Here is a 45,267-nt window from a genome sequence, read left to right on the forward strand (position 1 = left end):
GAACTCGCGCATGCGCGCCCAGCTCTCGACGTCGGTCAGCGCCTCGAGTGCAATCAGCATCTGCTGCTGCTCCTCCAACGGCAGCAAGGCAAGTTCCGGTGCGAACATCATCTCCATCCGCGACGTTACGCGGTCGCGGGCCATCCGTATGCGTGCCTTGATTTCAGGCGAATCGCCCTGGTTGACGATCAACGAGCGCCAAAGGGGCAGCCATTGCTCGCATGTTGCCCCTCGCGTCCGCACATGGAAGGCAATCCGGGTCGTGCGGTCGCCGTCGGCGCCCCGCGGTGGCCCCAGGGCGGAGATCTGCGCCAGCGAATAATCGATCGCGGCCACCTGGAGGGCGCGGATGTCTGGAAATCGCTCGAAGATCGAGCGGACGGAATAGCCGGCTCGTTCGGCGATCTCGGCGGCCGTCGGCACCCGCGGCGACATTTCCTCGGCCAGCGCGATATAGGCTTCGATGATGAGTTGCTTGGTGCGCTCGCTGCGCAGGCGGCGACCGTCGATCTTGGCAGACTTCATCGTGGACATTGCAGACAAGGTTCAGCCCGTTCCGGAATTGGTGTCTGGGGGAGTCGATGGCAGCATCCGGTCGATCGCACGGATCCACACGGCACAACTCTCGGCGTACGAAAGACCGTAAGTGTCGCGCATGCGGGCCCAGCTCTCGATGTCGGTCATCGCTTCCAGGGCGATGAGAAGGTTGCGTTGTTCCAAGTCCGTCAGGACCGACAGTTCACGCCCGTACATCAGACGCATGCGGTCGATCGTGCGTTCCCGGGCGACCTTGATTCGCACCGTGAGCGCATCGTTCTCGTCGAAATTGTAGGTGAGCGCTCTCCAAAGTGCGACACCGCGTTCGCATGTGCCGGCGCGGGTCTCCACCTGCGACCTGATGCGGGTTGCGCGATCGCCATCGACGTCACGGGCCGGCGCCAGGGCCGCCGCATGAGCGAGCCCGTAATCGGCCGCCGCCACGCGCAGCGTATGCAGATCGGGAAACCGCTCGAAAACCGATCGGACGGAATAGCCTGCGCGCGCCGCGATCTCCTGCGCTGTCGGCATGGGTGTCGATGGATTTTCGCGAATCAGCGCCAGATAGGCCTCGATGATGAGCTGCCTGGTACGCTCGCTCCGCAGGCGACGCCCATCGATACGGACAGGCTTGGGCGTGCCCGATCCGAAGGATGTGCCCTCGGACGGGCTCATCGCGGCTGGAAACCCGACTCGGCCAACATGCCGATCAAGCAGGCGGGGACATATTCAAGCATGTAAAATGCGAAAACTCTGTGACATCGACACACTCTTGCCGAGCAAAAGCGAACCAATTGCAGATTAGGGTTCCTGCAATGCAAATACTAGGGGGTTAACTGCAAAAATGTGCCCTCAAACGCTCGATCGCACTGTCGAGCGTGCTGTCGTCCTTGCAGAAACAGAACCGGGCGAAGTAGCGCGGCGCTTCATCGGATTGATAGAAGGCGCTCACCGGCACGGCGGTCACGCCGGCTTTAACGGTGATGTGGCGGCAGAAATCCTCGTCGGTCCCGTTGAAGCCCAGCGGCCTGAAGTCGGTGGTGACGAAGTACGTCCCGTGCGCGGGCAGCACGTCGAACCCGATCTCCGCGAGGGCGGTGGCCAGCCGGTCGCGTTTGCGCTGCATGTCGGCGGCCAGGGTGGCGAAATAGCCGTCGTTCAGGCGCAAGCCCGTCGCCGCACCCCATTGCAGATTGGGCGGCGTGGTGAAGGTCATGAACTGATGGGTCTTGGCGATCGGTTTCATCAGTTCCGGCGCCGCCGTGATGTAGCCCACCTTCCAGCCTGTCAGGCTGAAGCTTTTGCCGGCTGAGCCGATGCGTACCGTGCGATCGCGCATGCCCGGCAGCGTCATCAGCGAGATGTGGCGCCGGTCGTCGAAGATGATGTGCTCGTAAACCTCGTCGCAGATCGCATAGACGTCGTGCTTCAGGCAGAGCCCGGCGATGAAGGACAGTTCCTCCTCGTCGAAGACCTTCGAGCAGGGATTCATTGGCGTGTTGAACAGGATCAGCTTGGTCTTCGGCCCGAAGGCGGCGGCCAGTTCCTCCCGGGGCAGCCGCCAGTGTGGCGGCTCCAGCCGCACCAGCTTCGGCACGCCCCCTGCCCGTCGCACCATGGGCAGGTAGGAATCGTAGAGCGGTTCGATGAGTACGACCTCGTCGCCCGGCTCGATCAGGCCGAACAGGCAGTCGCCGAGCGCCTCGGTCGCGCCCGACGTGACCAGGACTTCGGTCTGCCAGTCGATGTCGAGCCCCTGGAACCGCTTCGCATGATCCGCAACGGCCTGGCGCAATTCGGGAATGCCCATCATGGGCGGGTACTGGTTGTGCCCGGTCAGCAGGTACTCCGCCGCCGCCGCCCGCACCTCCTCGGGTCCCTTGTCGTCGGGGAAGCCCTGGCCGAGGTTGACGGACTTGTGCTCGCGCGCGAGCGCCGACATGACTTCAAATACCGTGGTCCCGAGTGCGGACATGGTCGAGTTTGCGGGTTTCATTGGGGATTCTCTGCTGCCTTCCAATTGACCAATTTTCTGCCGATAAATTGGGCGTTTCGCCTTCTAAACAGACAGACTGTCGCCGGATTTCCCGCATCGGCCTGTGGAAAATCTTGGCATGGTTTATGCTTCCTCGTGTGGCATACGGGCTATCCCGACCGGGAGGGCCCGGTGCCTGCGTGCGGAGTGTCTTTAGCCACATGAAGAAGATCGAAGCGATCATCAAGCCCTTCAAGCTCGATGAGGTGAAGGACGCCCTCAATCAGATCGGCCTCAAGGGCATCACGGTTCTCGAAGCCAAGGGCTTCGGCCGGCAGAAAGGCCATACCGAACTGTATCGCGGCGCCGAGTATGTCGTCGACTTCCTGCCGAAGGTGAAGCTCGAGCTCGTCATCGAGGACGAGATGGTCGAGAAGGCCGTCGAGGCGATCCGCAGTTCGGCGCATACCGGTCGCATCGGCGACGGCAAGATTTTCGTGTCGAGCATCGACGACGCGATCCGAATTCGTACTGGTGAGCGTGGTGACGCCGCCGTATGAGGACCCGGCCTTTGGGGGCTGAAGCAGTAAACCACAAGTAGAGGGACGACCGACAATGGATGCCAAACAGGTTCTGGCGATGATCAAGGAAAAGGACGTCAAGTTCGTTGACTTCCGCTTCACCGATCCTCGCGGCAAGTGGCAGCACACGGCCCGCATGGCGTCCGCCACCGACGAAGGTACCTTCGAGGACGGCGTGATGTTCGACGGTTCCTCGATCGCCGGCTGGAAGGCCATCAACGAGTCCGACATGATCCTGATGCCGGATCCGTCGACCGCCGTGCTCGACCCCTTCTCGGCCCAGACCACGCTGATCATCAGCTGCGACGTCGTCGAGCCCTCGACCGGCCAGCTCTACGCCCGCTGCCCGCGCTCGACGGCCAAGCGCGCCGAAGCGTTCATGAAGTCGTCCGGCATCGGCGACACCGCCGTGTTCGGCCCCGAACTCGAGTTCTTCGTGTTCGACGACGTCCGCTTCGACGTCCAGATGCAGGGCAGCTTCTACAGCATCTCCTCGAACGAATCGCCGTGGAACTCCGGCGTTGCCGTCGAAGGCGGCAACCTGGCCCATCGTCCGGGCGTCAAGGGCGGCTACTTCCCGGTCCAGCCGGTCGACACGCACAATGACCTGCGCGCCGAGATGATGACGGTCTGCACCGACATGGGCCTCACCATGGAAATCCACCATCACGAGGTGGCTCCGGCCCAGAACGAGCTCGGCTTCAAGTTCGACACGCTCGTCAAGACCGCCGACAACGTGCAGAAGTACAAGTACTCGCTGCACAACGTCGCCCACAGCTACGGCAAGTCGCTGACCTTCATGCCGAAGCCCCTGTACGGCGACAACGGCTCGGGCATGCACTGCCATCAGTCGATCTGGAAGGACGGCAAGCCGCTGTTCGCCGGGTCGGGCTACGCCGACCTGTCGGAGACGGCGCTGTACTACATCGGCGGCATCATCAAGCACGCCAAGGCGCTGAACGCCTTCACCAACGCCAGCACCAACTCCTACAAGCGCGTCATCCCGGGCTTCGAGGCGCCGGTGCTCCTGGCCTACTCGTCGCGCAACCGCTCGGCCTCGTGCCGTATCCCCTACTCGGCTTCGCCGAAGGGCAAGCGCGTCGAGGTCCGCTTCCCGGACCCGTCGGCCAACCCGTACCTCGCCTTCGCGGCGATGCTGATGGCCGGCATCGACGGCATCAACAACAAGATCCATCCGGGCGACCCGATGGATAAGAACCTGTACGACCTGCCGCCGGAAGAACTGTCGAAGGTCCCGACCGTCGCCGGCTCGCTGCGCGAGGCCCTCAACGCCCTCGACGCCGACCGCTCGTTCCTCACCAAGGGCGGCGTGTTCACCGACGACCAGATCGACGCCTACATGGAACTCAAGTGGGAAGAGGTCTACAACTGGGAACACCAGCCGGCCCCGATTGAGTACAAGATGTACTACTCCATCTGATCTTCTCCGATCTTTCGGATCATGGAAGGGCCCGCTGTTGCGGGCCCTTCTTTTGTTGGAGGATGCGTGCCGCAACACTTCTGAGGAAACGGACATGGGCTGGATGGACGAAGCGATGGAGACCCTGCGTCCCTGGATCGGGCGGGTGCGCACGGTCGAGGACGACATCGGCATGATGGCCGTCCGCCGCGTCGCCGCGACCTTCGACGTCGATCCCGACAGCATCAAGCGTGGCCAGGAGCTGCCGCCGCACTGGTTCACGGTGTTCTTCGCCGAAACCGTCCGTCAGGGCGAGTTGGGTCCGGACGGCCATCCCAACAAGGGCATCGTCCTCCCGCCGATCCCGATGCCCCGCCGCATGGGCGCCGGCCGCCGCGTCCAGATCATGGGCCGCCTCAAGGCCGGAGAACCGGCGATCAAGAAGGCCGAGGTCGCCGACATCATTCCCAAGACCGGTCGCTCGGGCGATATCTTCGTGCTGACGATGCGCCACACGATCGAACAGGGCGGCAGGACCATCGCATCCGACACATTCGACGCGATCTACCGCCCCGCCGTGCCGCCGGGCCAGAAGACCACCGCCACGGTGGCCGCGCAGGCGCGCAAGGACCAGGCCTGGACCGAGACCACGCAACTCACCAACACGCTCAACTTCCGCTACGGCGGCATCACGTGGAACGCGCATCGCATCCACTACGACGGCGACTACACGCGCAGCGAGGAAGGCTATCCGGCCATCGTCTCCAACGGCGGCCTGTCGATGCATCTGATGGTCGACGCGGCGCTGAAGCACGCGAAGGGCAACCTGACCGGCTACACCGCCCGCCTCGTCCATCCGCTGTGGGTCGGCGACCTGATCGAGGTGCGTGGCGAGGCGCAGAAGGACGGCAAGCTCAGGCTCTGGGCCGCCGACAAGAACGGCGTTCTGTGCGGCGAGATGGATCTGGAGTTCGCGGCGTGAGCGGTGGTCCGCTCGCCGGCGTGAAGGTCGTCGACCTGACGACGGTTGTCGTCGGGCCGATCTGCACGCGAACGCTCGCCGACTACGGCGCCGAGGTCATCAAGGTCGAGGCCCCCGGCGGCGATCTTTTACGCACCATGGCGCAGGGCAGCCGCAATCCCGGCATGTCGGGCAAGTTCATCAACTTCAACCGCAACAAGCAGTCGATCGTGCTCGACATCAAGCAGCCGGACGGGCTCGCGGCTCTGCATCGGCTGATCGAGAAGGCCGACGTGTTCGTGAGCAACGTGCGGCCTGAGGCGCTGACGCGCGCCGGCCTCGACCACGCGAGTCTCGCGAAGAAGAACCCGCGGCTGATCCACTGCTCGATCCTCGCCTTCGGGCGCGGCGGCCGTTACTACAACCGGCCCGCCTACGATCCGATCGTGCAGAGCCTGTCGGGCGTCGCCGGCACGCTCGAACGCGCCACCGGCGAGCCGCGCTTCGTGCCGATGGTTATGAGCGACCACACGACGGGCCTGATCGCCGCGCAATGCATCGGCTTCGCGCTCTATCGGCGCGAGAAGACCGGCCAGGGCGAGGCGATCGACGTGCCGATGCTCGAGAACATGGCCTCGTTCGTATCGAGCGAGCATCTCGGTGCCGCGACCTTCGATCCACCGATTGGCCCCAGCGGCGACGGCCGGCTGCTCAGCCCCGACTACCGCCCCCTGCCCACGAAGGACAGCTACATCACCGTCGGGCCCAACACCAACCAGCAGGCCTTCGCCTTCTTCGACGCGATCGGCCGTCCCGAACTCAAGACCGACCCGCGCTTCGACAGTGCCTTCGCGCGGACCAATAACGCTGCCGCCTATTTCGACGTCCGCAAGGCGGGGCTGGCGCAAAAGACGACGGCGGAATGGCTGGAGATCTTCGACCGGCTCGACGTGCCGGCGGCGCGCTACAACACGATCGACGACCTGCTGACCGATCCGCATCTCGGCGATGTCGGTTTCTTCCAGCCCGAGGACCATCCCAGCGAAGGCCGCATCCGGCGCTCGCGGCGGGCCAACAAGTTCTCGGGTGGAGAGCGGCCGGTCGAGACGCATGCGCCGACGCTCGGCGAGCATACGAACGCGATCCTTGCCGGCGCCGGCTACACCGTTGCCGAGATCGAGAAGATGCGGGCGTCCGGCGCCGTCCGTTAGCCGAAGCGGACGCTCACGGTCCGCTCGCGCAGCGGTGCGACCGACAGGATCTCGCCGGCCGGCCGACCGGCTGCCGCGCCGGTCGGCAGCAGCGTTACACGACGCTGTTCGCCGGGCAGCAGATGAAAACCCTCGTCCTCCGCCCGATGGTGCGGAGCCTCGATCTGGATGCAGGCGGCGAACTTCTCCGCCTGGATCGTGACGGCCCATCCCTCCCCTTCGCGCTCGAGGCTGGCCGACAGGCCGGGATCGTGCGTGAGCGCGGCGCGGCCGAGCGGGTAGTAGGCGGCTTCGGCGAGGCGGGCGCCCGTGACGGCATCGGTCAGGGTCACGGTCGCCACGTCGAGCGAAGGCGCCCCGAAGCGATAGGCGTAGGTGATGTCGAAGAACGATCCGATGAGTTCGGCCGAACTCATCGTCCTGGCTCCGCGCGCCGGCAGCGCGACCTCGCATTCCCGCCGCATGACCAGGATGTCGCCCGCCTGAAGACAGACGAGCGTCAGCCTGGCCCGCAGAGGCGTGTTGGCCTCGTTGATCACATATACGCCGAGCCCGTTCAGCCCCTCGTCCGTTACGGCGACCTGCACGGGGCGGAACGCCCGGCGCAATCCATGCCACGCCAGCTTGGGCACGCCGTCCGAATCGATCACGCCCCAGCCGGAGCCCGACGTCAGGTCCTTCAGCATCCATACCAGCGCGCCGTCGCAGGGCGAGGCCGGTCGCCGCCATTCGCCGATCGCCGCTTCCATGAGATCGGACGACAGGGCTCGCGACAGCCGACGGTAATGCACCGGATCCTCGGCCTGCAGGCGTGCGGCGTCGACGCCGTAGAGCAGCCCGAGATAATGATCGTGGACCGCACCGAAATCCCAGTCGGCTCCGCGATCCTTCGGCACGATGTCCGTAGGGCGCGACGGACCGGCCGGCGTGTTCGCGAACGCCAGGCACTCCGCGGCGAAGCGAACGCCGGAACGCCGGGCATCTTCCAGCGGCCGTCGATAGGCGCCCACTCCGTAATAGTGCGACACGCCTGCATCGGGCTGGAACGGCAGCTCGCCGCCCTGCGGCGATTGCGCGATGCAGGGCACGTCGGGGCAAAGCGATTGCGCGACGCGCGGCAGGATCTCGTCGTACAGCGGACTGCTCCAGAGGCCGGGAGGCAGGCCGAGCATTGCGGCCTGTTGGGCGATCTCGCTGCCGCCGCACAGAAGCGCGAGCGAGGGATGCCGCCGCACGCGGGACAGGAACTGCTCCGCCTCCTGCTCGACGCTCGCACGGAACGAAGGGTCGCCGACGGGATAGTCCATGCTGGCGAACATGAAGTCGTGCCAGACGAGGATGCCCAGTTCGTCGCACAGGTCGAAGAAGGCGTCGCTCTCGTAGATCATGGTCCCGCCGACGCGGATCATGTTCATGTGGGCGTCGCGCGCCTGACGCAGCCACGGCAGCAGCGTCGCGCGGTCCGCGGCCAGCGTGACGAGGTCCGCCGTGCTCCAGCACGCGCCGCGAGCAAAGATCTGCTGGCCGTTGATGCGAAACGCGAAGCCTCTTCCGTCGGCGCCGCGCTCGATCTCGACCGAGCGGAACCCGACCGATCCCAGATCGAGTTCGACGTCTCCCACCACGGCCCGCGCCCGGTGGAGGCAGGGCTTGCCGTGCGTATGAGGCCACCATTTCTCGACGCCGGGCAGGCGCAGCCGGCCTTCCAGCCGTCCTGCCTCGTTCCATCGAAGCGGCGCCGAGGCATCGCCGACCTTCAGCCGCGCCACCGGACGCCCCTCAGGGACATCGAGATCGAGCGCGACGTCCAGCAGACCGTCGGTTCCGTCGAGAGTCGCGCGGAGCAAGGCTGCCCTCAGACGCAGTGGCCGGCCCTCCTCCAGGATTTCGACCGGCCGCCAGGGGCCCACGGCATGGACCGGCGGCTGCCAGCCGGTCATGTGGCCCAGCAGGGTCGTGCGCACATGGCGCAGGGCGTTGTTGCCGACCAGCGCCGTCCGCCAGCGCGCCCTGCCCTTGCGGCGCTCCAGTTCCGCGTCGAGCGAGCGGAAGACGATGGCGAGTGCGTTGTCGCCGGCGAGATCGACCTTGACCTCGTGGGCAAGGAACATGTTGTCGGAGACGAGGATCGATCGCCCGTTCAGCCAGACCTCGGCCAGCGTCGCCAGCCCCTGGAAGCGCAGCGAGCGCCGTCCGCTGCCGCCGAAGCGCGTGCGGTACCAGATGTCCTTGTCGTGCAGCGGCGCCGGGTCCACGACGGTCCAGCGGCCGGCCTCGCGCAGCGCCTGCGCGGCCGTACCCGGCACGGGAGCGGCGATCCAGTCGCTCACGTCCGAAAGCGCATCCGGATGGAACGCGAGGCCGGGCGCGGTGCAGGCGAGCTGCCATTCGCCGCCGACGGGCGCGAATCCCGCCATCAGCCGAACCGTTCCCCGAGTGCGGCGAAGACGAGATCGTAGTCGGCTTCGAGCGGTCGGAGATCCACGGCCCCCGCGTCGAACCTGCGGCGATGGACCATGCGCGCGAACTGGAACTGGACCGCCTTGGCCGCCTCCGCGAGATGCCGGCTGGCCGCCGCCGCGGCGCCGAGCCCGTCGACGCCCTGTGCGGCCAGCCATTCGAGATAGGTCCCCAGCATCTCGAAGTTGGCGCCGAGCTGGCGCGGCACGTTGAAGGCGTAGAGATGGAAATGGCCCATGTCGCGGCGCGCCAGCTCTTCCAGATGTGCCGGCAGTGCCAACCGCCATTCGCGGATCGGATGGCGGCGTGGCCGGTGCTGCAGATGCCCACGCAGCAACGCGAGCGACGCTTCCCGGAGCGCCGGTCCCGCCAGCGCCTCGCTGTCCCGCTTGACGAATTCGGCATAGGGAAAAAGCACGACGGGCTCGTGGAACAGCCCGGCATAATCCTCACCGGCGAGTTCGTAGTAGCCCGTGCCGTGGAAGTACCCCAGCCGCCTGTCCCGCGGATCGAGCGCGATCACCGCGATGCTGGTCTTCACATGCGCCTTCCGGTACGCGTCGCCGGCATCGGGCAGCCAGAAGGCGTCGACCTCGACCAGCACCGGCCGGCCGCGCCGGAGCTGCGCCATCGACTGCGCCTCGACCGAATCGAAGATCGGCAGCTCCTGAACCGAAAGGCCGAAGAGGCGCTGCAGGTCCTCGAGCGGGAACTTGAAGAAGGTGAAGTGGTCGCCCTCGAAATCCTGCAACACCGTGAAGGAGAGCGCCGCCTCGGCGGGATGGCCGAGTGCCGGCAACAGCTCGATCCAGAGGTCGACGTAGCAGTTGGTCTCCGGCCAGATCCGTTCGCCGCCGTGCAGGACGCTGGAGCGCCACGTCGCCGGGCTGATGCCCAGCAGGTCGACGCCGTCAGAGTCCGAGGACATTGCGCACGCCGGCCGGCCAGTCGCCGGGAACGAAGCCGTGATGGCGAAGCAGCGCGAGCGTCAGCCGCTCGACCCCGAAGCCGACGCATGCCGTATGGGCCGTGTCGCCCGCGAACGCCTCGATCGCCCAGGCTCGGCCGAAGAGGTCGCGATGATCGTTGAAGCTGACGCAGGCCGTGCGCGGTGCCGCCGCCACGATCGGCACCAGCAACTCGAACTTGAGACTCTTCTCCCGCTGGCTGCTTGCGAGAATTCGACCGGCCCTGCCGAAGAAGGGATCGCTCGCGACCTCGATCGCGAGCGGCAATCCCAGCGATTCGACCAGCGACCGCGCCCGTTCCATCCAGGTCTCGCGAAAGGATTCGATCTGCTCCGCCGAGCCGATACGGACATGTTCGCGCTGACGGAACATCTGCATCCGCGCCGGATCGATCGAGGGCTCGTGCCGGAAACACCAGGTGTAAACGTCGACAAGGGCCCCTTGTGCCGGCACTCGTCCGCGCGATGCGACGACGGGATAGACTCCATAACAGGCGGCCGGGGTCAGGGCGACGCCGGTCGGCCGCTGCGTACCCGACCAGTCGCCGCCCTTCGACAGGCTGTCGAGCAGGACGCGGTGATCGTCGTCGCCACCGGAGAAACTCGCCACCGTGCCCGCGAGGTGCGGGAAGTTGCGCAGATAGCCGCTCTTCTCGAGCTGCAGGCTGCCAATCCCCGGCGGAAATCGCATGACCTCGGGCCGATCGGGATCGCCCGCCGCGCCGATCGCCGCGTTGAGTCCCTCGACGATCCGCTCGAAGGTCCCGCTGCGCCCGAACAGGCCGTCGACGCCCATGGAAATCAGCAGCCCGTGCTGCAGCAGATCATCCCGGAATTGTTTGTAGGCGGCAGCGGGGTCTGTCACGCCAGCAGCTCCGGATCGTCCCGCAGCGCCAGGGCGAGGCCCGCATTGTTGGCAACGATTCGGTCGTTGTTCACCATCACGACCGCAGAATGGGCGTCGCGGAGCAGGCGCCCGATGCTGAAGGGCGAATCGCTGCGATAGCCTTCCAGACCGCAGATCAGCATCGCCTGCCCGACGATACTCACCACCTTCTGGGAGCTGAGGATCTTGAGGTTGTTCATTGCCAGCGCGAACGGCAGCGCAGACAGCGCATCGCCTGAACCGGCTGCAGCCTCATACTGGCGAAGACAGGCTAGCAACTCGCCCTTCATCGACTGCAATTCACCCATGGCTTCCGCAAGTCGCGCGGCGCCGATCGGCGGTACGCCGGGCTTCCTCTTCGCTTCGGCCCGGACGAAGGCCCTGGCGCGCGACAGCGCTTCGCCGGCGATTCCCAGCCACAGGGCGCTCCACACGAGATGCGACGTCGGCAGCATGGTCTGCGCCGAGATGTCGGCATAGGGCACCTGAAGGATCTGGGCGATCTCGCCTTCCGCAGCGAGGCGGTAGCCGTTGGAACAGGTGCCGCGCATGCCGAGCGTGTTCCAGACTTCGCGGGCCTGCAGATCGGCGTCGGCCCGCAATACGACGGCGAGCATCTGGTCCGATGGAGGCGATTGCGGGGTTCGGCGCGCCGTTACGAGGATCGCGTCGCAGGGCTCGGCATAGGAGATGACAGGCGCCTGCTTGGTCAGTGCGAACCTTCCTCGCCGCTCGTCCAGCGCGCATACGCTCGACCGCACATCGCCGCCAACGCCGGCCTCGGACGTCGCCGAGGCCAGCAGCAGCTGCTCGCTTGCCAGGCGCCGAATGAATGCCCGGAGCCAGGGATTTCCGCCGGCGTGCCGGACGAGGCAGGCGACCTGGATCTGGTGCATCGCGTAGATCATTGCAGTCGATGCACAGTGCCGGCCGAGTTCGTGGCAGATCACGACGACGTCGGCGATCCCCGCGCCCGGCCCTCCCTCACTTGCGGGCACAAGGAGGCCCAGCAGCGCGCGCTCCTTAAGCGCCGACAGGGCTTCGGCTGGAAAACGGCCGCGGGCATCGACGTCATCGGCGTGTCGGCCGGCAATCTCGACGCCCACCGCGCGCGCCGCGGCGAGCCACGGCGTCATGCCGCTTCGTCTCGCACACCAATCTCCGCGAGCGCCTCGGCGATGGCATCGATGCTGGAAAACGTCTTCCGCCGCAGCAGCCGGTCGGGAAATTCCACGTCGAAGGCCTCTTCGAGGGCCAACATCAGATTGACGGTGGCATGCGAGGTAAGACCGGCAGCATGGAGGTCGGAATCGTCCCGAATCGCATCGAGACCGGCTTGCAGGCTGCCGGCAGATTTCAGCACGGTTCGGATGCGAACCTTCAGAGGCGCGGACACTGCAAACTCCCAGCCTGTGCGAATCGCAGAATTCGCAAGCATTTCCGACGGTTTAGGATATTCTGCCACTGGGAAGAAATCAATTTACAGCCGTTTTCGGGGCCGTGGGAAGCCGCGAGGATGGGTGTGGGTGTATGGGATTCTATGACTCCGACTGCGGTTAACGACTGCTTCGGGTGGCTGCACGCGCCTGTCGATGCGCGTGCGACCGACGTTGCCGTCCTGATCTGCCCAGGTCTTCTGGGCGATGAGTTGGTCGCGTATTGCGGTCTTCGCGTGCTGGCCGAAAGATTGGCGCGCGCCGGCTATTGGACTCTTCGCCTCGAATACCCCGGCACCGGCGATTCCTGCGATCACGCGGTAGAGCGCGCGGGAAGCCATTGGACGGCATGGCAGTCCAGCATCGAGGAGGCGGCCGACCGGCTGAAAGCCGCCAGCGGCGCACGCAAGGTGATGCTGTGTGGCATACGGGCCGGGGCCATGCTCGCCACGCTGGCCACCTCGCGGCGCACGGACGTTGCCGGCTTCCTCTTCTTCGAGCCGACCCTGAGCGGTCGTTCCTATGTCCGAGAGTTGACGCTCGATGCCGAGTTGCATGGCGGCCGCGTCCTGCCCACGGGCGAAATCGAAGTCGGCGAGTTCAGTTTCAACGCCGCCACGGTCTCGGCGATCGCGACCGCCGACCTGCGCGAAGTCACGCCGAAGGACGGCCAGAAAGTCGCCGTGTTTGCCCGCGCCGAAACGAAACGCCTGGAGAATTGCCTGTCGGCCTGGCGACAGGCCGGTGCCGAGGTTGCGGCTTGCGGCTGGAGCGACGATCTCGATTCCCTCACCGGTCATCCCACGTTCGAGGCGGTGAGGCTTCCGACGTTTCACGACGCGATCGCCTGGATGAACGGCGCCTTCCCGCTCACGGCGGGGTCCGCCGCCAACGAAGCTCTGCGCCAGATACCGGAGCCGACCGTCCTGCGACCGGGCGGCTGCATCGAGACGCCATTGCGCTTCGGGCCGGACAACCGTCTGTTCGGCATCCTGTGCGATCCCGACGCCGGCCCCTCCAGCCACATCGTCGTGATCGTCAATGGCGGGCGCGATCCGCGCTACGGCGCGTCGCGGCAGGGCGTGGAGTTCGCGAGGCGGCTCGCCCGGTCGGGCATCTCCTCCCTGCGTGCCGACTTCGCCGGCCTGGGCGACAGTCTCGGGCCAACCGGCTCGGAAAACGTCCTCACCCACTCGTTCGCCGACCGGACGGCGGATATCCGTGCGATGCTCGACGCGCTCCAGGCCCGGGGATACCGGAAGTTCACGTTGCAGGGCATCTGTTCGGGCGCCTACCACGCTTTTCACGCCGCGCTCGCGGAACCTCGCATCAGTGGCCTGATGCTGGTCAACCAGCCCCTCTTCACCCTGCCGCGCCGGCCCGACGAGATCACCTATCTCGACCATCGCCGCCTGACGCCGATGTTCTATCTGCGCAAACTCGTCAGTCGGCAGAGTTGGCGAACGCTGCTGGGTGGACGGGTCGATTTCGGCGCCGTCCTCCATTCGCTCTGGGTACGCACCCTCCGCTCCGCACGCCTCGGGATGCGTCGGACCGGGCGCGCCGTGGGCCTCATCCGCAAGCTCTCCTTCGCCCACTCCTCCCTCTCGGACCTGTGCCAGCGCGGCGTCAGGACGCTGTTCCTGTTCTCGCCGTCCGAAGAGGACCTCGAGATGTTTCGGCGTGAATTCACCCTCGAGCCCGGCGCGCTGTCGCGGTATCGCGGAGCTGAAATGCGCGTCGTGCCGCGCATGGATCACGCGCTCATCTCGTTCGAGAGCCGGCGCGATGCCCAGGCCGAAATGCTGGACTTCGTCAGTGGGCCGAGGCGTTCATCGGCGTCCGCGAGCCAGGCCTGAAGCGATCAGCCACGCCATCAGTAGGGCCGGTCGCCCTCGATCAGCACGCGGTGCATGATGCGCGGCTCGCCTTCCGGGTAGTCGATGACGACGCGATGCATCGTGGCGCGATTATCCCAGACGACGATGTCGCCGCGCGCCCAGACATGGCCGAAATGATGCTGCGGCTTGCGCGCCTCGTCGGCCAGTTCGTCCAGCAGCGCGTCGCTCTCCGCCCGCTCCAGCCCGACGATACGGTCGAGGCGGTTGGGGTTCAGGTAGAGCCCCTTGCGGCCGGTCACCGGATGGGTGCGCACCAGCGGATGCTCGACGTCCGGCGTCTCGGCGATCTCCTCGGGCGTGCGCGGCGAGGGACGGTTGCGCGCGCGCGGCGTGTCGTAGCCGTGGACCGCCTTCAGCCCGTCGATGCGCTTGCGCGTGGCCTCGGGCAAGGCTTCGAACACCGAGTGCATGTTGCAGAACCAGGTGGCGCCGCCCCGGCTCGGAATCTCGATGCCGTGCAGCAGCGTCGCCTTGGCCGGCACCGCGAAGTAGGAATCGTCGGTGTGCCAGTCCTCGGCGCGAATGGCCGTCTTGTCCGTCGTGCCGTCCGCCATCAGCGTGCTCACCATGACCGAGACGTCCGGCACGGCCCCGCTGCGCTTGTAGCGCAGCAGCTGCTTCTGCGGCTGGCCGAAGGCCTTCGAGAATTCGCGCGTCTGCTCGGGCGTCATGGGATCGCCCGGAATCACGACCAGAAGATGCTCGGCGAGCGCCTGGTTCAGCAGCGCGGCCACCTCGGGCCGGTTCGCGGCGTCGCGATCCAGTCCTTCGATGCGTGCGCCAAGGGCCGCTTTGTTGGGAATGACTTCCGGCATGGTCCTGCGACTCCCGTCGGGGTTCTCTCGAGCGCGGCGAGCCTAGCCCATGCGGACGCGTCCCTCAGCCTGAAAAGACGCGAGCCGAGGAGCGGAAGAACCGTCGCCCTTGCGCTCCGAAGCTCAGTTCCCGGATGAACCTGCCGAAGCGCCAGTAGGTACGAAGTCGTCCGGCGCGCCAGGCGGAATCGGCGGATGGGCCTTCAGACTCTGCTGGAACGTCTCGATCAGACGACGGATCGGACCGCGCACCCAGCCCTCCTCCATATTCGCATCGGTCTCCTCCTTCGGATCCCGCACGAGATTGAAGAGATAGGGCGTCTCCAGCTTGATCGGCCCTTCATTGGGTTCGACCTCCCACATGAGATGCATCTTCCAGTCGCGCCATTTGACGGCTCGCAGCTCGGTCTTGATGTAGTAGGGAAATCCGTCGCGGGCCGACTTCGGCCGTTCGCCCAGGAAGAAATCGAGCTGGTCGATGCCGTCGATCGCGCGGTCGGCCGGCAGGCTGGCGCCGGCGAGCGTGGCCAGCGTCGGATAGAGATCGGTGATGTGCAGCACATCCGTCGTGCGGCGCGGCGCAATGCGGCCGGGCCAGCGCAGGATGAAGGGCACGCGCAGCCCGCCTTCCATGGCGGTGTGATAGGTCCCGCGCCATGGCCCCGCGGTGCCGCGCCACGGCCGCCTGAATTCGGGACCATTGTCGCTGCCGAAAAGCACCAGCGTGTCCTCGCGCAGGCCGAGCCGGTCGATCGCATCCAGGATCTCGCCCACGCGATGGTCCATCTCGGCCATCGCATCGGCAAAATCGCCCGCGCCGGTGCGGCCGGCGAAATCCGGATGCGGCAGGGTCGGAAAGTGCAACTGCGTGAGCGGCACATAGGCGAAAAACGGACGCGCAGCCGCCGACTGGCGCTCCATGAAGTCGATGGTCCGCCGCGTGAGTTCGCCGTCGATGAGGCGCCGCTGCTCGAGATCGTAGACCGCGAGGTTCTTAGCCGGCGCGCCTTTGACGCCTTCCATCACATACGGCATCGGCACGATGGTGGGATCGAAGCCGGGCGCCGCCGTGAACATGGCCTCGTTCGACGTGCGAGGAATGCCGTACCATTCGTCGAAGCCGCGATCCTTGGGCAGCCGCCCTTCCCGGTCGCCCAGGTGCCACTTGCCGAAGCAGGCGGTCGCGTAGCCGGCGCCCTGCAGCAGCTCGCCGATCGTGATCTCCCAGGGGATCAGCCCCTGCGGCAGGCCTGCCGGCACCGACTGCATCGCCCCGGTACGGATCGGGTGGCGACCCGTCATCAGGGCGGAGCGCGTCGGCACGCAATCGCTCTCGACGTTGAAGTTGAGGCAGGTGAGGCCCTCCTCCGACAGCGCATCGATGCGCGGCGTCGGCGCACCGCGCAGGACGCCGCCGCCATAGCAGCCGAGTTCACCCCATCCGAGATTGTCGGCCAGGATCAGGACAATGTTGGGCGGGCGAACGGTCATGGGTCACTCCGGGATGACGGGCAGCCTAGAGTGACATCGGGCCCCTCATGTATAAAATGCAAAGCCAAGACAAGTTGTTGCGATTTCCGCAAGAGGTCTGACGTGAAGCTCCAGGCCCTACGCCTCTTCCTGCGCGTCATGGAACTGGGAAGTCTCGCCGCCGCTGCCAAGTCGCTGAACATAAGCCAGTCCGCGGCAAGCCGCCTGCTCTCGGGACTGGAGCACGGCACCGGCCTGCGGCTGTTCCATCGCGACCGGATGCGCCTCGTGCCGACCCCGGAGGGCACCAGCTTCTTCGCCGAGGTGCGGCGCGTGCTCATGGCGGTCGACGACCTGCCCCGCGTCGCCCGACGCGTGGCGGGCGGCACGCGGGTCCGCCTGCGGATCGTGAGCATGCCGCGCTTCGCCGCCAGCCTGCTGGCGCCGGCCGTGGCGCACTTTCATCGTCTTCATCCCGAGGTCGAGGTCGAGGTCGCGATCGTCCATCGCCGCGAACTCGAACTGGCGGTGGCCAACCAGTCGTTCGATCTCGGGATCGGCGCGCTGCCTCTGCACAATCCCGGGATCGATTCCCAGCCACTGCTCGACCTGCCGGCTGTCGTCGTCCTGCCGGCCGGGCATCCCCTCGCCCGCCGGAAATCGCTCGGCGCCCGCGATCTCGCGGCGGAGAGCGTGATCGTGCTCGGCGCCGACACGCAGTTGCGCCACGATGTAGAGGCGATGTTCGCGGCCGAGGGCATCGCCCTCCATCCGAAGATGGTGGTCGATTCGCTGGAGTTCGCCTGCCGTCTGGTTTCGGAGGGCGCTGGCGTGACCGTCGCCGACTCGCTCACGCCGGTCACGCTCGGCGTCGGAAAGCTTGCCGTCGTGCCCTGGCGCCCGCGGATCCTGTTCCATGTCGGCGTGCTACTGCCCGCGCTCATGCCACCGTCGCATTCGGTGGAGCAGTTCCTCGATGGACTGCGCCGCGTGGCAAGGCGGCTCGGCGGCCGTCTCTCGCGGGCCTAGCGCGCCAGCAGGCCGGCCATAAGGCCCGACAGCCAGCGGCGCAACCGCAGAACCATGGCCTTCGTCTTCTGCCAGACCGGTAGCGCGCGCACGAAGCCGTAGATGCGGTCGCGCCAGGTGAACAGCCAGGTCTCAGCGCTGAGATACCAGGACAGACGCAGGAGCGTGGGCCGCAGCACCTTGTAGAGCCGCGCGACCAATGCCGTCGCGACGACCTTGCCCACGCCGATCGAGACGGCGGCGAGGATGAAATTGCCATGTATGGCAAACCAGACCGCCGCGAGTTTCACGGGCAGCACCAGCGTCGACGGCGCCACGAAGGCGACCAGCGCCGCCCAGGGCGGCAGCCGCGCCAGCCAGGCTTCCAGGCGCGCGATCCACGGCAACCGGGCAAAGGCCGCCATCGCCAGGCCCAGATAGCGGAGCAGCACCTCTTCGAAGAACATGATCGCCGCGGCGATCGGCACGAACAGGAGTTCGAGGGCGCGTTTCAGGTGGCGTTTCATCGGCCTGCAAACTAGAGAGCGGATACTGGCTTTTCGGTGGCTGACATGTTCACACGACGGACGCTTTCCAAACTCCTCGCGACCCTGTCGCTGGCGCCCGCAGCGGCATTGTCGCAGGGCCGCCCGCCGCTGTCGCGCATCGCCTTTGGTTCCTGCGCCAACCAGTCGATGGCGCAGCCGATCTGGGAGGCCATCCTCGCCTACCGACCCGACCTGTTCATCTTCGCCGGCGACAACGTCTATGGCGACTTCAATACGCCGGACGGAGACAATCTGAAGCGCGCCTACGATACGGCGCGGACCATCCCGGGCTATGCCCGCCTGCGCGAGACCGTCAGCCATCTCGCCGTCTGGGACGATCACGATTACGGCCTGAACGACGGCGGCCTGGAGTTCCCACACAAGGCGCGCTCTAAGGAGCTGTTCCTCGATTTCTGGAACGCCCCGGCCGACGACGTCCGCCGCCAGCGCGAGGGCATCTACGATGCCCGCGTCATCGGCCCCCAGGGCATGAGGGTGCAGGTGATCCTGCTCGACGTGCGCTGGTTCCGCTCGCCCCTCAGGATCACCGACCAGCGGGGTGCGCCGGGCAAGGAGCGCTACCTGCCCGACCCGGATCCCGGCAAGACGATGCTCGGCGCCGAGCAATGGGCATGGCTCGCCGACGAACTGCGCAAGCCCGCCGAGGTCCGCCTGGTCGTGTCGAGCACCCAAGTCCTCGCCGAGGGCCATGGCTGGGAGCGCTGGGGTAACTTCCCGCTGGAGAAGCAGAAGCTGATCGACACGATCCGTGCGAGCGGCGCCAAAGGCGTCGTGCTGCTGTCGGGCGACCGGCACATCGGCGCGCTCTATCGCGAAACGCCGGCGGATCTCTACCCGCTGTACGAGGCGACTTCGAGCGGCCTCAACATGGTCTACTGGGCCGCGAAGGAAGCCGGCCCCAACCGGCTCGCTGCAATCTACGCCGCCGCGAATTTCGGCGTCGTCGAGATCGACTGGTGGGAACGCAACCTGCTGCTGGCATTGCGCGATGACGGCGGCAGCGTACGGCGTTCCGTGGAGATCCCCTTCGACGCGCTAGGCATTGCCCTCTGAATGCCCAGATTGAATCGAGGGATGGGTCTTCGACGGGGCGCGTAGCCAGGACAAGGCGGTGTCGACACCGCCGATTCCCCGTCCAAGGAAGCTACATGCCATCGGTGAAAACCGTCATATCGCTCTCGCTTCTCTCGCTCGCTCTCACCGCATCCCCGGTCCTTTCGCAGGACCGGACGCCGCCTCCCTCTTCTTCCACACCGTCAACGCCGGACGGCAGCGGCGGCGGGACACAAGGACGACAGCCGGACGACAGACACGGGCCGTCGTCCCAGGGCCGACCGCAAGGCCCGCCGCCTCAAGGCAAGACCGGCGGTCCGCCGAACGGCAGCGGCCCCCCTTCTTCCGAGTCACCACGCATGGGACAGCAGGGCCAACCGCCACGGGGGCCCGATGGACTGCGTCCCGAAAGGACGCGCCCACCGCACGATCAGCGGTCTCCTTCGCCGTCGAACGCGGCCAATCCCGGCTGATCTCCTTTCAGCAAAAAAAGAAGGGCCGCCCATAAGGCGGCCCTTCGTCGTCGGCTGTCGAGACGCTTACTGCGGCTGGACGCCGGCCGCCTTGATGGCGGGCACCCACTTGTCGATCGACGCCTTGAGTTGCGCGGCAAGGGCTGCCGGCGTCGCGTCCTTGGGCTCGGGCAGGTCGACGGCCTGCTCGATCAGGCGGGCGCGCACCTTCTCGTCACCAAGCGCCGTGACCAGCGCCTTGTTCAGCGTGTCGATGACGTTCTTCGGCGTGTTCTTGGCGACGAAGAAGCCGTTCCAGATCGTGACCTCGTAGCCCTTGAGGCCCGATTCATCGACCGTCGGCACATCCGGCAACTGCGGCAGGCGCTTCAGCGTGCTGACGCCCAGCGCCTTGATGGTGCCGGCCTTGATCTGCGGCAGCACGTTCACTGCCTGGTCAACCATGTAGTCGAACTGGCCGCTCACGAGATCGTTCAGCGCCGGACCGGTTCCCTTGTAGGGAATCTCCAGCACGTCGACCTTCATCATGCTGTTCAGCATCAGGCCGCCCAGGTGCGAGGCAGCGCCGATGCCGGCCATGCCGTACTGCGCCTTCTTCTGGTTGGCCTTCAAGTAGGCCTCGAATTCCTTGAAGTCCTTGGCCGGCAGGTCCTTCTTGGCGACCAGCACCATCGGGTTCGTACCGCCGAGGCCAATCGGCTCGAAGTCCTTCTGGCTGTCGTAGGGCAGCGTCTTGTAGAGCGCGATGTTCACCGCGAGGGTGCCCATGTGCGCGAACAGGATCGTGTAGCCGTCGGGCGTCGCCTTGGCGGCCTTGTTGACGCCGATCGTTCCGCCGGCGCCGCCGACATTTTCGACGATCATGGTCTGGCCGAGAGCCTCGCCCATGCGGGCGGTCAGCACGCGGGCCAGGGCATCGGTCGGGCCGCCGGCCGCGAATGGTACGATGACCGTGATGGGCTTGGTCGGATAGACCTGCGCCATGGCCGCAAGCGGCAGGGCAGCAACGCCCATGGCGGCGGCCGCCGCCAGCAGGACACGTCTCTTCATGAACGACTCCCTGGTTGTCTGTGGATGCGAGTTACACCGTCGTCACAGCCTCTGCAACGAGGGGCCTGCCGGATGGGATGAGCCGCCAGCGCCAAAACGACACATGCGCCCAGTCGGATGTCAGGCTGCCTCTTCCGCCACGCCTCCCAGGGCGATGAACAGGCGCCCGGCCTCGATCCTCACCGGCACCGTCCTCACCGCGCCCTCGTCGGCTCCCAGAGCCCGGCCCGTTTCGAGCGAAATCACCCAGTTGTGCAGGGGGCATGTCACCGACGTGCCGTGGACGATGCCCTGAGAAAGCGGTCCTCCCTTGTGCGGGCAATGGTCCTCGATGGCGAAGACCTGCCCTTCGGCCGTGCGGAACACCGCGAGCTTGCCTTCGGGCGTGTTCACGCAGCGGGCGCCACGGCTCGGAATGTCATCGAGCGAACCGACCTCGATCCATTTCATGCTCATCACTCTGCGGCCTCCGCAAAGCCCACCGTCGCCATAGGCCGGAATTCATGCTTGTCCTTGCCCGAGACCCGTTCGTCCCACGGATCCACCTGGGCGAACTTCTGCGAGAACACGAAGCGGTCGAAGTAGGCCCGGCGCTTCTCGCCGTCCTGCACGATCTGGCGCCTGATCTCGTCGAGGCCGATGCGCTTGGCCCACTTGTAGATGCGCTCGAGGTAGCGGGCCTGCTCGCGGTACATCTGGACCAGCGCCGCGATGTGCTCGATGGCTTCGTCCTCGGTCTTCACCTGGCCGAGGATTTCCGTGCCCTTGATGTCGAGACCCGCGGCGCCGGCGAAGTGGAGTTCGTAGCCCGAGTCGACGCAGATCACGCCCACGTCCTTGCAAGTCGCCTCCGAACAGTTCCTCGGGCAACCCGAGACGGCCATCTTGACCTTGGCCGGCGTCCACGAGCCCCACATGAACTTCTCGATGCGAATGCCGAGACCCGTCGAGTCCTGCGTCCCGAAGCGACACCAGTCGGTGCCCACACATGTCTTCACCGTGCGCAGCCCCTTGGCATAGGCATGACCCGACACGAAACCCGCCTTGCCGAGATCGGCCCAGACCGCCGGCAGGTCTTCCTTCCTGATGCCCAGCATGTCGATGCGCTGGCCACCGGTAACCTTGACCGTCGGAATGGCGAACTTGTCGACGACATCGGCGATCGCCCTCAGCTCCGTGGAACTGGTGACCCCACCCCACATGCGCGGCACGACGGAGAATGTGCCATCCTTCTGGATGTTGGCGTGGACGCGCTCGTTGATGAAGCGCGACTGGTAATCGTCGGCATACTCGCCGGGCCAGTCGCAGACGAGGTAGTAGTTGAGCGCCGGCCGGCACTTGGCGCAGCCGCACGACGTCTTCCACTCGAGTTCCTGCATGACCGCCGGCACCGTCTTCAGCGACTTGGCGACGATCAGGCGGCGGACGTCGTCGTGGCCCAGCGTCGTGCAGGCGCACATCGGCTGGACGGCGCTGCGATTGAAGGCGTCGCCCAGGGTCAGCTCCATGAGCTGCTCGACGAGGCCGGTGCAGGTGCCGCAGGACGCCGAGGCCTTGGTGTGCGCACGAACCTCGTCGAGGGTCGTCAGCCCCTTCGTCTTGATCGCGCCCGTGATCTTGCCCTTGCAGATGCCGTTGCAGCCGCAGATCTCGGCATCGTCCGGCAAAGCCGCGACGGCGGCCGCGGCATCGAGAGCGCCGCCGCCCTGATAAGCCGGCCCGAAGATCAGCGTGTCGCGCATCTCCGAGATGTTCGCCGACTTCTTCTTGAGGTCGTTGAACCAGGCGCCGTCGGCCACTTCGCCGAACAGCACCGTGCCGATGATCCGGTCGTCCTTCAGGATCAGGCGCTTGTAGACGCCGGCCGAGGCGTCGCGCAGCACGATCTCCTCGCGGTCGTCGCCGTCGGCGAAATCGCCCAGTGAATAGACGTCTATGCCGGTGACCTTGAGCTTGGTCGGCGTGTCGACGTGCACGAAGCGGGCAGTCTCGTCATCGGTGAGGTTGGCCGCGGCGACACGCGCCATCTCGTAGAGCGGCGCCACCAGGCCATAGACGTGCCCGCCGATCTCGGCGCATTCGCCCAGGGCGTAGATGTCCGGATCGGATGTCCGCATCGCATGGTCCACGACGATGCCGCGGTTGGTGGCGAGGCCCGCGTCCTTGGCCAGCCCGGCGTTCGGCCGGATGCCCGCCGCCATGATCACCAGCGTCGCCGGGATGATGGTGCCGTCGGCGAGTTCGACGCCTTCGACCCGGCCGTTGCCCAGGATCGCCTTGGTGTTGGCCTTGGTGAGAACCTTGATGCCCCGCTCCTCCAGCGCCTTCTGCAGCAGGTAGCCGGCGGCAGGATCGAGCTGCCGTTCCATCAGTGTCGGCATCAGATGCACGACCGTGACGTCCATGCCCTGCGACTGAAGTCCGGCCGCCGCTTCGAGGCCGAGCAGTCCGCCGCCGATCACCACCGCCTTGGCGCGGGATTGCGCCGCCAGCAGCATCGCGTTCACGTCGTCGAGGTCGCGATAGGTGAGCACGCCCGCGAAGTCGTGGCCGGGCACAGGGATGATGAGCGGATTGGAGCCGGTGGCGATCACCAGTTTGTCGTAGCTCTCGACCACGCCTTCGGAAGATGTGACAGTCTTCGCGGCCCGGTCGATCGCCACGATCCTGTGACCCTTGTAGAGGGTGATGCCGTTGCGCACGTACCAGCCGTCGCCGTGGATGATGATCTGTTCGTAGTCCTTCTCACCCGACAGCACGGGCGAGAGCATGATGCGGTCGTAGTTGACGCGCGGTTCGGCGTTGAAGATCGTCACCTGGTAGCGTCCAGGCGCGGCCTCCAGCAGATGTTCCAGCATGCGCCCGGGGGCCATGCCGTTTCCGATGATGACGAGCTTTTCGGTCATTTCCTGGCGAGTCCCCAAAACAAAAAAAGCTGCCCAACGGACTCCCGCCCCGAGACGGGACGAACAGTCGTTGGCAGCTTTGCCGGGGGCGCCCGCCATTGGACGCCCGTTAACGAGGCTTCATTGCCTCACTGAGTACGGAGCATGAACCGTGCCAATTTTGTTGATCCAGCGATTGTTCATATCAGCAGGCCCGACGCGACCGCGTGGTAAGTGACTGGGGGAGCCTTGGTGGTTTATTGGGCAGCGAAGGCCATCGATTGCCACTTTGCCTCGCCGGCGGACGATCCTATGAGAGTCGCATGACTCCCCTCTCGCCACGCTTCGACGCGGTCATCGCGGACATCGACGCGGCCAACGCACAGGATCCCCGGCAGATGCAGCTGGCCGGCGCTATGCGTCCGCGCGAGGTCGTCTATTCCGAGCGGATGTCGGATTGCCTGCCGCGGCTCTATCCCGAAGCATCGGAAGCCCTGCGAATCGCCGCCCGCGCGCAGCACATCCGCCGCTGGCAAATTCCCCGGAAGGACTACCCGCTCGGCCGTGAAGGCTACAATGCCTGGCGGTCGGCCTGTCGCGATCATCACGCTTCGCTCACGTCCGCCGTCATGCGCCGTCACGGTTATGCGGACGAAGAAATCGCGCAAGTCGTCAAGATCATCCGGAAAGAGCAGCTCAAGCGCGATCCCGAGAGCCAGGCTCTCGAGAACGTCGTGGCCGTCGTCTTCGTCGAGCATTACCTGGACGAATTCATTGCCGAGCACAAAGACTACGACGACGCCAAGCTCGCCGACATCCTGAGAAAGACGCTGCGCAAGATGGATGCGACCGGCCATGCCGCAGCGCTCGGGCTGAACCTGCCCGAGTCGACCGCACGCCTCATCGGCTTGGCGCTGAAGTAAGGCGGCGCTCTACGCCGTCTTCACCAGCTCCGCGATGGCCGCGCCGACGGTCTTGGTGTCGCCGTTGCCGCCGAGATCCTTGGTCCGCGGCCCGCCTTCGACCAGCGAGGCCGCAATCGCCCGCTCGATCGCCTCGGCGGCTTCCGGATAGCCCAGATGGCGAACCATCATGGCGCCCGACCAGATCTGGCCGATCGGGTTGGCGATGCCCTTGCCCGCGATGTCGGGCGCCGAACCGTGGACCGGCTCGAACATCGAGGGATACTTGCGCTCGGGATTGATGTTGCCCGAGGGCGCCACGCCGATCGAGCCGGTGAGCGCCGGGCCGAGATCGGAGAGAATGTCTCCAAACAGGTTGGAGCCGACGACCACGTCGAACCAGTCCGGGTTGCGCACGAAGTGCGCCGTCAGGATGTCGATGTGATACTGGTCCGCCTTGATGTTCGGGTACTTCTTGCACATCTCGGCGAAGCGCTCGTCCCAGAATGGCATCGTGTGGATGATGCCGTTCGACTTGGTGGCCGAGGTCACGTGCTTCTTCTTCGTCGTGCTGGCGAAGTCGAAGGCGAACTTGAGGATACGGTCGACGCCCTTGCGCGTGAAGATCGACTGCTGGATGGCCATCTCGTCGTCGGTACCCTGGAACATGCGACCGCCGATCGAGCTGTACTCGCCCTCGGTGTTCTCGCGCACGACCCAGAAATCGATGTCGCCCGGCTTGCGGTTGGCCAGCGGGCTGGGAACGCCCTCGAACAGACGCACCGGCCGCAGGTTCACATATTCGTCGAAGTCGCGGCGGATCGGGATCAGCAGTCCCCACAGGGAAACGTGATCCGGCACGCCCGGCCAGCCCACGGCGCCCAGGAAGATGCTCTCGAACGCCTTGAGCTGCTCCATGCCGTCGTCCGGCATCATCTTGCCGGTCTTCACCAGCCGATCGCACGACCAGTCGAAATCGGTGAACTCGAGTTCGAAGTTGAACCGCCGCGCGGCGGCTTCGAGAACGAGTACGCCTTCCGGCAGAACTTCCTTACCGATTCCGTCACCCGGAATTAGTGCGATCTTGTGCTTGGCCATCATTATCCTCCCGAACCGCGCGGAACGTAGCAGCGCGACCTTGCCATGCAAGCGCGGCATTGCCCCTGCAGTTCGTCCGCGCCAATATGAACACACGTTTACCCCGGAGTGGCCATGACGTTCGACCTCAAGATTACCGGCGGCACCATCGTCGACGGCACCGGCAAGCCGGGCTTCGTTGGCGATATCGGCATCAGGGACGGTAAGGTGGTTGCGCTCGGCAAGGCCGACGGTGATGCGACACAGACCATCGACGCCAGGGGCAAGGTCGTCTCGCCGGGCTTCGTCGACGTGCACACGCACTACGACGCCCAGATCCTGTGGGACCGCATGCTCACCATCTCGCCCTGGCACGGCGTCACCACGACGGTGATCGGCAATTGCGGCTTCGGCGTCGCACCGACCCGTGAGATCCACCGCAAGATGATCATGCAGACCCTGGAAAAGGTCGAGGGCATGAGCCTCGAGGCGCTGGAGGCGGGCCTCGGCATGGACTGGCCGTTCGAGACTTTCCCGCAATATCTCGACGCGCTGGAGAAGCGCGGCTCGGCCATCAACGTGGCCGCTTTGTTCGGCCACACGCCGTTGCGCCTCTACGTGATGGGAGAAGAGTCGACCGAGCGGGCCGCGACGGCCGACGAGGTCGGCGCGATGAAGAAGCTCGTCCATGAGGCGATGGAAGCCGGCGCCATCGGCTTCGGCACCTCCGTATCGGTCAGCCACAACGGCTATGCCGGCAAGCCGGTGCCCAGCCGCCAGGCGACGCCCGAGGAAATGGACGCCCTCGTCTCGGTGATGGGCGAGATGAAGCGCGGCCTGATGCAGATCACCATCGGCCGCGATTTCTCGACCCGCCACATGGCCGAGGTCAGCCGCAAATACAACATCCCCGTCACCTGGACCGCCCTGCTCTCTCACCTCTACGGGCCGGGCGGCCATCGCAAGCAACTCGACCTCGCCGCCGAGCAACGCAAGTCCGGCGCCATGGTGATCCCGCAGGTGAGCTGCCGGCCGCTGAACTTCGAGGTCACCTTCGCCGAGCCGTTCATCTTCGACGTGATGCCGTTCATGAACGAGCTGGCGAAAGCCGATGCCAAAGAGCCTGGCACTCGCCGCCGCGCCTACGCAGATCCGGCCTGGCGCGAGAAGCTGCGCAGCGAGGTGACGCCGCTGTTCCAGAAGTGGTGGGACCGCGTCGTCATCGCCTGGTCGCCGTCGCATCGCGAACTGGAGGAGATGCCGCTCACCGCGGCAGCCGCGAAGCTCGGAAAGGACCCGGTCGATCTGGCCCTCGACATCTCGCTGGCCGACGACCTGCTGACCCGCTTCCGCATGGCCGTCATGAACTTCGACGAGAAGGAAGTGGCCGAGCTGATCACCGATCCGAACACGATCATCGCCCTGTCGGACGCCGGCGCCCATGCCAGCCAGCTCTGCGACGCCTGCTACTCGACCCACCTGCTCGGCCACTGGGTGCGCGACCGCAAGGTCTTCACGATCGAGGAGGCGGTGCACAACCTCACTCAACGTCCTGCCGAGATGTTCGGCATCACCGATCGCGGCGTGCTGGCCGAAGGCCGTCCCGCCGACGTCGTCGTCTTCGATCCGAAGACGGTGAACCCGGGCCCGCTGAAGCGCGTCCACGACATGCCGGCCGGCGCCGACCGCCTCGTGTCCGAGGCCAGCGGCATCGAGGCCGTCGTGGTGAACGGCAAGGTGATCCGCCGGAACAACAAGGATACGATCGCGGCCAACGACAAGCTGCCCGGTCGTCTGCTACGACATGGCCGCGCGGCCTAAGCGAACAATTCAGGGAGAGAGACAATGATCCACGTCATCGCCATCATCACTGCCAAGCCCGGCAAGCGCGACGAAGTCCTCAAGAACTTCAAGGCGAACGTCCCGGCCGTACACGCCGAGAAGGGCTGCGTCGAATACGGCGCGACCGTCGACACCGATGGCGGTCCGTTCGCCAAGTTCGGTCCCGACACCTTCGTCGTCATCGAGAAGTGGGAAACCATGGACGACCTCAAGGCCCACGGCGCGTCGGAGCACATGAAGGCCTATGCGGCCAAGAACAAGGACCTGCTCGCCAATCGTGCCGTCCACGTTCTGCAGAACGCTTGATCTCCGTCGCTGAATCGGACGTCGCCGCGTACGAACGCGACGGCGTCGTTTGCCTGCGCGGCGCCTTCGATGCCGTGTGGGTTGGAATCCTGTGCGAGGCAGTCGAGCGAGACCTCCTCAAGCCGGGCCCGAACGCCACCAATTTCGCCGAGGGCAGCACCGCGGGAAAGTTCTTCGGCGACATGTTCATGTGGCGGCGCGACAACGATTTCCGCCTCGCCGCCCTCACCTCGCCGGCCGGTGAAATCGCCGCCGCGCTGATGCAGTCAGAGAAGGTCGATTTCTTCTACGACCAGCTCTTCGTGAAGGAGCCCGGGACGGCGCATCCCACGCCGTGGCACCAGGACCAGCCCTATTGGCCCGTTACAGGCCGGCAAATCACGTCGGTCTGGATCGCCCTCGACGATATCGACCACAGCAACGGTGCGGTCGAGTTCATCGCCGGGTCCCATCGCTGGGGCATCAACTATCGGCCGACACCCTTCCGCAAGGGACACGAGGCCAAGTTCACGTCCAGCGATCTCGTCGAGATTCCCGACATCGATGCCGAGCGGGCCAAGTACGACATCCGGTCGTGGACGATGGAGCCCGGCGACTGCCTGGTGTTCCACGCCATGATCGTGCACGGCGCGCCGGGCAACGACACACCGGGCGCGCGCCGCCGCGGCCTGTCGCTGCGCTATACCGGAGACGATGCCCGCTACGACCCGCGACCCGGCACCTTCCAGTTTCCCCACACACCGGACCTCGCCGCCGGCGCTCCCATGACTTGCGACCTCTTCCCGAGGGTCTGGCCGAGGCGGTAGCGGGCTGAGCTTCGCTCAGCCCGTTGAGCGACAGGACATTGCCTGCATTGTCCGAGAGCGTCGAAGAAAGAACGACCGCCTCATGACCCCTCCGCCGGCGTAAAACGCCGGCACCTCCCCATTTGAATGGGGCGGTTGGTGATTCTAGTGTCCCCGCCCAACTCCGAAGGCAGGCTTCATGGAAAATCCCGGCACCGACCAGTTCACCGAGGTCACCAATACCTCGTGGTTCGCGCGGCTGGGGCAGGCAATCGTCGGGGTTCTCATCGGCTTCGTCTTGATCGCCGTGTCGATCGGCGTGCTGTTCTGGAACGAGGGTCGTGCCATCCGCACGGCACAGGGTTTGAGCGAGGGCGCGGGCATCGTCCGCAGCGTTGCGGCCGACAGGGTCGATCCGTCCAATAACGGCCGGCTGATCCATGTCAGCGGCATGCTGTCGACGGCCGGCCCCGTAGCCGATCCCGACTTCGCGCTGCGGGTGCGCGGCGTGCGCATCTCTTTTTCGGAGGTGCCGTTGCAGACGGCCAGCGTGGTCGCGGCCCAGTCCGGCGACGGCTTCGCGCCCTTCGCCACGCGCACCGGCACGACCGTCGAACTGATCTCTGCCGGCACGGTGCCGCCCGCGGTCATGTTCCAGCACGCCGAGGAAGAGAACGTCACCATGACCTGGGTGTTGCGCCTGATCGGCGCGATCCTCATGCTGGTGGGCTTCAGCTTCGTGCTACGGCCGCTCGCGGTCGTGGGCAGCGTCATCCCGTTGCTGGGCGACGTGATCGGTGCCGGGACTTTGCTCGTGGCAATGGTCTGCACGGCGGCGAGTGCGCCTGTCGTCATCGCGCTGGCCTGGCTGTGGTACAGGCCGCTGGTGGGTATCGGCGTGCTGGCGGTCGGCGCCGCGGCGACCTGGGGCCTGATGAAGCTGCTGCGGGCGCGAGCCGCCGCTCGGAAGGCCGCCCTCCCGGCGGCCTGAAGCTCAGTCGGCGCGGATGATGCCCTTCATCACGATGTCGAGCATGCCCGTGCCCAGCAGGTCGCGGTTGGACCACGGAAAGTCGGCCTTCAGGATCAGCGCCGAAGCGACGCCGTGCATGGCCATCCAGCAGAGTTCGGCGCAGGTGTCGGCCGGGTAATTGAGCTTGAGGCCGGAAGTCTCGGCCTCGGCGATGATCGCAACAAGGCGCTGGAATACGATCGCGCCGCCGATGCCCGGCCGCGTCGGGTCGTCCGTCGGCATCCGGTGTCCGAGCTTGCGGATCGATTCCGGGATGTTGGAGCCGAGGAACACCAGCTTGTACTCGTCCGGGTGGGCTAGGCCGAACTTGAGATAGGCCTCGCCGAACCGGCGGATCCGCTCGCGCGGTTCGCGGACGGTGGCCTCGATCTCGCTGATGCTCTCGATCAGGTACCCGAAGGTCTGATCGCAGAGCGCCAGCATCATCTGTTCCTTGTCCTGGAAATAGAGATACAGCGCGGGCGCGGACACGCCGACCCGATCCGCGATCCTGCGGATGGTCGTGGCCTCGTAGCCCAGTTCCAGGAACAGCTCCTTGGCGGCCTGGAGGATTTCCTCGCGGCGCGTATGGCCTTCGCCGCGCTTCTTCCGGCCGCCCGTCGCCGCTGTCGAAAAAGCGTTCACTCGGGTTCTCCTGCCCTTGACTATTATATGAACGTCGATAACTTATCAATGGTAAGCTAACGGCGTTTAGATTCTTCAGCCCATAGTAAACGTCCGAAGGAAAGCCCGCCATGCGTCTCCCCAACGTTCAGCTCCCTGCCAAGTTTCCCGTCAAGCTGGCCGTGATGGGCGCGGTCGGCATGGCCTTGGCGGGCGGCGCATTCGCCGCCTTCTCGTTCACTGCGAATGCCAGCCGCCCGGCGGCCAACAGCGAACCGGTCGTCCGGCCCGCGCGCGTTGCAGAGATTTCCTACAAAAAGCAAAGTCAGGCGCTGTTGCTCGCCGGCACGGTCGTTCCCCGCATCGAAAGCACGCTGGGTTTCCGCGTCTCGGGCAAGATCGTCCAGCGCTCGGTCGATGTCGGTGCCCTGGTGCAGGCGGGCGACGTGATCGCGACGCTCGACCCAGCAGACTACAGGCTTGCCGTCGACAATGCCCGCGCTGCCCTCGCTTCCGCCGACGCCGACTATGCGCGCGCCAGGGCCGACCATGAGCGCTACCTGAACCTGCGCGGAAGCACCGCTTTTGTGCCGCAGACGCTCGACCAGCGCCAGTCGCTCGCCTCGACGGCCCTCGCCCGCGTCGACCAGGCGAAGAGCCAGCTTTCCTCGGCGGAGAACAATCTCGCCTACACCGTGCTGCGTGCCGATGCGGCGGGTGTCGTCACCGCCGTCCAGGCGGAAGTCGGCCAGGTGATGGCCCAGGGCCAGGGCGTGATCCGCCTCGCCCGGCTCGACGAACTCGAGATCCTCGTGGGTGTGCCGGAGCACCGCTTGAAGGTCGTGCGCGAGGCGAAGGGCGCCAGCTTCGAGCTGTGGTCCGATCCCGGCCGCCGCCACTCGGCCAAACTGCGCGAGCTGTCGCCCAGCGCCGATCCCGTCACACGCACCTACGCCGCGCGTTTCAGCGTGATCGACCCGCCGGAGTTCATCGGCCTCGGCATGACGGCGACGCTGGGTTTCGAGCGTCCCGACAACACGCCTGTCGCCGAGGTGCCCCTCTCCTCGATCTTCCAGCGCGGCACGCAGCCCGCCGTTTGGGTCGTCGACCGCACCAGCGGCACGGTCGAACTGCGGCCCGTGACGATCGCGCGCTGGCGCGACGACACCGCCGCCATTTCCTCGGGCGTGAAGGACGGCGAGCTGATCGCCACCGCCGGCGTGCACAAGCTCGAGACCGGGCAGAAAGTGAAGCCGCTGCCGATGCAGCAGCAACAGGCGGCGCGCTAGCGACCTCGTCCCGAGGGGAGATTCTCCATGACCACGCGCACCAATCTCTCGGCGATGGCGCTGAAGTACAGCACGCTCACCGTGTTCTTCATGATCGCGCTCACGCTGGCCGGCTTCTATGCCTTCTTCAACCTGGGCCGAGGCGAGGATCCGCCCTTCACCATCAAGCAGATGGTCGTGTCGGCGGCCTGGCCGGGGGCGACGTCACGCGAGGTCGAGCAGCAGGTCACCGAGAAGATCGAGACCAAGCTGCAGGAGCTTCCCTACTTCTTCAACGTCACCAGCTACACCAAGCCCGGCGAGACGGTGATCTTCGTCTCGCTGCGGGACGACACGCCGCCGGCCAAGGTCGCAGATCTCTGGTACCAGGTGCGCAAGAAGGTCGGCGACATCAGGGGCTCGCTGCCGCAAGGCGTGGTCGGGCCGTTCTTCAACGACGAGTACGGCGACACCTACAGCATGATCTGGGCCTTCGAGTCCGACGGCTTCTCGCCGGCCGACGTGAAGGAGATCGCCAAGGCCGTGCGCCAGCGCCTGCTGCGCGTGCCCGACGTCACGAAGGCCGACCTGTTCGGCCTGCAGGACGAGAAGATCTACATCGAGTTCAGCCATACGCGGCTGGCCATGCTCGGCGTCCCGGTCGACCAGATCCTCGAGATCGTACGCCGCCAGAACGCCATCGTGGCCACCGGCACGGTCGAGACCAAGGGCGAGCGCGTGGCCGTCCGCGTCGACGGCGCGCCGACCTCGGCCGAGCAGCTCCTGGCGCTGCCCTTCACCGCCAACGGCCAGACGCTGACCCTGGGCGACGTCGCCGAGATCCGGCGCGGCTACCAGGACCCGCGCCAGTTCGCCATGCGCTTCGGCGGCAAGCCGGTGATCGGCCTCGGCGTCGTGATGGCGCCGGGCGGCAACGTCGAGACGCTGGGCAAGGCACTCGACAGGACGATGACCGAGGTCGAGGCCGCCCTGCCGCTCGGCATCACGGTGCATCGCATTGCCAACCAGCCCGAGGTCGTGGCCAAGTCGTTCGAGGAGTTCAGCGCCTCGCTGCTGGAGGCGCTGGCCATCGTGCTGGTCGTCTCCTTCATCAGCCTCGGCATCCGCACCGGCGTGATCGTGGCGCTGTCGGTACCGCTGGTGCTGGCCATCACCTTTGTGGGCATGCTGCTGCTCGGGATCGACTTCCAGCGCATCTCGCTGGGCGCACTAATCATCGCGCTGGGCCTGCTGGTCGACGACGCGATCATCGCCGTCGAGATGATGATGGTGAAGCTGGAACAGGGCGCGAGCCGCCTGGAGGCCGCCACCTACGCCTATACCTCGACCGCCTTCCCTATGCTGACGGGCACGCTCGTGACGGCCGTCGGCTTCGTGCCGGTCGGTTTCGCCCGCTCCAGCGCCGGCGAATACACCAACTCGATCTTCTGGGTCGTCGGCCTGTCGCTGATCATCTCGTGGTTCGTGGCCGTTCTGTTCACGCCGTGGATGGGCTATCACCTCCTGCCGACGCCCAAGGTCCAGCACCACGATCCCTACAACGGCCGCCTCTACACGCTGTTTCGCAGGATGGTCACGTGGTGCGTCACCTGGCGCAAGACGACCATTGCCATCACGGCGCTGGCTTTCGTCGGCTCGATCGCGGCGTTCGGGCTGGTGTCGAAGCAGTTCTTCCCGACGGCCAACCGGCCGGAACTGATTGTCGACATGAAGCTCGCCCAGGGCGCCTCGTGGACCGCGACCGACGCGGAGGTCCGCAAGCTTGAGGCCTGGCTCGGCAACAATGCCGACGTCGCCTCCTACACGGCCTATGTCGGCGCCGGCAGCCCGCGCTTCTACCTGCCGACCGTGCCCGAGCTGTCGAACGCCAATTTCGGCCAGATCATCGTCATGACCAAGGATCTGGTGGCGCGCGAACGCGTGGTGGCCGAGCTCGACGCCCTCTTCAAGCAGGACTTCGAGGCGGTGCGCGCGCGCGTGCAGCGCCTGCAGAACGGCCCGCCGGTCAGCTACCCGGTGATGTTCCGCGTGCTGGGCGACGACCCGCAGGAAGTCCGCCGGGTGGCCGAGCAGGTGCGCCAGGTTTTCAAGGCCGATCCCGACACCCGCGACGTCAACTTCGACTGGAACGAGCTGGCCAAGACCGTCCGCCTCGAGGTCGACCAGGCGAAGGCCCGGGCGCTGGGTGTCGACTCGCAGGCGCTGGGCAATACCCTGCAGACGCTGCTGACCGGCATCAATGTCACGCAGTATCGCGAGCGCACCGAATCGATCGACGTCGTGGCCCGCGCCGTCGCGCCGGAGCGGCTGAGCGTCGAGGGGCTGGAGGCCATCAATCTCCGCACCTCGACGGGCGGTGTGGTCTCGCTGGCCCAGCTCGCGACGCTGAAGTTCGAGCTGGAGGAACCGATCCTGTGGCGTCGCAACAAGGACCTGCTGATGACCGTCCGTGCCGGTGTGGCCGACGGCGTGCAGGGACCCGACGTCGCCGCCCGTCTCGACAAGGCACTGGCGCCGGTGCGCGCCGCCCTGCCGCCCGGCTACCGCATCGAGGTCGGCGGCGACCAGGAGGAGTCGGCCAAGAGCCAGGCGTCCATCTTCAAGATGATGCCGCTGATGGCCTTCCTGATGATCCTGTTCCTGATGCTGCAGCTCCAGAGCTTCTCCAAGCTGGCGCTGGTGCTGCTCACCGCCCCGCTCGGCCTGATCGGCGTGTCGTTGTTCCTGCTGCTGTTCAACCAGCCGTTCGGCTTCGTTTCCCTGCTGGGCGTGATCGCGCTGGCTGGCATGATCATGCGCAACTCGGTCATTCTGGTCGACCAGATCGACCAGGACATCGCGGCCGGCCATGCCAAGTGGGACGCGGTGATCGACGCCACGGTGCGCCGCGCCCGCCCGATCCTGCTGACCGCGGGCACGGCGATCTTCGCCATGATCCCGCTGTCGCGCAGCGTCTTCTGGGGCCCGATGGCCGTGGCCCTGATGGGCGGCCTGCTGGTGGCCACCGCCCTCACCCTGCTGTTCCTGCCGGCGCTCTACGCCGCCTGGTTCCGGGTGAAGAAGCCCGACGCCGCGACGCAGTCGGCGCCTGCCCACCACGGCCCGCCGTCGCTCGCCATCGCGGCGGAATAGCAAGGAACGCATCGTGCCCGGCCTCGCCTCTCTGCTGATCGTGGCGAGCGCGGCGATCGTTCTCGTGTTGGGCGTGTTGCACCTGCTCTACACGTTCCGCGGCCGCAAGCTGCATCCGCGCGACGCCGAGACGCTTCGCGCCATGCAGCAATCGACTCTATGGATCACGCGACAGGCTACGGTCTGGCAGACCTGGATCGGCTTCAACGCAAGCCACAGTCTCGGCCTCGTGTCGTTCGCGCTGATCTACGGCTACCTGGCGCTGGCAGCACCTGACCTGCTGTTCGGCTCGCTGTTCCTGCGCGGCGTCGGCCTGGCGCTGCTGCTGGCCTATGTCGTCGTCGCCCGGCGCTACTTCTTCAGCGTGCCGTTCCACGGCGTCGTACTCGCGACCGCCTTCTTCATGGCAGGGCTCGTCGTCGGCAGCTTCTAGGAGATGCGGCCCTCGACGGTATGCAGGTCGATCGTCCGCGCGGCGCTGGTCGCCACGATGATCTCGATGCCACGCGCGATGTCGTCCACGGACATCGACGGCGCGCCGCCCAACCGGGACGCCTGCTCCGGCACATAGGGAATGTGCAGGAAGCCGCCGCGCATCCTCCGTGGATGGGTCTCGATGATGTCCATCAGGGAATAGAGGATGTGATTGCAGACGAAGGTGCCGGCGGTGTTCGAGACCATCGCCGGAAGTCCCGCCTTGCGCATCTCCGCGACGCAGGCCTTGATCGGCAGCGTCGCGAAATAGGCCGCGGGACCGTCGATGCGGACGGGCACGTCGATCGGCTGCTTGCGGTCGTTGTCGGGAATGCGCGCATCCTGGACGTTGATCCCCACCCGCTCGAGGCAGAGTTCGGTGCGGCCGCCGGCCTGGCCGACGCACAGCACGATGTCGGGCTTGGCCTTGTCGATCGCCTCCCGCAGCACCCTGGCGGACTTCGCGTAGGACGTCGGCAGGACCGCCGTCACCACGGACACCTTGCCGATCTTCTTCCGGAGCCGGCTCACCGCCAGCGACGACGGATTGACCTTGTCGCCGCCGAACGGATCGAAGCCCGTGACCAGTGCCTTCATGCGGTCCTTACCTCAAACGAAAGGGCGCCCGGTTAGGGCGCCCTGACGTTAATGCCTGATTGGCCGAACGGCTACTTGTTGGCCTTGTCGACCGCGCGGCGGGCCATCACGCCCACCAGATGGGCGCGATATTCGGCGCTGCCGTGGATGTCGCTGTTGAGATCGGTCGCCGGGACCTTGATGTCCTTGATGGCGTCCGACGAGAAGTTCTTGGACAGCGCCTCTTCCATCGCCTTGACGCGGAACACGCAGGGGCCGGCGCCGGTCACGGCGACGCGCACGCCCGCGGCCGTCTTGGCCACGAACACGCCGACCATCGCGTAGCGCGACGCCGGGTTCGGGAACTTCATGTAGGCGGCCTTCTCGGCCTTCGGGAAGCTGATCGAGGTGATGATCTCGCCGTCGCCCAGCGCCGTCTCGAACAGGCCCTTGAAGAAGCTGTCGGCCGCGTGCTTGCCGGTGTTGGTCGTCACCGTGGCGTTCAGCGCCACGACCGCGGCGGGATAGTCCGCCGCCGGGTCGTTGTTGGCGACCGAGCCGCCCATCGTGCCGCGGTTGCGGACCTGCGGATCGCCGATGTGGCCGGCGAGGTCGGCCAGCGCGGGAATGTTGCTCTTCACGTCGGCCGAGGTCGCGACGTCGCCGTGCCTGGTCATGCCGCCGACAACGACGTTGCCGCCCTCGACCTTGATGCCGACCAGTTCCTTGACGTCACCGAGATCGACCACGTCGGTCGGACGGGCCAGGCGCTGCTTCAGCGTCGGGATCAGGGTCATGCCGCCCGACATCGGACGGGCTTCCTCGTTGCCCTTGAGCAGCTTGACGGCGTCGGCGACCGACTTGGGGCGGTGATAGGCGAAATCGTACATCTGGACTTTCCTCCGTTTACTCGGCCGCCGCGCGTTGGGCGCCCTGGATCGACTGCCACACGTTGAGCGGCGTGGCCGGCATTTCGACGTGCTTGACGCCGATCGGCGCCAGCGCGTTGTGGACTGCATTCATCACGGCGGCGGGCGCGGCGATGGCGCCGGCTTCACCGCAACCCTTCACGCCCAGCGGATTGTGCGGGCACGGGGTGACCTTGTAGCCGAGCTTGAACGACGGGAAGTTGTCGGCGCGCGGCATGGTGTAATCCATGAACGACCCGCTCAGCAGCTGGCCGGTGTTCTTGTCGTAGACGGCGCCCTCGAACAGCGCCTGACCGACGCCCTGGACGATGCCGCCATGGACCTGACCTTCGACGATCATCGGGTTGATGATGTTTCCGAAATCGTCGACCGCCGTATGGGCGATCACCTCGACGATGCCGGTGTCCGGGTCGATCTCGACCTCGCAGATCTGCGTGCCGGCCGGATAGACGAAGTTCGCCGGGTCGTAGAAGGCGTTCTCGTCCATGCCCGGCTCGATCTCGGCGAGCGGATAGTTGTGCGGCACGTAGGCGGCGAACACCGCCTGCGCCAGCGGCACGTTCTTGTCCGTGCCGGCGACCTTGAAGGTGCCGTTCTCGAACACGACGTCGGCCACGTCGGCTTCCATCAGATGGGCCGCGATCTTCTTGCCCTTGGCGATGATCTTGTCGGTCGCCTTCATGATCGCCGAGCCGCCGACGGCCAGCGAGCGGCTGCCGTAGGTGCCCATGCCGAAGGTCGTCGTCGAGGTGTCGCCGTGGACGACCTCGATCTGGTCCATCGGGACGCCGAGCTTGTCGTGGACGAGCTGGGCGAAGGTCGTTTCGTGGCCCTGGCCGTGGCTGTGCGAGCCGGTGATGACCTGCACGTTGCCCGTCGGGTTGAACTTGATCTGCGCCGATTCCCACTGGCCGACGCCGCCGCCCAGCTGGCCGATCACCTGCGAAGGCGCCAGGCCGCAGGCCTCGATGTAGGACGAGAAGCCGATGCCGCGCAGCTTGCCTCGCGACTTCGCCTCGGCCCGGCGGGCCTCGAAGCCCTGATAGTCGGCGATTTTCATCGCCTCGTCGATGATCGGCGGGTAGTTGCCCGAATCGTACTGCAGCGCCACCGGCGTCTGGTACGGGAAGGCCTCCGCCGGGATGAAGTTCTTCCGGCGCAGCTCGGCCGGATCCATCTTCAGCTCGGCCGCGGCCTTGCTGACGATCGTCTCGATCACGAAGGTCGCCTCGGGACGGCCGGCGCCGCGATAGGCGTCGACCGGCGCGGTATGCGTCACGGCGGCCTTCACGTTGGCGTAGATGAGCGGCGTCGTGTACTGGCCCGCCAGCAACGTGGCGTAGAGATAGGTCGGCACCGCCGTCGAGAAGGTCGACAGGTAGGCGCCCATGTTGGCGATGGTCTCGACCTTGAGGGCCAGGAACTTGCCGTCCTTGTCGAGCGCCAGCTCAGCATGGGTGACGTGGTCGCGGCCGTGGCAGTCGGTCTGGAAGGACTCGCTGCGCTCGGCCGTCCACTTGATCGGCCTGCCGACCCGCGAGGCCGCCCAGCAGACCATGGTCTCGTCGGCATAGCAGAAAATCTTGCTGCCGAAGCCGCCGCCCACATCCGGAGCGATGACCCGCAGTTTGTGCTCGGGGATGCCCAGCACGAAAGCCGACAGGATCAGGCGCAGCACGTGCGGGTTCTGCGAGGTCGACCAGAGCGTGTAGTTGCCCGTGCCCTTGTCGTACTCCGCCGCCGCCGCGCGCGGCTCCATGGCATTGGGGATCAGGCGGTTGTTGACGATGTCCATTTTGGTGACATGCGCCGCCTTGGCGAACGCCGCCTCGACATCGGCCTTCACGCCGATTTCCCAATCGTAGATCAGGTTGCCGGGCGCTTCCGGGTGGACCTGCGGCGCACTCTTGTCGAACGCCTTCGCCAGATCGATGTTGGCCGGCAGGACCTCGTAGTCGACCTTGATGGCCTCGGCGGCGTCCCTCGCCTCGTCGTAGGTATTGGCCACGACCATCGCGACGGTGTCGCCGACATAGCGGACGGTATCGACCGCCATTACTGGATGCGGCGGCGACTTGTGCGGCTCGCCATGCTTGTCCTTGACCACCCAGCCGCAGATCAGGCCGCCCACCTTGGCATCGACAAGATCCTTGCCGGTGAAGATATTGACGACGCCTGGATGCTTCTCCGCCGCGGAGATGTCGATGCTCTTGATCTTCGCATGGGCATGCGGCGAACGCAGGAAATACGCGTAGGTCGCCCGGGCGAGGGGCAGATCGTCGACATAGCGGCCGGTTCCCGTCAGGAAGCGCTTGTCTTCCGTCCGGAGAACCCGCGCGCCGATTCCGGTGGCGGAAGTCATGGCGTTACACCCCTGCGGACTTCATGGCCGGCGCAGCGGCCAGGATTGCCTTCACGATATTGTGGTAGCCGGTGCAGCGGCAGAGATTGCCCTCCAGCTCCCGGCGCACCGTGGCCTCGTCGAGCTGGTAGTTGTGGCGCTTCACCATATCGATGGCGCTCATCACCATGCCGGGAGTGCAGAAGCCGCACTGGAGGGCGTGGTTGTCGCGGAAAGCCTCCTGCATCGGGTGCAGCTTGTCAGCGCTGGGGGCCAGGCCCTCGATCGTCGTCACCTTGGCACCCTCGGCCTGGACCGCGAGCATGGTGCACGACTTGATCGACTGGCCATCCACATGGACGACGCAGGCGCCGCACTGGCTGGTGTCGCAACCGACATGAGTGCCGGTCATGCCGAGATGCTCGCGCAGGAACTGAACCAACAGCGTGCGCGCCTCGACCTTGCCCGAGACGGACTTGCCGTTGACGGTCATGGCGACGGAAATTGTCATACTCAGATCTCCCCTCACGTATTGGTTCGCGCGGCGGGCGCCGGAGCGCTTCCGCAAATCATTGGCGCGACTCTCGCAAGCCCCTCACAGCGCGGTCAAGGGAATTGCAAGTTTCGTTCGCCAGCTGCTAACGACTCGCAACAAAAACGAGAATCAGGATCACGGCGCCGACGCCGATGATCGTCCAGTGCCGGAAACCTCGCTGCACCGCAGCAGACGGCACCGGCGGCGGATCGCCCGGCATCGCCATCAGGCGGCGACCGGCGGCGGCGCGCCCACGCTCTCGGCGAACTTGCCGAAGAACTGGTCCGCGAGCTTCTTGGCGGTGCCGGTGATCAGGCGCGCGCCGACCTGGGCGATCTTGCCGCCGACCTGGGCGTCCACCTCGTATTTCAGGATCGTGTCACCGCCGTCTTCGGTCAGGGTTACGACCGCACCGCCCTTGGCGAAGCCGGCGACACCGCCCTGCCCCTCGCCGGAGATGCGATAGCCGTTGGGCGGGTCGATGTCGGACAGCGTGACCTTGCCACCGAAGGCGGCGCTCACGGGCCCGATGCGCAGCCTGACCTTGGCCGTCATCTCGGTGGGAGACAGCATCTCCAGTGATTCGCAGCCCGGAATGCAGGCTTGCAAAATGGCCTGGTCGTTCAGCGCCGCGAAGACTTTCTCGCGCGACGCACCGATCCTGTATTCACCCTTGATTTCCATTTCGTAACTCCCGGCTCTCAGCGCCTACCACTTGTTGGTATAGGAGTCCGGAGGCAGTTCTGCCAGTGGTTCGCGTACCGAGACATAGATGGTGGCGACATAGGGCACGGCCATCAGCAGCGCGAGAAACGCGAACCAGTTGGCCTGTGTGTTCCAGAACAGCGTACGGATGACCCAACGGCCTCCGTCGGCCGAGACGAAACCGCCGGCGCCGCCGTCGTGCAGCTTGATCGCACCTTCCGTCACCACCAGCACGATGGCCCAGAAGATCAGCATCGAGGCCAGCACGATCTCGGGCAGGACAGGCGCGAAACGGCTGAGCCGGCGATCCATGCGCACGAAGCCACGGCTGCCGTCGTAGCCCAGCAGGCGGCCGAAGGAGAGCGCCTTGGCGATCCGATGGTCGCGCGCCACCGGCTCGGTGCGCAGGATGGTGATGGTCTTCCACAGCATCAGCACGATGCTCGGGATCACGAAGCTCCACATCGGGAAGTCGCGATAACGGCCGTCGATCGCGATCTGGCGGAACCAGTCGCCGATGCGGATCACGCCATCGTACCAGTCGATGCTGATCACGATGAGGTAGAAGATGCAGAGCAGCGTCAGCGCCAGATAAAGCATCTGCGCCAGCAGGTCGGTGCGCTGGACGATGCGGTAGCGCGGCAGTTCGCGCCACGCCCGCCAGGAGTCGCGGACCCGTGCACCGTAGAGCGACGGATCGGCCATCTGGCCGGTCAGGCTGTCGGAGATGCCGCGCAGCAGCGCGTAGCTGAACAGGGCGAGCAGGATCGCCCAGAAGGCGACGCCAAGAGTCCGCTCGAAGTAGAAGTTGCGGGTCAGATCGACCCAGGTCGCCTCGACGTAGCAGGTCGCCACGAGCTGGGCGAAGAACGCGAAGATGCAGATTCCCTTCCAGTGGCGCGCCTTGCGCTGGCTGGCGTAAGCCAGCAGCAGCAGGGCGCCGGCGATCGTCGAGATGGTGAACAGGATCTGCCAGTGCGGCTCCGCCCGCACCGGCTTGCCGAGTTCGAACTTGTCGTGGCGCTGGGCGTCCAGCAGACCCCAGGCGGCGCCGACGGTGCCCTCCTGGCGAGCCTTCCAGTACTGGTCGAACGCCTCGATGACGTTGTAGTCGAAGCCCTCGCGCTCCGCGGCCTGGCGGAAGATCGAGAAATACTTCACCTGCTCGACGCGGCCCGGGCGTGCGTCGGACCGCATGCGGCCGTCGCTCGGCCAGCCGGTCTCGCCGATCACGATCTTCTTGTCGGGAAAGCGCGCCTGGACCTTCTTGTAGATGTCGACCAGATGCTTCTCGATCGCGAGCTTGCCGTCGGCTTCCCTGCGATCCACGCCGATCGGCTCATCCTCCCAGTAGGGCAGGATGTGGATCGTGATGAAGTCGACCTCGTCGGCCAGCTGCGGATTGCGCAGCCAGAATTCCCAGACGTCAGCGTAGGTCACGGGCTGCGTGACCCTCTGCTTCACCTGCCGGATGTAGCGCCGCAGTTCGCTGGCCGTCAGGTCCTTGCGCAGCAGGACCTCGTTACCGACGATCACCCGCTCGATCGTGTCCTTGTATTTGTTGGCATGGTCGATCAGCAGGTTGATCTGCTCGAGATTTTCCTTGTCGTTGTTGTTCAGCCACGCGCCGTGCCAGACCTTGAGCCCGTACTTGCCGGCATTCTGAGGCACTGCCTCCAGGTTCTCGCCAGAGGAATAGGTGCGAACCGCCTTCACCTTGCCCTCCAGGCGCTTGAGATCGGAATCGATCTGCGCCGGCGTCGGGAAGGTACGCGTGAGAGGGCTCTGGCCCGGCCGATAGGGAGCGAACGAAACGCTCTGAAGAGGTGCCGTACTCCAGCCGGCAATGTCGACCGGCCGGTTCGGAACCCACCACCACAGGAAATTGAGAGCCGCTACGACCGCGAAAGCCAGCAGCGCCACGAGTGCACGCATGGGGAGGCTTGTAGCAGGATCGCTGAGCGGACGTATGGCTTTTCGAGGGCTCTTGTCCCCAAAAGCTACAAGGCGCCCCGCTGCAGGCCGGCGATGGCCTGGCGCACGACCTGGTGGCCGCGAAACAGCACCGCCTCCTTCCAGTCGTCGGTCTCGGGGTAGAACTGCCGCCGCATGGCCTTGCGCACCGCCTCGGCTTCCTTGCCCAGCGGGTCGCCGTATTTGTGCAGCCAGTGATCGGCCCGGAAGGCCTTCTGGCCGCTCTCGCGGTCGAAGGTGCCGTATTCCAGGGTGCACATGGTGAGCCGGGTCTGGGGCTCCTTCAGGACGCGGTTCAGGCCGTAATGGCCGAGACCGTCGCGCGCCTGGGAAGCCGTCTGGCCCCGTTTCGATTCGGTGACCGATTCACCCCAGAAATTTCGGACCCGCCGCGACCCGCCGGTGCCGATGTCGTAGTGCGTGATCGGCTCGCCGTATCCGTAGGGGCCGAGGCCGGTGTGGAAATCGACCACGGCCACGTCCTGGCGGCCCTTGAGATAGCGGTCGACGATGGCGTGCAGCGTGCGGTTGGACCAGGCTGGCCCGCCGCCGCCGTAGAACATGCCGTCGGCGTGGCTGTACTGGCCGCCCGAGACGGCGCGGAAGAACTCGATGTCGCCGACCTTGCGCCGGTAGGCCGCCAGCCGGGCGTCAGCGGCCGCACGTCCCTGCTCGCTGAAATCAGCCGGTACGAGATCGTCGGCAATCTCCAGGTACCCCTCGTTCACCGGATAGGGCCTGGAATGGTCGACATAGTTGCGGTTGAGGTCGTTGCCCTCCTCCGTCACCCGCCGAGTCCAGGCGAAGCCGTAGGGGTTGATCGCATGCACGAACAGCACGGCGGTCCCCTTCGGCAGGCCGGCGGCGCCAATGCCGGCCAGCCAGTCGACCTGGAAGCCCGAGCCGCAATAGCCCTCGATGCCGTGGGTCGATGAGATCGTCACCATCACCTTCGTGGCGTCGGCTGGCCCGACCCAGGCCACGTCCGTCGACAGGGATTCGCCCTTCGGCCCCTTGGTCGGGTTGTCGTAGCGGAAGGTCTGCGCGTCGGCGAGCCGGGCGGCCGACAGGAACTTGTCGCGCGCCTCGCTGTAGTCGGCGGCGAAAGAGGCAATGTTGTTCATGGTCGACGATACCTCGTCCGAAGCTTCAGACATTTCAAAGATGCCCTCAGACTCCTCCCTGTCGTTTGGGAAGGAGACGTGGCGAACACTTTACAAGTTAGCCTGGTTTACGGGTTGAGATCGATGGGCTTGAGCACGACGTTGCGGAAGACCGGATGCTTGCAATATTCGTCTCCGTTCAGCGGTCCATCGCGCCTGAAGCAGCTGTCCACCGGGGCTGAAAGACGTTCTTGCCGTCACATCTCGGCTTGGTCATCGGCACTGACACGAAACACAACTATAGGTAGCTTGTGTATCGACTTTTTACTCGCCATTCTTCGGTGCGGTGATCGCTAGGGATGGCCGACAATCGACAAGCCCTACGGAACAGCTAGGTATCGACAAATCCCCGGGTTTGATTCTCGGTGCTTCACCCCAATGCGTCCAAGGTGTTGAGGTTTGACGTGGCGCTCAAGAAAATTGGCAATGTCGGCCGCAAAGCGATTTTGGCTCTCGTTTGCCTTTTAGCCCGAGGTTTCGTCTCGCTCCTGGCAACCTGGTACATCTACTCGGCAGCAATCCTCCTCTACAGGTGTTCCCGTCACTGGAATGATCTTTGTTTCGCCTTTCCGTTCCTAGTTTTCTTGCTGTTTCCTCGGATTACCGATGAAGACGGTTACGACCCCAGTCTTGCCGAAGGCTTCGATGCTCGTCTTCTTGAAGCGGGCTACGATCCTCGCCTTTTTGCAATTCTGTCATTGGCATTGATCGTCACTGTCCTCTGGACAGTCCTCGCATTGGTACGACGGCGCAGATCGTCCTAATGTTTGCTAGGAATCAATACTGCCCGGCCATACACCCCGCTGCTGCCGATTCTATACCCCTCTTCGATATAAAATCTCGTTTGCGCGGAAAGCTTGTACTCATCCGCAGGATCGGAATTGGACGAAAGCCACTCCGCAAATGTTCCGGAGATCGTAAGGAGTTCACGCAGCGTCAGTCCTGCCTGCTGACCGATCAGACCGACATTGATATTGGAAATGTTCCTGAAATGCCGAAGCTGGGTATATCCCGTGAAGAGGCTTCCCTTCCGCTGGTAGTCATAGGCGCCAGCGTGCCCGACAAGCATGCCGAGACTTATAATCAGCTTTAGGTCAGCGGCCGGATCGGAATTGGAGCGCATAGAGGCGTATTGTTCTCCAATGCGGCGGCCATCCGCAGCCACTCTGGCAAGATCGGTATTGGGAGACATCACATATCCAGTCGGTGAATTCTTGTCGGGTATTGCCGTGCCATCCGGCAAACGCACGACCTCACCAACAGTCTCTAGAGCCGCACGGAATTCCGGACTGCCCGGAGTCGGCTCCGTTGGGGGCGCAATTCCTCGGGGAGCCTTAGCTGGCTCTTGCGGTTGCACGATTTCTGTATTGCCGTTCGCTCCGACCGGCTGGTCTCCGCCGCCGCCGACACGGACGATATTCGGATCGCCATTTAAGCTTGGCAGCACGTCGTCGACGAGGCCGCGAATGTCCGCCATCGTCGGCGGCTTGCCCTCGACAGGCTCGAACGCGCCCAAGAGCGTGTCGAGTTGCTGCCGTGCGGTCCGGGCCTCCTCGCCGTCGGGATCGACGTTGGCAGCGCGCAGTCCCTCGCCCAGGAACAGGCGGCCGAGACGGTGGCGCTCGAAGTCTGGATCGGATTTGCCTTCGGCGAGGGCCTTCTGGAGTTTGGTCAGGCGGTCGTAGTCGCTGTCGCCGAGCGACAGCCGGTATTGTGTGAGATCGAGGCCGGTGAAGTCTTCCTGGTTGCGTACGGCCTGGTCGTCGAGCTTCTCGTAGAGATCGCGATCCGTTACCACGCGGCCGCCGTTGATGGCCGTGGCCTCCAGTCGGCCCGTTTGCCCCGGGCTCAACCCGTCGCGCAGCTCCGCCGGCATCGCCATCAGTGGCGCCGCGGGATTGTTGCCCAGCCAGTCGAGCGCGCCCGTGGCCGCGCGGCCCCTC

41 protein-coding genes (1 of these 41 running past the window's edge) are annotated in these 45,267 nt (G+C 65.7%); 16 read left to right on the top strand and 25 right to left on the bottom strand.

What is annotated here, in order from left to right; all coding sequences use genetic code 11:
• From KQ910_RS25610 to KQ910_RS25620, 3 genes are all read right to left on the bottom strand, one after another.
• Nucleotides 1–534, bottom strand: partial view of a TetR/AcrR family transcriptional regulator gene (locus KQ910_RS25610; protein WP_216966648.1) — the 5' portion only. The gene continues 87 nt to the left of window position 1, outside the view; 534 of the gene's 621 nt are visible here — the first part of the coding sequence; its start codon is at nt 532–534; its stop codon lies off the left edge, out of view.
• A gap of 12 nt (nt 535–546) precedes the next feature.
• Nucleotides 547–1,212: a TetR/AcrR family transcriptional regulator gene (locus tag KQ910_RS25615; protein WP_216966650.1), complete on the bottom strand. Its 666-nt coding sequence runs from the start codon at nt 1,210–1,212 to the stop codon at nt 547–549.
• A gap of 157 nt (nt 1,213–1,369) precedes the next feature.
• Complete coding sequence (locus KQ910_RS25620; RefSeq protein ID WP_216966652.1) at nt 1,370–2,533, bottom strand: aminotransferase; 1,164 nt, start codon at nt 2,531–2,533, stop codon at nt 1,370–1,372.
• A gap of 200 nt (nt 2,534–2,733) precedes the next feature.
• On the opposite strand from KQ910_RS25620, the gene KQ910_RS25625 reads away from it, so the two are divergent.
• From KQ910_RS25625 to KQ910_RS25640, 4 genes are all read left to right on the top strand, one after another.
• Entirely contained in the window at nt 2,734–3,072 is a 339-nt protein-coding gene (locus tag KQ910_RS25625; protein ID WP_068191833.1) for a P-II family nitrogen regulator, read from the top strand.
• A gap of 55 nt (nt 3,073–3,127) precedes the next feature.
• Entirely contained in the window at nt 3,128–4,534 is a 1,407-nt protein-coding gene (glnA, locus tag KQ910_RS25630; RefSeq protein ID WP_216966654.1) for a type I glutamate--ammonia ligase, read from the top strand.
• 94 nt (nt 4,535–4,628) lie between these two features.
• Nucleotides 4,629–5,495, top strand: a complete 867-nt coding sequence (locus KQ910_RS25635) for an HTD2 family dehydratase (protein ID WP_216966656.1) — start codon at nt 4,629–4,631, stop codon at nt 5,493–5,495.
• On the top strand, nt 5,492–6,685 hold the full coding sequence (locus KQ910_RS25640) for a CaiB/BaiF CoA transferase family protein (protein WP_216966658.1): 1,194 nt from the start codon (nt 5,492–5,494) through the stop codon (nt 6,683–6,685). The genes KQ910_RS25635 and KQ910_RS25640 overlap by 4 nt, the downstream gene beginning before the upstream one ends.
• On the opposite strand, the gene KQ910_RS25645 is transcribed toward KQ910_RS25640, so the two are convergent.
• The 5 genes from KQ910_RS25645 to KQ910_RS25665 are packed head-to-tail and all read right to left on the bottom strand — an operon-like array spanning nt 6,682 to nt 12,382.
• Nucleotides 6,682–9,102, bottom strand: a complete 2,421-nt coding sequence (locus KQ910_RS25645) for a beta-mannosidase (protein ID WP_216966660.1) — start codon at nt 9,100–9,102, stop codon at nt 6,682–6,684. The genes KQ910_RS25640 and KQ910_RS25645 overlap by 4 nt on opposite strands.
• Entirely contained in the window at nt 9,102–10,073 is a 972-nt protein-coding gene (locus KQ910_RS25650) for a DUF1839 family protein (RefSeq protein ID WP_216966662.1), read from the bottom strand. The genes KQ910_RS25645 and KQ910_RS25650 overlap by 1 nt, the downstream gene beginning before the upstream one ends.
• Nucleotides 10,057–10,977 (bottom strand): amino acid--[acyl-carrier-protein] ligase, encoded by a 921-nt coding sequence (locus tag KQ910_RS25655; protein ID WP_216966664.1) that lies wholly within the window; start codon nt 10,975–10,977, stop codon nt 10,057–10,059. Before KQ910_RS25655 ends, KQ910_RS25650 begins: the two co-directional genes overlap by 17 nt.
• On the bottom strand, nt 10,974–12,134 hold the full coding sequence (locus KQ910_RS25660) for an acyl-CoA dehydrogenase family protein (protein WP_216966665.1): 1,161 nt from the start codon (nt 12,132–12,134) through the stop codon (nt 10,974–10,976). The genes KQ910_RS25655 and KQ910_RS25660 overlap by 4 nt, the downstream gene beginning before the upstream one ends.
• Nucleotides 12,131–12,382: an acyl carrier protein gene (locus tag KQ910_RS25665; protein WP_229601023.1), complete on the bottom strand. Its 252-nt coding sequence runs from the start codon at nt 12,380–12,382 to the stop codon at nt 12,131–12,133. The genes KQ910_RS25660 and KQ910_RS25665 overlap by 4 nt, the downstream gene beginning before the upstream one ends.
• 303 nt (nt 12,383–12,685) lie before the next feature.
• Between KQ910_RS25665 and KQ910_RS25670 the strand changes: the two genes are divergently transcribed.
• A complete protein-coding gene (locus KQ910_RS25670) occupies nt 12,686–14,293 on the top strand; it encodes an alpha/beta hydrolase (RefSeq protein ID WP_229600975.1) in 1,608 nt (535 codons plus the stop codon).
• Nucleotides 14,294–14,310: 17 nt separating this feature from the next.
• On the opposite strand, the gene KQ910_RS25675 is transcribed toward KQ910_RS25670, so the two are convergent.
• Nucleotides 14,311–15,150 carry a TauD/TfdA dioxygenase family protein gene (locus KQ910_RS25675; RefSeq protein WP_216966669.1) on the bottom strand — a complete coding sequence of 280 codons (840 nt, stop codon included), beginning with the start codon at nt 15,148–15,150 and terminating at the stop codon, nt 14,311–14,313.
• A 123-nt stretch (nt 15,151–15,273) separates the two neighbouring features.
• Nucleotides 15,274–16,641, bottom strand: a complete 1,368-nt coding sequence (locus KQ910_RS25680; RefSeq protein ID WP_216966671.1) for an arylsulfatase — start codon at nt 16,639–16,641, stop codon at nt 15,274–15,276.
• A 102-nt stretch (nt 16,642–16,743) separates the two neighbouring features.
• Here KQ910_RS25680 and KQ910_RS25685 point away from each other — a divergent pair, with 102 nt between their 5' ends.
• A complete protein-coding gene (locus tag KQ910_RS25685) occupies nt 16,744–17,649 on the top strand; it encodes a LysR family transcriptional regulator (RefSeq protein WP_216966673.1) in 906 nt (301 codons plus the stop codon).
• On the opposite strand, the gene KQ910_RS25690 is transcribed toward KQ910_RS25685, so the two are convergent.
• Nucleotides 17,646–18,155, bottom strand: a complete 510-nt coding sequence (locus KQ910_RS25690; protein ID WP_216966675.1) for a hypothetical protein — start codon at nt 18,153–18,155, stop codon at nt 17,646–17,648. The genes KQ910_RS25685 and KQ910_RS25690 overlap by 4 nt on opposite strands.
• A 45-nt stretch (nt 18,156–18,200) precedes the next feature.
• On the opposite strand from KQ910_RS25690, the gene KQ910_RS25695 reads away from it, so the two are divergent.
• On the top strand, nt 18,201–19,250 hold the full coding sequence (locus KQ910_RS25695) for an alkaline phosphatase D family protein (RefSeq protein ID WP_216966677.1): 1,050 nt from the start codon (nt 18,201–18,203) through the stop codon (nt 19,248–19,250).
• A gap of 539 nt (nt 19,251–19,789) precedes the next feature.
• Here the strand turns inward: KQ910_RS25695 and KQ910_RS25700 are convergent.
• The 3 genes from KQ910_RS25700 to nirB all read right to left on the bottom strand — a co-directional run bounded on the left by KQ910_RS25700 (nt 19,790) and on the right by nirB (nt 23,679).
• Nucleotides 19,790–20,773 carry a tripartite tricarboxylate transporter substrate-binding protein gene (locus KQ910_RS25700; RefSeq protein WP_216966679.1) on the bottom strand — a complete coding sequence of 328 codons (984 nt, stop codon included), beginning with the start codon at nt 20,771–20,773 and terminating at the stop codon, nt 19,790–19,792.
• Nucleotides 20,774–20,893: 120 nt separating this feature from the next.
• Nucleotides 20,894–21,229, bottom strand: coding sequence for a nitrite reductase small subunit NirD (gene nirD, locus KQ910_RS25705; protein ID WP_216966680.1), 336 nt, complete (start codon nt 21,227–21,229; stop codon nt 20,894–20,896).
• Complete coding sequence (nirB, locus tag KQ910_RS25710; protein WP_216966682.1) at nt 21,229–23,679, bottom strand: nitrite reductase large subunit NirB; 2,451 nt, start codon at nt 23,677–23,679, stop codon at nt 21,229–21,231. Before nirB ends, nirD begins: the two co-directional genes overlap by 1 nt.
• Nucleotides 23,680–23,918: 239 nt before the next feature.
• Here nirB and KQ910_RS25715 point away from each other — a divergent pair, with 239 nt between their 5' ends.
• Nucleotides 23,919–24,581 (top strand): DUF4202 domain-containing protein, encoded by a 663-nt coding sequence (locus KQ910_RS25715; protein ID WP_229600976.1) that lies wholly within the window; start codon nt 23,919–23,921, stop codon nt 24,579–24,581.
• A gap of 9 nt (nt 24,582–24,590) precedes the next feature.
• On the opposite strand, the gene KQ910_RS25720 is transcribed toward KQ910_RS25715, so the two are convergent.
• Nucleotides 24,591–25,664 carry a tartrate dehydrogenase gene (locus KQ910_RS25720; protein WP_369408452.1) on the bottom strand — a complete coding sequence of 358 codons (1,074 nt, stop codon included), beginning with the start codon at nt 25,662–25,664 and terminating at the stop codon, nt 24,591–24,593.
• A gap of 108 nt (nt 25,665–25,772) precedes the next feature.
• On the opposite strand from KQ910_RS25720, the gene KQ910_RS25725 reads away from it, so the two are divergent.
• The 4 genes from KQ910_RS25725 (at nt 25,773) to KQ910_RS25740 (ending at nt 29,561) form a co-directional block, all read left to right on the top strand.
• On the top strand, nt 25,773–27,458 hold the full coding sequence (locus tag KQ910_RS25725) for an N-acyl-D-amino-acid deacylase family protein (protein WP_216966686.1): 1,686 nt from the start codon (nt 25,773–25,775) through the stop codon (nt 27,456–27,458).
• A gap of 24 nt (nt 27,459–27,482) precedes the next feature.
• On the top strand, nt 27,483–27,785 hold the full coding sequence (locus KQ910_RS25730; protein ID WP_216966688.1) for a putative quinol monooxygenase: 303 nt from the start codon (nt 27,483–27,485) through the stop codon (nt 27,783–27,785).
• Entirely contained in the window at nt 27,782–28,591 is an 810-nt protein-coding gene (locus KQ910_RS25735; RefSeq protein WP_216966690.1) for a phytanoyl-CoA dioxygenase family protein, read from the top strand. The genes KQ910_RS25730 and KQ910_RS25735 overlap by 4 nt, the downstream gene beginning before the upstream one ends.
• Nucleotides 28,592–28,769: 178 nt before the next feature.
• Nucleotides 28,770–29,561, top strand: a complete 792-nt coding sequence (locus tag KQ910_RS25740; RefSeq protein ID WP_216966692.1) for a TMEM43 family protein — start codon at nt 28,770–28,772, stop codon at nt 29,559–29,561.
• A gap of 3 nt (nt 29,562–29,564) precedes the next feature.
• Here the strand turns inward: KQ910_RS25740 and KQ910_RS25745 are convergent, their stop codons facing one another.
• Nucleotides 29,565–30,227, bottom strand: coding sequence for a TetR/AcrR family transcriptional regulator (locus KQ910_RS25745; RefSeq protein WP_216966694.1), 663 nt, complete (start codon nt 30,225–30,227; stop codon nt 29,565–29,567).
• A 110-nt stretch (nt 30,228–30,337) separates the two neighbouring features.
• Here KQ910_RS25745 and KQ910_RS25750 point away from each other — a divergent pair, with 110 nt between their 5' ends.
• The 3 genes from KQ910_RS25750 to KQ910_RS25760 are packed head-to-tail and all read left to right on the top strand — an operon-like array spanning nt 30,338 to nt 35,060.
• Nucleotides 30,338–31,495, top strand: a complete 1,158-nt coding sequence (locus KQ910_RS25750; RefSeq protein WP_216966696.1) for an efflux RND transporter periplasmic adaptor subunit — start codon at nt 30,338–30,340, stop codon at nt 31,493–31,495.
• A gap of 27 nt (nt 31,496–31,522) precedes the next feature.
• Nucleotides 31,523–34,627 (top strand): efflux RND transporter permease subunit, encoded by a 3,105-nt coding sequence (locus KQ910_RS25755; protein WP_216966697.1) that lies wholly within the window; start codon nt 31,523–31,525, stop codon nt 34,625–34,627.
• Between the two features lie 13 nt (nt 34,628–34,640).
• A complete protein-coding gene (locus KQ910_RS25760) occupies nt 34,641–35,060 on the top strand; it encodes an LIC_13387 family protein (RefSeq protein WP_216966699.1) in 420 nt (139 codons plus the stop codon).
• Here KQ910_RS25760 and pcp read toward each other — a convergent pair.
• From pcp to KQ910_RS25795, 8 genes are all read right to left on the bottom strand, one after another.
• A complete protein-coding gene (pcp, locus tag KQ910_RS25765; RefSeq protein ID WP_216966701.1) occupies nt 35,057–35,698 on the bottom strand; it encodes a pyroglutamyl-peptidase I in 642 nt (213 codons plus the stop codon). The two genes, KQ910_RS25760 and pcp, sit on opposite strands and share 4 nt — an antisense overlap.
• Before the next feature lie 71 nt (nt 35,699–35,769).
• On the bottom strand, nt 35,770–36,567 hold the full coding sequence (locus tag KQ910_RS25770; protein WP_216966703.1) for an FAD binding domain-containing protein: 798 nt from the start codon (nt 36,565–36,567) through the stop codon (nt 35,770–35,772).
• Nucleotides 36,568–36,583: 16 nt separating this feature from the next.
• Nucleotides 36,584–38,968: a xanthine dehydrogenase family protein molybdopterin-binding subunit gene (locus tag KQ910_RS25775; RefSeq protein ID WP_216966705.1), complete on the bottom strand. Its 2,385-nt coding sequence runs from the start codon at nt 38,966–38,968 to the stop codon at nt 36,584–36,586.
• A gap of 4 nt (nt 38,969–38,972) precedes the next feature.
• Nucleotides 38,973–39,458, bottom strand: a complete 486-nt coding sequence (locus tag KQ910_RS25780) for a (2Fe-2S)-binding protein (protein WP_216966707.1) — start codon at nt 39,456–39,458, stop codon at nt 38,973–38,975.
• 127 nt (nt 39,459–39,585) lie between these two features.
• Complete coding sequence (locus KQ910_RS27075) at nt 39,586–39,708, bottom strand: hypothetical protein (protein WP_255560332.1); 123 nt, start codon at nt 39,706–39,708, stop codon at nt 39,586–39,588.
• Nucleotides 39,708–40,166, bottom strand: a complete 459-nt coding sequence (locus KQ910_RS25785; protein WP_216966709.1) for an SRPBCC family protein — start codon at nt 40,164–40,166, stop codon at nt 39,708–39,710. The genes KQ910_RS27075 and KQ910_RS25785 overlap by 1 nt, the downstream gene beginning before the upstream one ends.
• Before the next feature lie 24 nt (nt 40,167–40,190).
• Entirely contained in the window at nt 40,191–42,122 is a 1,932-nt protein-coding gene (locus KQ910_RS25790) for a glycoside hydrolase family 17 protein (protein ID WP_216966711.1), read from the bottom strand.
• Nucleotides 42,123–42,187: 65 nt separating this feature from the next.
• Nucleotides 42,188–43,318 carry a M14 family metallopeptidase gene (locus KQ910_RS25795; protein WP_216966713.1) on the bottom strand — a complete coding sequence of 377 codons (1,131 nt, stop codon included), beginning with the start codon at nt 43,316–43,318 and terminating at the stop codon, nt 42,188–42,190.
• 410 nt (nt 43,319–43,728) lie between these two features.
• Here KQ910_RS25795 and KQ910_RS25800 point away from each other — a divergent pair, with 410 nt between their 5' ends.
• Nucleotides 43,729–44,088 carry a hypothetical protein gene (locus KQ910_RS25800; RefSeq protein ID WP_216966715.1) on the top strand — a complete coding sequence of 120 codons (360 nt, stop codon included), beginning with the start codon at nt 43,729–43,731 and terminating at the stop codon, nt 44,086–44,088.
• On the opposite strand, the gene KQ910_RS25805 is transcribed toward KQ910_RS25800, so the two are convergent.
• A partial coding sequence (locus KQ910_RS25805) for a hypothetical protein (protein ID WP_216966717.1) occupies nt 44,085–45,267 on the bottom strand: 1,183 nt, incomplete at its 5' end. The genes KQ910_RS25800 and KQ910_RS25805 overlap by 4 nt on opposite strands.

The sequence above is a fragment of the Reyranella humidisoli genome (assembly GCF_019039055.1).
Taxonomy (GTDB): Bacteria; Pseudomonadota; Alphaproteobacteria; order Reyranellales; family Reyranellaceae; genus Reyranella; species Reyranella humidisoli.

What these genes read in the sequence shown, in the direction of transcription:
- KQ910_RS25725 (WP_216966686.1), top strand. Translation starts at nt 25,773, where the DNA reads ATGACGTTCGACCTCAAGATTACCGGCGGCACCATCGTCGACGGCACC.
- KQ910_RS25700 (WP_216966679.1), bottom strand. Translation starts at nt 20,773, where the DNA reads ATGAAGAGACGTGTCCTGCTGGCGGCGGCCGCCGCCATGGGCGTTGCT.
- KQ910_RS27075 (WP_255560332.1), bottom strand. Translation starts at nt 39,708, where the DNA reads ATGGCGATGCCGGGCGATCCGCCGCCGGTGCCGTCTGCTGCGGTGCAG.
- glnA (WP_216966654.1), top strand. Translation starts at nt 3,128, where the DNA reads ATGGATGCCAAACAGGTTCTGGCGATGATCAAGGAAAAGGACGTCAAG.
- pcp (WP_216966701.1), bottom strand. Translation starts at nt 35,698, where the DNA reads ATGAAGGCACTGGTCACGGGCTTCGATCCGTTCGGCGGCGACAAGGTC.
- KQ910_RS25695 (WP_216966677.1), top strand. Translation starts at nt 18,201, where the DNA reads ATGTTCACACGACGGACGCTTTCCAAACTCCTCGCGACCCTGTCGCTG.
- KQ910_RS25650 (WP_216966662.1), bottom strand. Translation starts at nt 10,073, where the DNA reads ATGTCCTCGGACTCTGACGGCGTCGACCTGCTGGGCATCAGCCCGGCG.
- KQ910_RS25675 (WP_216966669.1), bottom strand. Translation starts at nt 15,150, where the DNA reads ATGCCGGAAGTCATTCCCAACAAAGCGGCCCTTGGCGCACGCATCGAA.
- KQ910_RS25645 (WP_216966660.1), bottom strand. Translation starts at nt 9,102, where the DNA reads ATGGCGGGATTCGCGCCCGTCGGCGGCGAATGGCAGCTCGCCTGCACC.
- KQ910_RS25730 (WP_216966688.1), top strand. Translation starts at nt 27,483, where the DNA reads ATGATCCACGTCATCGCCATCATCACTGCCAAGCCCGGCAAGCGCGAC.
- KQ910_RS25750 (WP_216966696.1), top strand. Translation starts at nt 30,338, where the DNA reads ATGCGTCTCCCCAACGTTCAGCTCCCTGCCAAGTTTCCCGTCAAGCTG.
- KQ910_RS25775 (WP_216966705.1), bottom strand. Translation starts at nt 38,968, where the DNA reads ATGACTTCCGCCACCGGAATCGGCGCGCGGGTTCTCCGGACGGAAGAC.
- KQ910_RS25625 (WP_068191833.1), top strand. Translation starts at nt 2,734, where the DNA reads ATGAAGAAGATCGAAGCGATCATCAAGCCCTTCAAGCTCGATGAGGTG.
- nirD (WP_216966680.1), bottom strand. Translation starts at nt 21,229, where the DNA reads ATGAGCATGAAATGGATCGAGGTCGGTTCGCTCGATGACATTCCGAGC.
- KQ910_RS25785 (WP_216966709.1), bottom strand. Translation starts at nt 40,166, where the DNA reads ATGGAAATCAAGGGTGAATACAGGATCGGTGCGTCGCGCGAGAAAGTC.
- KQ910_RS25615 (WP_216966650.1), bottom strand. Translation starts at nt 1,212, where the DNA reads ATGAGCCCGTCCGAGGGCACATCCTTCGGATCGGGCACGCCCAAGCCT.
- KQ910_RS25620 (WP_216966652.1), bottom strand. Translation starts at nt 2,533, where the DNA reads ATGAAACCCGCAAACTCGACCATGTCCGCACTCGGGACCACGGTATTT.
- nirB (WP_216966682.1), bottom strand. Translation starts at nt 23,679, where the DNA reads ATGACCGAAAAGCTCGTCATCATCGGAAACGGCATGGCCCCCGGGCGC.
- KQ910_RS25690 (WP_216966675.1), bottom strand. Translation starts at nt 18,155, where the DNA reads ATGAAACGCCACCTGAAACGCGCCCTCGAACTCCTGTTCGTGCCGATC.
- KQ910_RS25780 (WP_216966707.1), bottom strand. Translation starts at nt 39,458, where the DNA reads ATGACAATTTCCGTCGCCATGACCGTCAACGGCAAGTCCGTCTCGGGC.
- KQ910_RS25740 (WP_216966692.1), top strand. Translation starts at nt 28,770, where the DNA reads ATGGAAAATCCCGGCACCGACCAGTTCACCGAGGTCACCAATACCTCG.
- KQ910_RS25770 (WP_216966703.1), bottom strand. Translation starts at nt 36,567, where the DNA reads ATGTACGATTTCGCCTATCACCGCCCCAAGTCGGTCGCCGACGCCGTC.
- KQ910_RS25790 (WP_216966711.1), bottom strand. Translation starts at nt 42,122, where the DNA reads ATGCGTGCACTCGTGGCGCTGCTGGCTTTCGCGGTCGTAGCGGCTCTC.
- KQ910_RS25755 (WP_216966697.1), top strand. Translation starts at nt 31,523, where the DNA reads ATGACCACGCGCACCAATCTCTCGGCGATGGCGCTGAAGTACAGCACG.
- KQ910_RS25680 (WP_216966671.1), bottom strand. Translation starts at nt 16,641, where the DNA reads ATGACCGTTCGCCCGCCCAACATTGTCCTGATCCTGGCCGACAATCTC.
- KQ910_RS25795 (WP_216966713.1), bottom strand. Translation starts at nt 43,318, where the DNA reads ATGTCTGAAGCTTCGGACGAGGTATCGTCGACCATGAACAACATTGCC.
- KQ910_RS25660 (WP_216966665.1), bottom strand. Translation starts at nt 12,134, where the DNA reads ATGACGCCGTGGCTCGCCGCGGCGCGCGCGGTGGGCGTCGAGATTGCC.
- KQ910_RS25635 (WP_216966656.1), top strand. Translation starts at nt 4,629, where the DNA reads ATGGGCTGGATGGACGAAGCGATGGAGACCCTGCGTCCCTGGATCGGG.